Here is a 57,671-nt window from a genome sequence, read left to right on the forward strand (position 1 = left end):
ATAATTCCTTTCTTTTATAGATAAATAATCAAGTACTGCAGGTTTGCAGTTACTCACTAAATTTTCCGAAAGAAATTATTTTTCACATAGTCTTATTCCTTAATTTGAAGTAGGACAAAGATATTTATTTTAGTTTTAAAAATCAAAAAACCATTCTTATAAGTCTAAGAATGGTTTTTTGATTGATTTTAAGCGTTATGCTTTAAATTTTATCTAGAGTTATTTTAGCTTCTTTGGCATCTAAAATTAATTTATCTTCTGTAATTGTACTTTCACAAGGATATGGTGTCCCAACTTCATCTTTAATAACCAGACTTTTGCCTTTTTTAGTTAAAGCATAGGTGCCATCTGTTATTTCTCGAAGTAAATATCCGGTAACATGTCCGTCTTCAGTAAAAGTGAGCGTTCCGTTTGTTAAAATGGCGTTTTTAGTAGAATCAGACATAGGCGTTTTCGGCTCAATTGCAGTAACTTTCCATGAATTCACCAGCTTATTTCTTTTAGTATGACATGAAACCATTAATAGAACAACAACTGCAATTACGAGGGTAAATAATTTAGAGTTTTTCATGATTATGTGATTAAAAAGTTAAACAGGAAAAAGTTACAAAAAAAAATGACATTAAATTATTAGAAGTCAAATATTTATGAAGATTTTTTTGTTAGTAAAATCACAAAAAAACAAAGCTTTAATTGAGTGTTAAGGCTCCTAATATTTCCTCGTACATAAAAGGTCCGCCAGGATAAGTCGCAGTGTAATCCAGATTCATCCAGACCTGACCGCGTTCATCAATATGATAATGCAGCTTTTTGCCATAACTTTCTTTTACAAAAAGAACATTTTTAATTAAATAATTGACTTTTTCCAGGTCGATCATAGAACCGATTAAAATCTCGGGATAAATATGACCTTTGGTATGAATAAGCCTTGGTGTTCCACCGATAGATCGGATTGCTGCAGCCATTAAAATAGAGTGATCATCGCAATCGCCGGAGAAATAATCAAGAGATTCGCTGGCGGTTGCGATGTAATCACCATCTTTTGGGTCGTTAACGTAATTCCACCGGCTGTTTATTTCTTTAAAAACAGCAAAACACTGAATAATGGTTCTGTAATCTGAATAACCTCTAATTCTTTTAAAATGCTTGTTAGCTGCCATAATAGCAAAATTTCGCACTCTGGGATTCTGATATTCTATTGCATTGATAATTTTCGTTTTATTCGGAAAGGGAAGTAGTTTCGCGACAATAATATCTTGTGGATATGGATTGTCAGACATTGTATAGATCATTGAATTATAGTCTTCTGAAATTTCACTGAAACCATAATTTCCAATAACACTTCCATAAAACAAAACCAATAAATAAACAGCAATGCATAAAATGATAATCGTTCTGAGATACATCAGAAGGAAAAAGATAGCTGCGAAAACAAATATAAAAATAAACACACGATCCAGATTGAATGCCCATTCCAGATCTATAAGGTTTTGATGCAGTATGATGAAAATCGGAATTGTAATCAAAAAACTTAAAATCGAAATAATAATCCTGTCCCACGGTGATTTCACCTGTAGTTTGGATTTTAATCTCGGAAAGTCGATTTTAGGGAATTTCATCATACGAATCAAAAAAGCAGTATTACATTGCTTTTACAGTTTCTACAAAAATACTTTTTTTATCAATAATTCCCAGATCAAATAATTGATTTTGAATTTTATTAAAGGATTTTTCAGTTAAATTTTTCTGTGACCATTGTGTCAGTTTCAGCCACTCTTTTATGTCTGATGCTTTTTGATTAAAAAGCTTCGATAACTTCTTGTCTATTTCTGGAATCTCTTTAAAATCGACTGTAGTTTTATTAATGATATCCAGAATTTTTTCAACCACTTTAGGATTCTTTTTCAGGAATTCATCACGAACTGCAATAATAAAAGATGGCCATGGAGTAGGGCAGTCGTCAATACGTCTGAAAATACCCTGATCAACAAGAGGTTTTGTCATAAAACGCTCCCACATAAAATAGTCTGCTTTCTGATTCGTCAAAGCATCAACAGCGCCATCAATAGTGTTTACGATTTCAAATTCCAGATCATCAGGCTGCCATCCTTGTTCACTTGCATTGACATAAGCCATCAACTGAGATCCTGAACCCACTCTGGAAATTGCTGCTTTTTTGTTCTTCAAATCTTTTAAAGTCTGAAAATCAGATTTCGCAGCAACGTGAATTCCCCAAATCAAAGGTGATTGTACATAGATTTGAACAATTTTGCTCGGATTTCCTGCAGCAATATCCTTTAAGATTCCTTCAGTCAAAATAACCGCTAAATCTGTTTCGCCGTCACGCAGCATTTGGCACATTTTCCCCGTGCCTTCGGGAACATTCCTCCATTGTAAGTCGATGTTCTCTGCTTCAAATTCGCCATTTTCTATACATAGATGCCATGGCAAATTGAAGTGTTCCGGAACACCCGCAATTTTGACAGTTTTCATTTGTTTTAAGTTTAAGTTAAGTTGCCTGCTTGGTATGCGTAATCTTAAGTTTTTTTTAGTTTTTCAGTAAATCCGCTCGGTGTTTTTCCGAAAGACATGGTTCTGCATATTCGATAATTTCCTGTGCTTCATATTCATTTAGCACACTTCTTACCAAAGCATAATCTACATCTTTCACGATTTCTACTGCAAAAAAAGTTTCATTCAATTCTTCCGACAAACAATTTATTGCCTTCAATTTTTCGCGGATGATTTCTTTGTCAAAACCTTTTTCTAAAATAGCAATCTGAACAATTGAATTTCCTGAGTTTTGTATTGTTTTTCTATGCATGAAACGCTCTTCTGTTTCATCATATTCAGCATAAAAAATGTCGTCTGTAGCAATTAATGGTCCGAAAAACGGAATATTATCCAGTTTAAAAAGACCTTTTTCAAGATCTATAATTTCTGCCCACATGGTTTCAGAAACTACTTCGTCCAGATAATCGCTGTAATATTTAAATAGTATTTTTTTATGAGTTTCAGACATTATTCAATTTCGTTTATTATGGCTTTTAATGATGATATTACAATTCGATAACCGTCCGGATCATAGATCATTTTTCCATTTTCTTTCCAAAACGGATTAACAGGTTCTATCGTTTTTATATTATGGTGTGTAAGCTTATTTATTAATTCGTTATAATTGAAAATAGTCTTTGGATAAAGCACTATAATATCATCTTCATCAAAAGAATGACTGGCTTTAACATTGGACTGTGTAAATTCAAAGTGCCAGTCCAAACCTGATTTTCCAATGAAAATTCCGTCATAGTTATTATGTTTTTCAAAGCCGCCCAATAATTCAAAGCCAAGAATATCGACGTAAAAATCTTCAATTTTCTTTAAATCATTAGTATGTCGCGCTACTCTCAAAAACATAATTTAGACCTTTAAAAATTATCTCATTTCCTTATAACAAATTATTCAATTATTTGCCAGCCAATTTATTCAAAGTGTAAGCAATTAATTCGTCTACAGCTTTATAAGGATCTTCACTAAAAGTTCCGGATGCACGATTGGCAATAATTGCATTTAGTGACAATGCATTGTGCCCTAAAAGAGCCGAAAGTCCATAAATCGCTGCTGTTTCCATCTCTAAATTAGTGATTTTAGTTTCATTAAAACTAAAATTATCCATTTTATTATTTAATTCTGCGTCCTGAATATTTAAGCGTAAAACTCTTCCCTGCGGACCGTAAAATCCTCCTGCAGTTGCTGTAATTCCTTTGAATATTCTGTCCGACTCAATTAGTTTTTCTAATTTTTCTGAGCATTGTGTTACATAAGGTTTTCCTTTCTTAGAATCCCAATTAGTGTGTTTCACAAAAGCATCTTCAATTTCAGTAATCGAAACGTCGTCAATTAAGTAGGAGCGAAGCATATTGTCTAATCCTAAACCAAATTTTGACATTACAAAACTGTCAACCGGAATATCTTCCTGTAATGAGCCAGAAGTTCCAATTCTAATAATATTTAGTGAGGTCAAAGTTTGTTTTGGCTCACGTGTTTTCAAATCGATATTGACTAAAGCGTCCAGTTCGTTCAATACAATATCAATATTGTCCGGGCCAATTCCTGTAGATATTACAGAAATTCTTTTGCCTTTGTAATTACCTGTTTGAGTTTTAAATTCTCTTTTTTGAGCTGAATATTCGATTGAATCGAAAAATTGTGTAATTTTTTCAACTCTGTTTTGGTCTCCAACAAAAATAATGTCGTGAGCGATATGTTCCGGACGCAGGTTTAAATGGTAAACACTTCCGTCCGGGTTTAGTATTAATTCTGATGATTGAATCATTTTTTTTTAAGTTGCTAAGGTTCTAAGATATTAAGTCTCTAAGGTTTTTTTGGAATTTGGAATTTTTAAAATTGAAATTTTATAATTCTAACCACCAACACGTTTCGTTTTAAATCCTTTTTCTTTTAAGATCGCCATGATTTTATCGCGGTAATCTCCTTGAATAATGATAGAGTCATCTTTAAAAGTTCCTCCAACACTCAATTTGGTTTTGATTTCTTTAGCTAAGATTTTAAAATCTTCGTCAGATCCTTCGTAACCTTCGATGATCGTTGTTGGTTTTCCTTTTCTCTTTTCAAATTTACAGATCATTGGTTCTTTCTGAACATATAATACATGTTCTTGTTCTTCAGTCTGTTCCGGTTCGTTTGTTTCAATATGATCTGGAAACAAGTTCTTTAATTGATCTTTTAAGTCCATATTTCTTTTATTCTAAAAATAAATTCCAAGTATAAAGATATTTAAAAATTAAATTCCAAACCCCAAGAAAAACCTGGAATTTGGAATTTTTAATTTGGAATTTATTTAAGCTTATTTTTTAATTAAACCTAATTCTACTAAACGTTCATGTAAAAATTCGCCGGCAGAAATATCCTCATATTTCTTTGGATTTTCTTCATCAATACAGTTTTCTAAACAATCCAAACGCATATCGCTTACCGGATGCATAAAAAACGGGATTGAATAACGTGAAGTTCCCCATAATTCTCTCGGCGGATTAACCACCTGGTGAATTGTAGATTTCAATTTGTTATTAGTATGTCTGGATAACATATCTCCAACATTAATTACCAATTCGTCATCTTCTGCAATGGCATCAATCCATTCACCATCATGATTCTGAACTTGTAATCCTTTACCCTGAGCTCCCATTAAAAGCGTAATCAAATTGATGTCTCCGTGAGCTGCTGCACGAATTGCATTTTCCGGTTCAGAAGTAATTGGCGGATAATGAATAGGTCTTAAAATAGAGTTTCCTTCTTTTGCATATTCATCAAAATAAAACTCATCCAGACCTAAATGTAAAGCCAAAGCTCTTAATACATAAACTCCGGTTTTCTCTAGTTTTTGATAAGCCTCTTTACCAACAACATTAAAACGTGGTAATTCAGTCACTTCTACATTGTCAGGATATTCCGAAGCCCATCTGGAATCTGCATCAACATATTGACCAAAATGCCAGAATTCTTTCAAATCTCCTTCTTTGCGTCCTTTAGCATGTTCTTTTCCAAAAGAAACATAACCTCTTTGGCCGCCAATACCAGGGATTTCATATTTATGCTTAGTTTCTATTGGCAAGGCGAAGAAGTTTCTAATTTCGCCATAAAGTTCGTCTACCAACTGATCATCAAGAAAATGACCTTTTAAGGCTACGAAGCCAATGTTTTCAAATGCACTGCCGATTTCATTTACAAATTTTTGTTTACGTTTCGGGTCGTCCGAAAGGAAATCACGTAAGTCTACACTAGGAATGTTTTGCATACTTTACATTTTTTATTTAAAAAAGAAAGGTGTCATAAGCACCTTTCGTTAACAAAGGTAGAGAATATTTTAGAAAATAATCTTAAGCTCAGCCATTAAAAGCGGATTTCTGACTAAAAAAATATTTCAGAATCCAATAAAATTGGCGCAAATTGTTATATTTGAAACACTAAAAAAATAAATAACCACATGCTTTTTTACCGACAAAACCTTACTGACAAACAATTACTAGACTTATATAAAAAATTATTAAAACCACGATTAATCGAAGAAAAGATGCTTATCTTGATTCGACAAGGCAAAGTTTCTAAATGGTTTTCAGGAATTGGGCAGGAGGCAATTGCGGTTGGTGTTACTGCTGTTTTAGATTCTTCTGAATATGTGCTTCCAATGCACCGAAATCTTGGGGTGTTTACTACAAGAGAAATTCCGCTCCACAGACTTTTTTCGCAGTGGCAGGGAAAAGCAAATGGTTTTACAAAAGGCCGTGACAGAAGTTTTCATTTTGGAACTCAAGAATACAATATTATCGGAATGATTTCGCATTTAGGTCCGCAGTTAGGAATTGCTGACGGAATTGCATTAGCTGATAAACTTCAAAATAATAAAAAAGTCACTGCTGTTTTTACCGGAGAAGGCGCAACTAGTGAAGGAGACTTTCATGAAGCTTTAAATATTGCCGCAGTATGGAAACTTCCTGTGATGTTTATTGTCGAAAATAATGGTTACGGACTTTCGACGCCAACAAATGAGCAATATGCCTGCGAAAATCTTGCAGATAAAGGTTTTGGTTACGGAATAGAAAGCTGGATTATTGATGGAAATAATATCCTTGAAGTTTACAACAAACTGTCAAAACTAAAAGAAGAAATGCAGGAGAATCCGCATCCGGTTTTATTAGAATTTAAAACTTTTAGAATGCGCGGTCATGAAGAGGCGAGTGGCACAAAATATGTTCCACAAGAGTTAATGGACCAATGGGAATTGAGAGATCCTGTTATTAATTACCGAAATTATCTTACCGAAATTGGCGTTCTCACAGCTGAATTGGATGGGCAATTTCATGCTGAAATTAAACAGGAAATTGATGAAAACTGGGCAATAGCAAATACCGAACCTGAAATAGAACCAACTTACAGTGGAGAATTAGATGATATTTATGAAGAGTTTCAATATGAAGAATATAGCCATAATTCTGAATCGGAAAATATTCGTTTTATAGATGCCATCCGAAATAGTTTGGAGCAGTCTATGTGGCGTCATAAAAATCTTGTCATTATGGGACAGGATATTGCCGAATATGGCGGTGCTTTTAAAATTACAGATAACTTTGTTGATGCTTTTGGAAAAGACAGAATCCGGAATACTCCAATCTGTGAAAGCGCCGTAGTTTCAACAGGAATGGGATTATCTATAAACGGTTATAAAGCAATCGTAGAAATGCAGTTTGCCGATTTTGTTTCTACAGGATTTAATCCGATTGTAAACTTATTAGCAAAATCGCATTACCGCTGGGGCGAAAAAGCCGACGTAGTAGTTCGTATGCCTTGTGGCGGCGGCACACAGGCAGGACCTTTTCATTCGCAAACCAATGAAGCCTGGTTTACTAAGACCCCAGGTTTAAAAGTAGTTTATCCCGCATTTCCGTATGACGCAAAAGGACTTTTAAATACAGCCATAAACGATCCAAATCCGGTATTGTTTTTTGAACATAAGTTATTATACCGAAGTGTCTATCAGGAAGTTCCTAAAGATTATTACACCATTCCTTTTGGTAAAGCTGCTCTGATAAAAGAAGGGAAGTCGGTTACGATTATTGCATTTGGAGCTCCGGTTCATTGGGCTTTAGACACTTTATCTAAACATCCGGACATTGATGCGGATCTAATCGATTTAAGAACTTTGCAGCCTTTGGATACTGAAACTATTTTCGCTTCGGTTAAAAAGACAGGAAAAGCTATAATTTATCAGGAAGACACCCTTTTTGGCGGAATCGCAAGTGATATTTCAGCTTTAATTATGGAAAATTGTTTTGAGTTTCTTGATGCTCCGGTAAAAAGAGTAGCGAGTTTAGATTCGCCAATTCCGTTTACAAAAGCATTGGAAGATCAGTTTTTACCAAGAAATCGTTTTGAAGAAACTTTATTAGAGTTACTAAGATACTGAGATACTGAGATACTGAGATACTGGGATTTGGAATAAAAACTTAGAATCTTAGTATCTCAGAACCTTAGAATCTTTAAATCAAAACTACCAATCGTTTTCCATCAGCAACTTCCGTATCCCACTTTTCTTCAATATTGATAAGATTTACTGTTTCAATATTCACTTTTAGTTTATTCTGCGAGGCTAAAAGAAACATTTCTGGAAGTATTTCTGAAAACAGTAATTTTACTTCATCTCTTGTCCAGCTTCCTAAACCAGATCCTGAAAGCTGTAAATCAACACTTCTAAGAATTTGTGCAGATAATTGAATATTATCGCCAGACATTGAACCAACAGAAACATATCTGGTTTTATTTGTGAATTTTCCATTTCCTTTTAAAACCGAAAAAATAAGTTCAGCAGAATGTCCCCATAAATAATCAATTACAATATCAATTGGAGTTTCCTGATGAATTTCTTTCAATTGAGAAATAAATGAAGCATCGTCTTGTTTCAAAGAAATAGTTACATCAACGCCTAATTCTTTAAGACTTTCAAAAACCTTCTCATTTCTCCCAGTTACGATTATTTTTTTTGCACCATAGTGTTTTGCAATCTGAATCGCCATTTGTCCGGTAAAACCAGTTGCGCCATTTATTAAAACGGTTTCTCCATGTTTTATTCCTGCTCTAAAACGAAGCGCCATTGCTGATCCTGCCACCGCATTGGGCATTGATGCAGCGATTGCGTCATCAATTTCGTTAGGCAAAACAACCATTCTGTTTTTCTCAACCAAAGCTTTTTCTGCCATTGTTCCGGAAATACCACGGGCATAAACTCTTGTTCCGTTTTCTAAAACGCCAATTCCGTCACTGCCAACTATAAATCCGTTTTGATTTTCTTCTTCCGAAGAATAATGATCTCCACTGGCAATTCCTTTGTCCAAATTGGTAATGGCAACGGCTTTTACCGAAACTAAAACTTCATTTTCATTTGATGAAATTGGTTCTGCAAATTCTGCATATTTTGGTAATTCTCCTTTTTTGTAAACTACTGCTGCTTTCATAATTATTAAATTTTATGAAGCAAAATTACAGAGCCGTTTATGGGCAGACGATAACATTTGTTATCAAATTTTTCTCAAACCATATAAGTTATGTAAGCTAATTTAAGTTTGGCTTGTCAACTATTTTATTTACTAATTTACTTTTTAATCTGCTTAAATGCACAGTTGTTATGCCTAAATAAGAAGCGATATAATGTTGCGGAACACGCAATATAATTTGAGGTCTTTCTTTAATTAAATTAGCATAACGCTCTACAGGGGAATCTTTTATAAACGAAACAAAATATTTCATATAATCAAAAGTACGCTCAAAAAGCTTATTTATTAGACTATCCCTCAATTCTGGAATTTCTTTGATTTCTTCTAAAATTTTATCCAGATCATTTTTATGAATCCACCACAAAACTGAAGACTCAATAGTTTCTATATTTGTCGGACTCGGGAGTTTCTTCATAAAACTTTCGATAGAAGCAACGCTCTCATTTTCAAAAAAGAATTGTGTGGTAAGATCTTTTCCGTTATTGTTAAACCAAACTCTAATACAGCCTTTTTCTATAATGTAGAGTTTTTTTGAAACTTCGTTTTCTTCTAAAAGGGTCGTTTTCGCAGGAACTTCAAGACGATTGAAATAACCGATGTATTCGTTCCATTTTTCATCAGTTGAAGGAAATTTGCTTCGGAATTGGTTGAACATTGATCTATTCTAAAGTTTTACATTATTTTAATCATAACTATATCCTGCTTCAATTGCTAAAATATGAAAGATTACTGGGTTTAAAAATTCTAGATTTTCATCATTTATACTTAAAAATATCTTTGGATTTGAAACCCAATTTTTCTGTTTTAACTGAGAAACTCTATTTTCTTTAAAATAGTAGGAATAATTTCCATTAATAGCGATAAAATAATCTTGTTTTGTATATAATCTTTTGTTACTATCAAAAATTATTCTCGTATCTGTTATTTCTACTATATCCTCTTTAACTAGTTCATTTTGAAATAAAATCTTATAATAAGATTTTATAAGAGTCATTTTGTGTTTCACCTCTAAAAGCAAAACATCATCGTGATTGTAAATTTCTGTAATCCTGTTTGCCCAGTTGGATTTTACCTTAGAATAGAATAAAAGTTCATTATTTTTATAAACGTATAAACTTCGTTTTTTATCTTGAAGAATTTCTATTTCCATTAAAATTACTTAGAATCCGATTCCACTTCAAACAGCTGCACCTGATTCTTCAATCGGTCAATAAGTAAATTCATCATTCGTTTATTTAAGTCAGAGGAATTCTGAATATATGTATTGTATTCATCTACTGTAAAAAGCGCCATTACAATTCCTTTTAAAGAATTTCTAAATTTGATATCTTTTTGAATGGAGTTTTCTATTGTTTGCAGTTTCTTTTCAACGGAGTAAGAATAAAAATCGGGTTTGTTTTTATTTACGTAATTAATGAAAACAGCTATAAATAAATCATTCTGCAATTTTAAAATAGGCCTGATCGTCTGATTTTGAAAGATCTCATCTGGAGAAGATTGAGCACTTACGGTTCCTAAAGTTTCGCCTCTGAATTCTTTTAAAAAAGTGTCTCTATCTTCCATGGGGTTTTGTTTTTAGTTTTCTTTAAAGTTAAAGAAATAATCCCACGGTAAAAACCTATTTTTGTTTTTTTATAAAAATAAAATATGCGCTTATTTCTATTTATCTGTCTTTTAATAGTTTCTTGTAATTCAAAAGAAAATAAAGAAAAATACAATCATAAATTCTATCAGGCTGTAAACAATAAAGATACAGCCGTTTTAGATATTAAAATTAACAACAAACGTTTTTACGGACGCTACGAAATATCTCGTTACGGATATGGAAAAGATTCCGGAGATGTTAGAGGCGATTTGCGAGGCGATACACTTCGTGGTGATTATCATTATATTTCTTTCGGCGGTAACTGGAAAAGAGTTCCTATTGCACTTTTAAAAAAAGACAATAAATTATTTTTAGGAAACGGAGTTATCGGAACGTATTTTAATCTTCCTTGCTTTGTTCCAGATGTTCCTATTGAATATAATAATTCGGAATTTGTTTTTAAAGAAGTGACTAAATAATCTCAAATTCAAAAATTTAACCGCAAAGAACGCAAAGATTTACGCAAGGTTCGCAAAGTTTTTCACACAAAGCTTTGCGAACTTTGCGTTTTTATAAAACCTTGTATAGTAAAAACCTTGCGTTCTTTGCGGTTAAATAAAAAACTAATCAAATTTCCCAATCTTAGAAGGAAGCTCAAATATTTCAAGATCAAAATATTTTACAGAAGCCATTACGTGATCGAAGATATCGGCCATGATGTATTCGTAATTTGCCCAGCGTTTATCACTTGAGAAAACATAAATTTCCAACGGAACTCCATGTGCTGTTGATTGTAATTGACGACACATAATATGCATGTCTTTGTTTAAACCAGGATGATTGACCAGATATTGAATGATATATTTTCGAAACAACCCTAAATTGGTCATATTTCGGCCATTTAGCGAAAGCGTTTTATCAACACCTCTTAAATCGTTATATCTGTCGATTTCGGCTTGTCTGCTGTCGATGTAAGACGTTATCAATTGTACTTTACGTAATTGCTGTAAATCTTCATCATTCAAAAAACGAATTGTACTGCTTTTGATCAAAACATGTCTTTTGATGCGTCTTCCTTCAGATTTCTGCATCCCGCGCCAGTTTTGGAAAGAATCGGAACTTAAAGCATAAGTCGGAATTGTGGTAATGGTATTATCAAAATTTCGAACTTTTACCGTTGTCAAATTAATTTCGATAACATCTCCATCGGCACCAAATTTATCCATTGTAATCCAGTCGCCAATTCGAACCATATCGTTTATGGCAACCTGAACACTCGAAACAAATCCCAAAATTGTATCTCTGAAAATCAAGATAATAATTGCAGAAAGCGTTCCAAGAATAGTTAGTAATTCGCCTTTTTTGATTCCAAATAAAGTCGAAATAATCATGGCAACTCCAAAAATCCAGAGTACGATCATAATAACCTGAACGAAACTATCGATTGGTTTGTCGCTGTATTCCGGTTTTTGTTTTAAATAATCTCTTAAGGAATTAAAAACGGTTCGTACAATCCATAATCCAAGCAAAACAATATAAATCCCAACTATTTTTCCAAAGATTAATTCCCAGTATTCGTATTTATCTAAAATTACTGGAACTGCTTTATAGATAAAGAAAAACGGAATTAAATAAGCGGTATATCTGGTAGTTTTGTTCTGAATTAAATAATCGTCAAACTTTGTTTTGGTACGTTGCGCAAAAATTGCAGTAAGCGTAACGAGAATAAATTTGGCTGCGTAATAAATAACGTAAGCCATTGCTATTAAAATAGCAATGTTAATAATAAGACTGGTATAAGACGCAACATTGCGACTCATTCCCCAGTCTCTGAAAACAGGGTATAAAAAATTAAATATTTTATCCAAAAGCTTATGCATTTGCTTTAGTTTCTAAATATTTTTTCTCGATATAAAAAGTTCCAAACGGAATAAGAGAAGCAACCAGAATAATGGCGAAAGTTTTTAAATCCCAGTTCATTGATTTTTTCAATAAAAAAGCAAGAACAATATATCCGATAAATAGAATTCCGTGAGTCATTCCAAGCGGACGTAATAATGTATGATAAAGTTCAGGATTGTTGTTTTTGATTAGCAACATATTAGCAAACAGAACTAAATAAGAGATTCCCTCTAAGATGGCAGTAACTTTGAAAATCTTGAGCATGTATATATTTTTTTAAGTTTTATGCCAGCAAAATTAAGGATTCTGGATTGATTTTGGAATTTAAAAAATCAAAATTAAATCTGTTCAATACGCTACAAATTGGAATTTGGAATTTAAAAAATTGAAAATTATCTTTACTCTATGAGTAAAAGAGATTTAAAAAAATATTTAGGAGAATTAACCAAAGAACAATTGGAAGAACAACTTATTGAACTTTATGAGAAATTTGCTCCCGTAAAAACCTATTATGACTTTGTTTTTAATCCAAAAGAAGACAAATTACTACAGGAAGCAAAGGTTAAAATCTCCCACGAATATTTCCCTATTAAAAAACCGGGAGCAAGATGGCGTCCAAAAGCCAAAATGCGAAGATCTGTTGCTCAGAAATTAATCAAACATTTTATGACGCTTGGTGTAGATTCTTTCGTTTTGGCAGATATTATGCTTTACAATATTGAAATCGCACAAACGTATTCTTCTCAAAACTATATCAAACAAGAATTATTTTACAAAAGCATGTTAAATTCTTTTGAGCAGGCGATCAATTTTATTGTCTCAAATGGAATTTTTAACGATTTTAAATTGCGAATTAATGCCATTTTGGAAGAAATTGTAACTCAAAAATGGAAAAACAAGTACGATTTTGAGGCCATTTTGGAGAAAATCGACTACTAAAAGCCCTTCTCATAAAAAATCTTAGTTTAAAAAAAACATTTATTTTAAGTTAAAAAAAGATGAATAACTGTTTTTTAGATGTATTTTTGCAAAAATCCAAAAATAAACAATGTCTCAAAACACTTTAGAAATAGAAAGACAAGAGAAGAAAGAACTTTATGCATACCAAAAAGGCGATATTGATGCTATTTTTGATCGTTTAGATAATGCTCCTCCGAAACATCATTTACTGTATCAGCTTCCAACAGGAGGAGGAAAAACAGTAATATTTTCTGAAATCGTTCGCCGCTATTTATCCAACAATGATAAAAAAGTGGTTGTTTTAACGCACCGTATCGAATTATGTAAACAAACATCAAAAATGTTGACTGGTTTTGGCGTTACAAACAAAATAATCAATAGTAAAGTAAAAGAACTTCCAGATCAAAATGATTTTTCTTGTTTTGTGGCAATGGTCGAAACGTTAAAAAACCGTATCAACGATGAAAAACTTCATCTGGACAATATTGGTTTGGTTATTATTGATGAGGCGCATTACAATTCGTTTAGAAAATTATTAAACTCATTCAAAAATGCTTTTATTCTTGGGGTAACAGCAACGCCTTTGAGTTCAAATATAAAATTACCAATGCACCAAAGCTACCACGAGCTTATTGTGGGAGATACTATTGGTTCATTGATTGACAAAGGGTTTTTGGCAAAAGCTACAACGTACAGCTACGATGTTGGGTTGACTTCATTAAAAGTGGGTATCAATGGTGATTATACCGTAAAGTCATCAGATGATTTGTATACCAATACTTTAATGCAGGAAAAACTACTTCATGCCTATACAGAACGTTCTTTAGGTAAGAAAACCTTAATTTTTAATAATGGTATTCATACTTCATTATATGTTTATGAGACTTTTAGAGAAGCTGGTTACGATATTCGACACCTTGACAACACAAGTAGTTCCGAAGAAAGAAAAGACATTTTACAATGGTTTAAAAAGACTCCGGACGCCATTTTGACTTCTGTCGGAATTTTGACCACCGGTTTTGATGAACCAACTGTTGAAACGATTATCTTAAACAGAGCAACAAAATCATTGACTTTGTATTTCCAGATGATTGGACGTGGTTCTCGTAAACTTCCTGGAAAAGATGAATTTACAGTTATTGATTTAGGAAACAATGCCGCACGTTTTGGTTTATGGAGCGATCCTGTAAACTGGCAGCATATCTTTAAATCACCGGAATTTTATTTGGAAAACCTTCGTGATGATCATGAAATTGAAATGTTTTTCAAATACAGTATGCCACCGGAATTACGTGCTAAATTCAGTAAAACTGCAGATGTTAGTTTTGATGTTGATGAAGAACACAAATTAATCATCAAACAGAATTTACGTTCTAAAGTTGTTTTGGATAAATCTTTGGATCAACATGCCGGAATGTGCGTAGACAATACAGAAACACTTCAGGAAGCTAAAATGTTAGCAAAAGAACTGGATGACGATATTGAAGACCGTATCAAACGTTATTCTAAATGTTTGAGCCAATGCAGTAAAAACTACCGCGAATGGCTGGTCGACGATTACAAACAAAGATTAACATTATTAATTGGTAAAAAATATCGTGAGAAAATCATGAATGAGCCGGATTAATAATCTCAATTAATACAAATATTTATATGATCTTTGTCAAAGTTTTAAACTTTGACAAAGATTTTTATTTTCAAGTCATTCCAAAAAAATATTCAAATATTGAGTAATCTGTATCAAATCTAAAATCAGAACTCAAAAATCTAAAATAATTATGTCTAAACCATTCTCTACATTAGGAATTTCAGCTCCCGTTTTAAAAGCTTTAAGCGAGTTAAATATAGTTGAACCAACAGAAATTCAGCAGAAAACTATTCCGTTATTCCTGAATGAAAATCATGATATCGTTGGTTTGGCCAAAACGGGGACAGGAAAAACAGCTGCTTTTGGACTTCCATTATTGCAATTGGCCAATCCAGAATCAACTGATGTTCAGGCTGTTATTTTAGTTCCAACAAGAGAATTAGGACAACAGATTGTTCGAAATTTAGAAGGTTTTGCAAAATATATCCCTAATATATCTATTGCCTCCATTTGTGGAGGAACACCAATAAAACCTCAAATTGAAAGATTAAAAGAAGGAGCTCAGATTGTTGTGGCAACTCCGGGACGTTTAATCGATTTGATTCAGCGAAAAGCAATTGATTTAAAAACTACTGAATATTTAGTTTTAGATGAAGCAGACGAAATGATTGCTATTTTAAAAGATGGTTTAGACGAAATTGTTGCCGAACTTCCTAAAAAACGTCGCACGCTGTTATTTTCGGCAACACTTCCAGGCGCCATTAAACAATTGATTCAAAATTATCTGCACAAAAATGTAGTACAGATAAGTGCCAATATGGAAACCGTTGGAAATGAAGGAATAGATCACGAGTATATTGTAGTTGACCCTATTGAGAAACTGGAAGTTTTGATGCATTTCTTAAATTCAAGAGAAGGAGAAAGAGGAATTATTTTCTGTAAAACAAAAGCTGCTGTCAATAAATTGGCTAAAAATTTGGCGATTAACAAATTTTCTTCAGGAGCACTTCATGGAAGCTTAACGCAGGGAATTCGTGACAGAATAATGGAACAGTTTCGTGAAGGTCATATCAATATTTTGGTTGCAACCGATTTAGCTGCCAGAGGAATAGATGTGAAAGAGATTTCATACGTAATCAATTACCACTTACCCGATACATACGAAAACTATGTGCACAGAAGCGGAAGAACTGCAAGGGCAGGGGCAAAAGGACTTTCTCTGACTGTTTTACAGCAGGAAGAAGTTTTTGAAATTGCCGATTTCGAAAGAGAATTAGGAATCAAATTTTCTGAGTTTAAAAAACCAACTGCAGCGAGTCTTGAAGAAAATAATATGCTTTTATGGGCCAAACAAATCTTCAAAACAAAACCCAATCATGATCTTTCGACCGATTTAAAAACGAAAGTGAAAACCGTTTTTCATCATTTAACGAAAGAAGAACTAATCGAAAAATTAATGGCAAGTTATGTCCTACAGAACAAAATCGATATAGTTGATAAAACAGTTAAAAAATTCAAAAAGTAAATAATATGACTTTTGTCATTGTTTATTAAAGTTGTACTTTTATAAGGAATTATTCTATAATCCTATTAATTACAACCTATATGAAAATAGTCATTATTGGAGGCGGATTTGCAGGAATCAATCTGGCAAAAGAGCTTGTAAATCAGCCTCAAATACAAGTAACCCTTGTAGACAAAAATAATTATAACTTTTTCCCACCACTTATATATCAAGTTGCTACGGCATTTTTAGAGCCTTCGAGCATCAGTTATCCTTTTAGAAAATTTTTCGCAGGAAAAAAGAATCTAAGTTTTCGTTTAGGCGAATTATTATCTGTTTCTCCCGCTGAAAAGAAAATAACCTTAAGCAACGGAGAATTAGAATACGATTATCTTGTTTTTGCCACTGGAGCAGAAACGAGTTATTTTGGTATGGAAAACGTAATGAAAAACGCCATTCCGATGAAAACCTTAAATGATGCCATCGTAATGCGTAATACACTGCTTAAAAACCTTGAAAAAGCCGCTATTTGTAAAGATATGCGTAAAAGACGTAAATTACTTACAATTGTTGTAGCAGGAGGGGGACCGACAGGAGTGGAGGTTTCCGGTATGTTTGCCGAAATGCGTAAAAACATCCTTTTAAAAGAATATCCTGAATTAGACACTTCTGCAAGTAATGTTTATTTGGTTGATGGTGGCGATGCTTTATTAGCACCTATGAGCAAAGAATCTCAAAAAGATACTTTAGAAGCGTTGACTAAATTAGGAGTTGTCGTAAAATTAAATACCAAGGTAGTTGATTATGTTGATGATACTGTAATGTTTGAAAACGGAGAAACCATAAAAACCAAAAACTTAATTTGGGCTGCGGGAGTTTCGGCTAAAATTTTCGAAGGAATTCCAAAAGAAAGTTATGGTCGCGGAAGACGTATGGCAACAGATGAATTCAACAAAGTAAATGGTGTAGATCACATTTATGCAATTGGAGATACTGCCATTACAGCAGGAGATAAAAATTTCCCTGACGGACATCCGCAGGTTGCGCAAGTTGCAATCCAGCAAGGATTAAATCTGGCTAAGAACTTTAAAGCAATGGTTACGAATAAACCACTTAAACCATTTGCTTACAATGACAAAGGATCAATGGCAATTATCGGAAAAGCAAAAGCTGTTGTGGATTTGCCAAGTCCAAAATGGCACTTTAAAGGTTTCTTTGCCTGGATTATTTGGTTGTTTATTCACTTAATTTCTTTGATTACTTATAGAAACAGATTAAATACTTTCTGGAATTGGATGGTGGCTTATTTCGCAAAAGATCAATCTCTTAGAATGATCATCAGACCAGATAAGAAAACACAAAACTAGAATTTTTGAAATTCCAATACTAAAATTCCAAATCCCAAAACTTGAAAAAGTTTATTTTAGTTATAATAAATGAAAAGCCGAAATCTAGTGAACTGCCCCCAAAAAGTTAGACACTATTTGGGGGCATTTTTATGGAAAGAAAAATCAAGTACAATTATGAGTTTAAACTTCGGTGTGTAAATGAAGTTATAAATAAACATCGTTCAGTTAATTCAGTTGCGAATGAAAATAATTTTGACGAGTCAAATCTGAGAAAATGGGTTAAGTTTTACCAGAAGTATGGCAAAGAAGGTCTTTTACCCAGGAAGAATCAGATATACAGTGTCAAGTTTAAGCAAAATGTATTGCTGAAAATTACTAATAAGTCTTTATCTTTGAGAGACGCCTGTCTTGAATTTAATATTTCTAGTGAATCTGTTGTTATTCAATGGCAGAAAAGATATAAAGATCAAGGTATCTTAGGCTTAAAAGATCAACCTAAAGGAAGACCTAAATCTATGAACTTCAAAAGAGCTAAAAAGAAATCAAACAAACCCTTGACAAGAGAAGAAGAACTCTTACTTGAGATAGAATCATTGCGATGTGAAAATGCTCTTTTAAAAAAGTTCAATGCCTTAGTTCAAGCCGAAGAAGCCAAGCAAAACAAAAAGCACAAGCCATAATAGAATTAAGGCATGATTATGATCTGGGCATCATGCTAGATCATATGAATATGGCAAGAAGCAGTTATTATTACTACGAGAAAAAATATCAAGCCAAAGATAAATACAAGGATATTAAAGAGCTGATTGAGCAAATTTACCATCAACATAAAGGTCGATTTGGTTATAGACGTATTACTTTAGAAATAAAAAACAAAGGTATTTTGATTAATCATAAAACGGTGCTCAGGCTAATGAAGATTTTAGGTCTAAAAAGTTTAATTAGGATAAAAAAATACAAATCATATAAAGGAGAACATGGAAAAATAGCTCCCAATATATTGAAACGTAATTTTAAAGCGGTAATGCCTAATCAAAAATGGGCTACAGATGTTACAGAATTTAATGTCTCAGGGAAAAAGCTGTACCTCTCTCCGATAATTGATTTATTTAATGGAGAAATTATAAGTTATGACTTGTCTGAAAGACCCACTTTTAATCAAATCTTATCAATGCTTGAAAGATCTTTTAAAAAAATACCCAATCAAACTAATTTAATATTGCACTCAGATCAAGGATGGCAGTATCAAATGAAACAATATCAGTATCTATTAAAACAAAAAGGAATTAAACAAAGTATGTCCAGAAAAGGGAATTGTCTGGATAACGCTATAATTGAAAATTTCTTTGGAATATTAAAATCTGAACTTTTTCATCTTAAAAAATATAGTTCGATTAACCAATTAAAACAAGAAATAATCGACTATATAGAATATTATAATAATGAAAGAATAAAACTTAATTTAAAAGGAATGAGCCCGATACAATATCGAGCTCACTATTATCAAATTTAATTATAAATTCGTCTAAACTTTTGGGTGCAGTCTATAGGATTTCGGCTTTTTTATAACGCATTCCTTTGGAATTCGGAATTTTAGTATTGGAATTTCTATTTTTTTAATGACCAATCATCACATCATCACTATCAGAGATTGTCACTTTATTTTTGATGAATCGTTTTCCGATATTTAGAATAATAAAGGCCGTAATCGTCGTTGTAGTCATTACAGCAACCATTGGTGCAACAGAGTCTTTTACAAAAACTCCAATTGCAAATGACGCCAAGGCACCTAAACCTAACTGAATAGCTCCCATTAATGCTGAAGCACTTCCGGTATTTTTAGCAAAAGGCGCTAATGTTAATCCAGCGGTGTTTGGATTAGAAATTCCTAAACAAGCTAAAAATAAAAACAACATTCCGATAGTTTCATATAATCCTAATAGATCATTTAGCGCTAAAATCAGAAAAATGATACTAATAACCGATTGCGAAATCAAAGCTCCAAAAATCATTTGTTCGCTTGAAAATCTCTTCAATAAAACAGAATTCAACTGACTTGAACCAATAAAGCTTACTGACATTAAAGCAAAAATCCATCCATAAGTTTTAGCATCAACCTTATAAATATCCATAAAAATTAGTGGAGAAGCAGCCACATAAGAAAACAATCCGGAAAAAGCGATTGCTCCGGTAAAAGCATAAGTATAAAATTGCGGTTCTTTTAAAACAGATATAAAGTTCGTAATAATTGGTTTTGGTTTTAATGAAATAGAAACATCAGGTTTATAGGTATCAGGAAGTCCAATTTGTGATGCGGCCAAAATAACAATTCCCATACACATTAGTATAAAGAATACGGCATGCCAACCCAAATCTTCCGTAACATAACCGCCAATTGTTGGTGCCAGCATCGGCGAAAGTCCAACCACAAGCATTAAAAGAGAAAATACTTTTGGTATATCTTTTACAGGAAATAGATCACGAACCATAGCTACAGAAGCCACAGTTGCAGCACAACTTCCAATTGCCTGAACAAAACGAAGCAGGATAAAAGCATCAATATCAGAAACATAAATACATCCTAAAGATGCTAAAATGTAAACCAGCAAGCCAATAAATAAAGGTTTTTTACGTCCAAAACGATCTAAAAGAGGGCCATAAAGTAATTGTCCGGCAGAAATTCCGATGAAATAACTGGACAAACTCATAGAAACTTTTGCTACAGTTGTGTTTAAATCTTTTGCAATTCCCGAGAAACCAGGTAAATACATATCTATTGAAAAGGGACCAAGTGCGGTCAAAGAGCCTAAAATCAGGATCAGTTTAATATATTTTTTTGTTGTCATTTTCTTAAAAAACGGCTTTTAATTTTTTGCAAAGGTAAAGATTTCGTATCTTGTAGTATAACTTGAATGAGTTTATAACAATAAATTAAAGTCTTTACCAGTATTATTTGGTTTAACTATTTATTAATCTTTAAATTAAAATTTATGAGAAAGTACCTTTTACTAGTAACAGTTTTGTGCACAACCATTTCATTTGCCCAAACTATAACATCTAAACAAGAAGATGCAAGCCCGGCGCAATATGAACTTCTTAAAAAAGTAAATCAGTATTATCCTGATATTACTTTGAGTAAATCTGTTACTAATTTTTATGCCGACGGAAACATTATCGATTCACAACAAGAATTTGATTTAAGAGGAACTAAATTTTCCAGTTATAAATTAGGTATTGAACCAGATAACAAAAAAGTTAAATTTGATTATGTTTCAACTGAAGCTGGTCACGTATATGGTGACGTTACGATATTTAACGGAAATGCGCTCAGAACAACTTTTAACGAAAAAACAAACCAGATTGATGTTTCACTAAATGGAAAATCAGTTTATTTGAAAAAATTATAATTTTTTGTTCAGCTTACAAAAGGCATCACAATATTGTGATGCTTTTTTGGTTTATATTTGGTTCTAAATTTTTAATAAAACCGTTTACAATGAAAAAAATTCTTTTTATCGCATTTTTGATCTCTCTAAAATCATTTTCACAGAGTAATAGCTTTTCAGGAACCTGGAGTAACGAGAAATGCAAAGATTGTAAAAAAGAATATATTTTCACAATAAACATTGCACAATCTAATTATGCAATTGTTGGAACTGCAGAAATTACAAGTGAACACAAAGAATTAAACTCGGGAATTTTAGAAGTATCAGGATATGTATATCCACATAATGATAAAGCACAAATTAAACTGAAAGACAAGAACGGAGTTTCTTCAAGTGCTGTATTACTAACAAACGAAAAAGTTTTACAATTTACAAAACGTGGCGGAGCTGATATAGTTCCTAAAGAAGTCATTTTGAATAAATTATACTAATAAAGCTTTCTTGTTTAATTAGTTTTTAAATCATTTGTTCTTTTAATTCCAATCTTCACATAATTTATAAGCAAGACACTGTATTGTAACATATTTTTATTATTTTTGCTAAAATAAATGTAATAAAAAAGTCTCATATATGTTACAGGAAATTATCGCATATAAAAAAGTTGCTACTCAATTGGACGAATTAATAGATAAATCGCCTTACAAAAAAAAGTATATAATAGAGCAACTAGGTTTGTCAAGTCCTACATATTACAGAAAACTTCAAACTCAATCTTTTACAATAGGAGAAATGCTTGTGATTGCAAAAATCCTCGATCCAGTAGAATATAACAAATGGGAATTATTGGAAGAAATCGAACAAGCTAAAGAAGAAATTAGAACCGGAAAAACTATCCCACACAGTGAAATGGTTAAAAGAATAAAAGCAAAAAAGAAAGATAATTTAGAATAAATCTTTGACTTCCTTTTGTCTGTTATCATGAAAAAGCAAAAGCAATATTTTGCCACCAACAACAGTGTAAAATAAGGTTATTTGCTTTACAACTAAAATACTACTAAAATCAAAATCCCTATTATAGAGTCCTAAATGAGGATTTTTTGATATAATATCAATTGTTTTCAATACTTCTTCGTCAAACTTTTCAGCAATTGTCAAAGACCAATTTTCTACTAAATATTCATAATTTTTACTATAAGTCTTTTCAGCTTTCTCCGTCCAAATTACTTCCATAAAACTTTTTTAATGTAAATATAAATCAATTCTAAAAAGAAGAAGGAAAAATTAATACAAAATGTAATTTTTTACTTACTTTAATTTGTCATTCATTTTTTATAATTCTAGGCGAAGAATTTGGTAAGCATGTATAATTTTTTCGTATTTATCGGTAAATTTTTCAAAACATTTTACTTTACGTTATATGAAAAATTTGGTAAAAACGACTTATATTTTAATTTATCTTTTTCAGCGTATTTTTTTTACGCTGTCAGTCTTTTTTGTTTCAATTGTATTGTAGTTTTTACAAATCGAATCTGTATGTTGAGATAACAGTGAGAGAAAATAATAAAGAATATATTACACAATATAGAAAGCCTGATTTTACGAAGCCTTACGGTACAAGCACCACTATCCTTTTTTGACCTATAATTTATATTATGTAAAATAGGAAATTTAAATTTAGATCTTGTCTCATTGCTTTGCTAATTTTAACTAGAGATTACTCTCGTCTTATTAAAACGTTCTAAACAAAAGCTTCGTGAGAATTTAATATTCCGGGATAATTATCAGAAAAAAAAATCTACACGATTCTCAGCGATCCATTTTTATACAACCGAAAGTATAAAAATTACGAGAATCTCATAATTCAAAAAAATTAATCAATTTGTTTTATACTATTTTTAGTATTCATTTCTTAAAGATGATTTCTTAATAGTCTCAGATTTGAAAAAACAATATTTTTATGAATTTATGAGAATCTAATATTTCAAAAAAAATAAATAAATTTGATTTTATGCGATTCTCAGGATTACATGTCGTCAAATCTATTACTAATGATTTAATGTTTTTTAATCTGAAAAAAACCTTTTAACGCCTTATTATCAGTAATTCTTAACATTTCTTTAAAATATACCAGATTCTCATCAAGTTGCTTTCATTGTAAGAGTTTATTTTATTATTTTTACATTGAATACATTAAAAAATTTATCAAAAACGTATGAATACAGTTGCTGAGCATATTGCTGATTTTTTGAAGGAATACAAACCTTTTGATAATTTAACTTTTCAGGAATTATCGGATATTGCTACCAATATTCGTGTCATTAACTTAGAAAAACATGCAGTCTTATTTCAAAATAACGACGCGCTTCATGATAGTTTCTATGTAGTAGCTTCTGGTATAATCAATCTTACAACTATTGCTGATGCTGAAGAAACTATCATAAATAAATGTCACGAAGGAGATATTTTTGGTTTGCGTCCGTTTTTTGCTAAGAATAATTACATGATGACCGCTAAAGCGCGTGAGGAAAGCATTATTTATGCAATCCCAATTGCTGTATTTAGACCATTTGTGGCAAATAATTCGGATGTTTTAAATTTCTTACTAGAGAGTTTTGCGGTTAATTCTCGTCACACAAAAGACAGCGTAAGTTCAAATGGCAAGCTTATTTCTGATGTTGATTATATTGATCAACAGTCAGAAATGCAATATATTCAGTCACTTAATTATAATAATTCCCCATTGACAACTCAGGCTAGTCACATTGTAAAAGATGTTGCTATTTTGATGACCGAATCTATGGTGGATAATATTATAATCTGCGAAAAAAATCACCCGATTGGTATTGTTACCAATGCAGATTTGTCTTCCAAAATTGCAACGGGCCGCTATCCTATTACTGAGACTATTGACAAAATCATGTCGTCTCCGGTTGTAACTGTTTTGGAAAACGTTTCTTTAGCGGAAGCTCAATTATTAATGCTAAAACATAATGTAACTCATCTATGTGTTACTAAGGACGGTACAAGTAAATCGGTTGTAAAAGGAATTATTTCAGAACACGATCTTATTGTTGCTCAAGCTAGTAACCCAGGAGTTTTAATTAAAGAAATCAAGCGCTCTCAGCTTCCGAAAGATTTAAAACAGATTCGTGATCGCTTATCAGATTTGATTCAGAATTCAATCCAAAAAAATATTCCGATTTCACATGTCAGTAATATTGCAAGTGAAATTAATCTGGCTATTATCAAACGTGCCGTAGAGCTTTCAATTTTAGATTTAGGCTCCCCTCCTGCACGATTTGCATGGTTAAGTATTGGTAGTCAGGGACGTAAGGAACAGCTTTTGCTAACAGACCAAGATAGCATTTTGATATTTGAAGATGTAACTCCTGAAAAATACAGAGAAGTAAAAGATTATTTCTTAAGATTAGCCAAAAGAACTACTTCTATCCTAGAAAAAGTAGGTTATGAATATTGCCCAAATGGACACATGGGAAGCAATATGCTTTGGTGTAAATCATTGAGCGACTGGACAAAACAATATAACAGCTGGATGAATACTCCAGGTGAAAACAGTAATGATTTGAGCAGTATTTTCTTTGATTATGAAATTGTTTTTGGAGAACCAAAGATTGAAGAAGCAATTGAAAATGTTATTTTTAAGAATGCTGTAAACAATACATTGTTCTTTGATTTCTTAGGAAATGATGCTTTAAAAAGAAATTCACCTTTAAGCTTCTTCAAAAAATTCATTGTTGAGGAAGAAGGACCGCATAAAGGAAAATTTGATATTAAAACTCGTGCTCTAATGCCTTTGATAGATGGCGCACGTTTATTAATTTTGAATGCAAATATAAAAGGAATACAAAATACCTATTTAAGATTCAAGCAGTTAGCAATAACAGATTCTAAAAATGCTGAAATTTACTTAAGCTGTGCAGAAGCTTTTTTAATACTTTCTAAATTTAGAACTGTTGAAGGTTTAAAAAATGACGACTCTGGTCAATATATTAATTTAAGAGAAATGTCTAAAACAGATAAGGAGAAACTAAAAAATGCTTTAGCCCCAATGAAAGACCTCGAGGAACTAATTAAGAGTAAATTTCAATTGACACAATTCTCATAAAAATATGCTAGACTGGCTTAAAAATATTAATAAAGACTATCCGGAATTCTGGAAAGATTATTTAACAAAATTCGAAACTAAACCTAATAAGTTTGTTGTTTTATCAACAGAAACTTCCGGGTTGAATCCGGATAAAGATGTTATATTATCTCTTGGCGCATTTTCTGTTATTGACGATAGTATAGTTATTAAAGAAAGTTTTGAAACTGTTTTGCTTCAGTACAAATATCTTCAGGATAACGGACTATCTAATGAGTTTATCATTGAAAGTAAAATGATGAAAATGCCCGAACCTGACGCCTTAGAAGCTTTAGTAAATTTTATTGGAAATTCAATTCTAGTTGGACATCATATAAATTTTGATGTCGAAATGCTTAATGCAGCTCTCGAACGTTTAGATTGTGGTCGTTTGAAAAATGAAGCTTTGGATGTTGATGTAATGTATAGAAAACTGACTGACATAAACGATAAACAGTTTTCTTTAGACGATTTGTGTGAAATTTATAAAATTCCAAAAAGCGACAGAAATTCTTCTTCTGAAGATGCGTACAGAATTGGTCTTTTGTTTCTAAAATTAAAATCAAGATTAGGGATTAAATAATATCAAATCTTACACACTACCATTTCAAAATATTTATATTCACTATTAAATCAGAAATAATTAAAACAAAAAAAAGCTCAGTTTAACTGAGCTTTTTTTATACGAATCAATAATTAATTTGGTAATCCTATTTTTTTACTTTTTTAGTCTTATAGTATTTTCTATATTTTGGATAAGTAATTGCACCAATTAAAGAGATTGTTATCAAACAATAATAAATCCAGCTTAAAGAATGTGCTTCTCCACTGGCATACGAGTGTAAACCTACTAAGTGGAAGTTTACTCCGTAATAAGTAAACAAAATTGAAACAAAGGCATACATACTCATTAAGTTAAAGAACCATTTGCCTCTTAATGCCGGAACAAAACGAGCGTGAATTACAAAAGCGTAAATCATAATCGAGATTAAAGCCCAGGTTTCTTTTGGATCCCATCCCCAATAACGTCCCCAGCTTTCGTTTGCCCATTGTCCACCAAGGAAGTTTCCAATCGTTAGCATGATCAAACCAATAGTTAAAGACATTTCGTTAATATAAGTAATCTCTTTAATGTTCAATTCCATTTTAGCTTTGTTTTTCTCTGTTGTGAAGAAAATCAATAGCAACGATACAAAACCTAAAATCATACCTAATGCAGTTGGACCGTAACTACCTACAATAACAGCAACGTGAATCATTAACCAATAAGAATTAAGAACCGGCTGTAAATTTGCAATTTCCGGATCAATCCAGTTTAGGTAGGCTGCCATTAAAATCATAGCCGTAACAAAAGCAGATGAAGCAACTGTTAATTTTGATTTTCTGTCAAAAGCCAATCCGAAAAACATCGTTGACCACGATACATATACAATAGATTCGTAAGCATTACTCCAAGGCGCATGCCCGGAAATATACCAACGTGCTATTAATCCTAATGTATGAAGTACAAATAATAACCCAATTATAATATGGAATGCGTTTATTGCAATACGAAGTCCTCTTTTCTCAAAGAAAATGTTAACAATAATAAAGATGAACATAAAACTTGCTGCTGTAATATACCAATATGATAATTTTTGAAAAACATCATATTTGTTATAAAGAATTTCTGCATCAATTTTTTGCTCGCTCGGCATTACTTTGGCTCCAAATTTCTTTTGAAAACCATGAATGCTTTCTACTAAATTATCTGCTGTATCGAAATTTTTCTCGATAGAACCATTATTCAGAGCACTAAAATATAAAGGTAAAATTTGTTTCACATAAGTAGAATCCATTCCTTTAAATCCGGCTGCTTCACGCTCCATATAGGAAACCCATTTATGATTTGGATCATTTGGAACCGGGAAAATCTTTAGAATGCTTCCGCTTAAAGCAGATTCCATCAAATTTACTTTTTTATCTGTTTCAATGTAATCTTTCTCAAACTGATTTGGATTTGCAGCTTTATAAGCAGCATCTAAATAAGGTGATAATTTATAATTTCCCTGCTCGTCAAAGAATTTTACGAATGGAGCATATTTGTCTTTTGGATCAATACCGATAATCTTGCGGATACTGTCATTTCCGGATTTAATGTAAATTAAAGGAATCTGAATCCAAACCTGAGCATATTGCGTCATCGACAAAAATACCTGATCAGAATTCATGTCGTTATATTTATCACTGTGGCTTACTTTACGAAGTAATTCAGATGAAAACGTATTGATTGGTTTCATTCTTCCTCCGGCATCCTGAATAATCAAACGTCCGAATTTTGCAGCATGTGCTTCCGGAGCTTTATAGATATTCAATAAAGAATCCAACTGCTTTTTACTTGGCGGCGCAGTAACGTGATTAGCGTGATCATTTGGATCTGCAGTATGTGTATGATTATGATCGTGTGAATGAACGTGCGGTGATTGTTGCGCAAAACTGCTCAAACTCAACATTAAAACTAAAATCGTAATTAGTTTTTCTTTTTTCTTTTTAACTGCTTCCAGTTTACGTTTCAAGTCGCCAAAACGAGAATGTTTTGTAAACATAATTGCCATTAGACCTATATATAGCATAAAATATCCAAAATATGTAATGTTGGTTCCCCAGAAATCATGATTTACAGATAAAACAGTTCCTTTTTCATCCGGATCAAATGATGACTGGAAGAAACGATATCCTTTATAGTCCAAAACGTGATTCATAAAAATATCGGCATCAAAAGTTTCCGTAGAATCCTGAACAGTTACTTTGCTTTTAAATGCAGAATAACTTTTTTCAGTTCCAGGATATTTATCGGCTATAAAATCATTTAATCTAACTTTGAATGGTAAAACATAGGCTTTACTTCCAAAAAATACAGAATATTCAATATTGCCAATTTTTACTGTTTTAGGCTCTCCAACTTGTCCTTTAGAACCAAAAACCATTATTTCTTTTTCTTGTCCCTCAGCTTTAACTTTAAGAACCAAAGCATCTGTATGTGATTTTGCTTTGTAGTCATTATTAGATTCATATTCTACTTTTCCTTTCATTGCAGGATCCGGGAATACAATTCTGATATCACCAATACTATATAATGAACGCATCATTAAAGGCTGAACATCGTCTTTAGTTACTTTACCTTTTAATTGATCGGCCATTCTCATGAACTCTCCTTCAAAAGGTGTCTGAATAGTATATTTTTCTCCTTTTGTATTAATATTAATCGCTCCGTCAGTTTGTTTATTTAAAGCAAAAAGTACATTGTGAATATTCTGAACTTCACCTTCTTTTAGGTAATGTTCTTCACGTCCGCCAGAACCGGCTTCAACTAATTTCAGGTACAAAGTTCCGTTTGGATCTTCTTTAACGACTTCCTTTGCTCCCATTATATATCTATCGTAAGAAACTTCAAAAGGAGTTTCGTCAAATTTTCCGGAAACAGTAAAATCATTATTGGTTGCAGGAGATAATAAGAGACTTTTTTCAAAAACTCTTCGTTTCATTTCTCCTTTATATTCACCATCAACAAAAATGGTTAAAAAAGTTTTATCTGAATAAACCTGATTTTCAGCCGCACCTTCGCGAATTGGCATCATTCCTTCATAACTAATGTATCTTGTGATAAAAGCTCCTATAATGATAAAAATAAAGGCTAAGTGAAGTAATAAAGTTGCCCATTTTTCTTTTTTAAGTAATTGGTAACGTTTGATATTTCCGAAGAAGTTAATCACGAAAACCACCATTATCGCTTCAAACCACCAAGTATTGTAAATTAAAATTCTGGCTGTATCGGTATTGTATTTACTTTCGATAAAAGTTCCAATACCCATTGCAAGTGCGAATGCTAAAAAAAGAACGGCCATTAAACGTGTAGAAAACAAAAAAGAGAATATTTTTTTATCCATTTCTTAGGGATTACATTGTATATAAAGTGGCACAAAAGTACTTAAAAATGTTTATTTGAGGCATGTGATATTTGTTAATAAAAACCAAATATATAAAAGGAAAATTCATCAAATTCTCAAAATTGTGAGTTTATTTTTACATAATAATACATTATCTAATTTAAAAATTTAAAGTCATTTATTTGAACAGGTAAATAAAGTAAACTTTAATAGACTTTGGATGTGCCAATTAAAAAACTAAGACTTCACAATCTCTCTCAAAACTTTTCTTTACAAATTATCTTTATAAAAAATAATACTAATTTTGCTTTTATGATTCAGATAACAATAATTGGTTCCGGCAATGTTGCCCAGCATTTAATAAAAGCTTTTGATGAAAGTAAAACTGTAGAAATAAAACAGGTTTTTTCACGAAAGAAAGAAACATTGCTGCATTTAGTCGATTACGAGAAAATTGTTACGGACTTCATTGAAATTCTACCGGCTGACTTGCATATAATTGCTGTTTCAGATAATGCAATTGCTGAAGTTTCAGAACAGCTTCCTTTTAATAATCAGTTTGTAGTTCACACTTCGGGTACGTCTTCAATTGAGCTTTTAGATCCTAAAAATCGTCGTGGTGTTTTTTATCCGCTTCAGACATTTTCAAAGAATAAAGCAATTGATTATTCGATCATTCCATTTTGTCTTGAAGCCGAGAATACAGCCGATTTTAAATTATTGGAATCTATTGCCAAAAGTATTTCTACAGCTGTATATTCTATTAGCTCAGAACAGCGCAAAGCACTTCATGTTGCAGCTGTTTTTGTAAGCAATTTTACGAATCATTTATATTATTTGGGACAAGAAATTTGTGAAGAAAATCAGCTTCCTTTTGCTATATTAAGGCCGCTGATTCAGGAAACAGCAGACAAAATAAATACACTGGACCCAATTGATGCCCAGACTGGCCCTGCTGTACGTCATGATTCGAATACAACAGAAGCTCACATGGCTTTTTTACAAGACGAAAACAAAAAAAATATCTATAAAATCCTAACACAATCTATACAGCATAATGGCAAAAAGTTATAAAGAAATAATGAATGACATCACAACGTTTGTTTTTGATGTAGACGGCGTACTAACAGACAGTTCTGTTTTTGTAACCAATGAAGGTGAAATGTTAAGAACAATGAACATTCGTGATGGATTTGCTTTAAAAGCAGCAATCGAAAGCGGTTACAACGTATGCATTATTTCTGGAGGAAGCAATGAAGGAGTTCGTATTCGTCTTCAAAATTTAGGTATTAAAGATATTTATCTGGGCACTCCTGACAAAGTAAAAACGTTAAAAGAATATACTGAAATTCATAATATTAAGGACGAAAATGTGTTATACATGGGAGATGATATCCCTGATTTTCATGTAATGAAATTAGTAGGACTTCCAACCTGTCCTCAGGATGCCAGTCCTGAAATTAAAAATATCTGCCGCTACATTTCGCATGTAAAAGGTGGAAGAGGCGCCGCAAGAGACGTTATCGAACAAGTAATGAAAGTGCAAGGGAAATGGATGGAATACTTTAACGGAAAACACGACTAAAGTTTTCAGTCGCAGTGACAGTTTTCAGTTAATAAAAAACTCCGTATTTTAGTCCCGATAGCTATCGGGATAGCCACTCAGAACCTTAAAAAATGAAATTCCTAAAACTTATTCGATATAAAAATTTGTTGATGCTGGCTTTTATGCAGCTTCTTTTTCGTTATGCTTTTCTAAAACAGCAGAATATTCCGCTTGCTTTATCAGACTGGCAGTATGGATTATTAGTTTTAAGTACTGTTTTATTAGCCGCAGCTGGTTATGTTATTAATAATATTTATGATGTTGCAACAGATAGTATTAATAAACCTCAGGATGTTGTTGTGGGTAAAGAAATAAGTGAAACTGCAGCCTATAACATTTATATTGGTTTAAATATTTCCGGGGTTGCAATTGGTTTTATTCTATCTAATATTATTCTAAGACCAACTTTCGCATCGCTTTTTATCTTAATCGCTACTCTGTTGTATTTTTATGCTACATCCTTAAAACAAATTATGATTTTAGGGAATTTTGTTGTGGCATTACTTCTTGCGGTGAGTGTATTAATAATTGGTGTTTTTGATATCTTCCCGGCAACCACGGCTGAAAATCAAGCGCAAATGGCTAGTCTTTTTTCTATTTTAATTGACTATGCTCTGTTTGCTTTTATGATTAATTTTATTCGTGAAATTATTAAAGACATTGAAGATGTAAATGGAGATTACAATCAGGGAATGAATACTTTACCAATTGCTATTGGCATAAACAGAGCTGCTAAAATCGCATTGGCTTTTGCTATAATTCCGTTTATTTTATCTGCCCTTTATGTAAATGCCTATTTCATGGAAAACAAGCTTTACATTGCTGTTTTTTATGCTTTTGCAACAGTATTGGCGCCGTTATTATATTTTATAGTAAAAATATTCGATGCCAAATCTCAAAAAGATTTTCATCATTTGAGTACTATTCTAAAATTAATTTTATTCTTCGGAATTTTATCAATCCTGGTTATCGCCTTAAACATCAAATACAATGCTTAAAGAAAAATTAAAGAAATATAAAATCATTCTGGCTTCCGGTTCACCACGCAGACAGCAGTTTTTTAAAGACTTAGATCTTGATTTTGAAATTCGTCTAAAAGATGTTGAAGAGATTTATCCGCCGGAATTAAAAGCTGTTGAGATTACAGATTATCTTGCTGAACTTAAGGCCGCAGCATTTGAAGGAGAATTAAAAGAGAATGAAATCTTAGTGACCAGCGATACCATTGTGTGGCATCAGAATAAAGCTTTAGGCAAACCTAAAAATGCAGAAGAAGCTTTTTCTATGATTAAATCAATGTCTAACACAACTCACGAAGTAATTACTTCTGTTTGTTTTAAAACGAACCACTCTTCTACTCTATTGCATGATATTACGAAAGTAACGTTTAATGATTTGTCTGACGAAGCTATTTTGTATTATATAGAAAACTACAAACCATATGATAAAGCAGGTGCATATGGTATTCAGGAATGGTTTGGTTTTATGGCAGTTGCAAAAGTTGAAGGCTCATATACCAATGTTATGGGACTTCCAACAGCAAAAGTCTATGAATTTTTGACTACATTAGTGTAAAAATTTTATTTATGTTTTCCTTTAAAGAGTATAGCCGCGAAATAATAGCAACCATAATTCTCATTCTGGTATTGATTGTACTTAGAATGGTGATTGCAAAACTGGTTAGAAGTTTTGCAGCTTCAAGTCAGTTATTTGAACATCGTACCAATTTAGTGATTAAGTACATTAATATTTTAATGAATATTTTGGTCACTACAAGTTTAATCGTAATCTGGGGTGTGCAAACTGAAGATATTTTTCTTACTGTTTCTTCTATTGCAACTGTAATTGGTGTTGCTATGTTTGCACAATGGTCCATTTTAAGCAATATTACTTCGGGAATGGTTTTGTTTTTTTCGTTTCCCTTTAGAATTGGAGATACTATAAAAATACACGACAAAGATTTTCCTATCGAAGCAGAAATTGAAGATATCAATACATTTCACGTAAGTTTAAAAACAAAAGAAGGAGAGAAAATTATCTTTCCAAACAATTTATTATTACAAAAAGGAATTTCGATAATTCCTGCAAAATATGAGGAAAGAGAGTTTTTTGACTAAAATCTGAATGGGAATTTTATAACGCCGGAAAAAAAAGCTGGAACGTAAACGAGCAAATTAAGTGTAATATTTGTTTTATAAATTCAGCTTAATTCTAAAACATAATGACTCGGCCAATAACTTTACCTTTTTATGCAAAACTTGCTTTTATACTTGTTACTTTAATTTGTTTTGCCTTTATATTTTGTACCGGAAAAAATATTATTACACCTGTTTTACTTGCTTTTCTTTTTGCGGTTTTATTACTTCCAATTTTTTCTTTTTTCAATGAAAAGCTAAAATTGCCAAGACATCTGGCGGCAATAGTCTGTCTTATTATTTTTCTCTCTTTCATAGTCGGAATTTTAATCTTTATTTCCTATCAGGTCACTTACATGGCAAATGACTTTGAAACCATAAAGAAAAATGCGAATGCTTTTATTATTGAAATTCATAAATTTATAAGAGAAAATTTCCAGGTAAGTATTGGTGATCAGAAGAAGTATCTCGATTCTGTCACGCAGGATTCCGTTAAAACCGGACAAGCAAAACTGGGGTCTTTTATAATCTCTGTAAGTGATGTTCTTTTTGATAGTATGATTATTGTAGTCTACACATTTTTATTTTTAATTTATAAAGAACATTTTAAACTGTTTTTAGCTAAATTAATTAAAAGAGAGAATCATTCTGTTCTTATGGATATACTTTCACAAATTAAAGTTTCGATCAATAATTATATTGTAAGTTTAATTATTGAAATGATTGTTGTTTCGGTACTGACAAGTTTAGGCTTGTGGATTATTGGTATTAAGTATTTTATCTTACTTGGATTAATTACAGGTATTTTAAATCTTATCCCCTACATCGGAATTACAATAGCTGGTATTATAACAATTTTAGCCTCTTTAACCGGATCCGGTGAGACTTCTGTTATTCTGGGAATCCTAATTGTAAATATTATTGTTCAGTTTATCGATAATAATCTTTTAGTACCATTGATTATTAATTCAAAGGTAGAAATCAATGCTTTTGTGTCCATTATGGGAATTATTGTAGGCGGTGCGGCAGCAGGAATTTCAGGAATGTTTTTGGCTATTCCGCTTTTGGCAATTTTAAAAATTATTTTCGACCGTATAGAGTCACTTGCTCCCTGGGGCTATCTCATGGGAAATCATGTGCCACGAAAATTTACATGGCGTAAAAGAAAAGTTGCAACAGAAAATTAAATAGTACGTTATACTATAAAAACCTCCTATTTATTTATTCCTTACATTCATAAATAATAAAACTATTAGAAGAAAACTACCGAATGTCTTTAAATAAAAAAATACTGTTTTTTATTTTGCTTTGCTTTTGCTTACAAAGCGGGTATGGTCAGGTAGATAAAAATAAAAAAGAACCTAAAACCCAAAAAGATACTACCGAAATCTATACCAAGATTCGTAACTATTCTAAAAAAAATAAGTTTACTCAGACGATGCATAAACTATTTTTCAGGTCGAAAAAACCAAAGAAAAAACAAGAGTTACTGGTACCGATAGATTCCACTCATTACGATGGCAAAATTATCCGTAACATCAATATTATCACTCTGGATCCCTTTGGATACTCTGTTGCTGATACTACACAAGTACCTAAAAACTGGGGAGAAAGAATGGGAAACAGGCTGCATTTAAAAACAAAAAAAATAGCCATTAAAAACTTATTATTGTTTAAGAAAAATACGCCTTATAATACTTATAAAGTACTCGAAACAGAACGTTTAATTCGTGCACAACGTTACGTAACTGCAGTCCGAATATCCAATCAGTCTGTTGGGCAGGCTTCAGATTCTGTAGATGTAACCATACGAGTTTTAGATTCCTGGAGTACTATACCCCGATTTTCAATTTCAAGCAGTCAAATGTCAATTGGTTTTAAAGAAAAAGATTTCTTTGGTTCCGGACAACAATTAGAGTACCGTTATACGAACCGCTTTGATGACGGTCGAAATGGTAATGAAGCAACTTATACTGTCCCTAATATTAAGAACACTTATATAGGTACTGTTCTTCATTACAAAATGGACTTAGACAATAATTATATTAAAAGTATTGATGTTGAACGCGACTTTTACTCTCCTCTCACCAAATGGGCAGGCGGTGTTTATATAGATGAATATTACAGAAGAGATACTTTGCAGGCTCCTGATCTTTCATATGCGTATCAGCCAGTAAAATATACTTCTCAGGATGTTTGGGCTGGTCATGCTTACAAAGTGTTTGAAGATGAAAATAAAGCCATCACTAATCTTATTACAACCCTTAGATTTTTAAATAAAAACTACAGCGAAACACCAAGTGAAGTTTATGATCCTGATCATTTTTATTCTGATGAAAAACTAATTCTTAGTGGTATTGGACTTAATACGCGAAAATTTATAAAGGACAGTTATATTTTTAGAAATGGACAAACCGAAGACGTTCCGATTGGCAGGATTTACGGAGTAACCTTTGGTTATCAATATAAAAATACATTTTGGAGACCTTATGTTGGTGCTCAGTTTTCTTTTGGAAATTATTATCGTTTAGGATTTTTAAGTATGAATTTTGAAGCAGGAACATACTTCCATCAGTCTAAAACCTATCAGACTGCCTTTTTATTTGAATCTAATTATTTTACCAAGTTATACAGCATCGGAAGATGGAAACTGCGACAATTCGTAAATCCAAAACTTGTAATTGGAATCAATCGAGACAATATTATTGGTGATGAGTTGAACATTAACGAAATAAATGGTCTTGCCGGTTTTAATTCAGCATTATACGGAACAAGCAAAGCATTATTGTCACTGCAGACACAAACATATTCGCCACATGCTTTATGGGGTTTTCGTTTAAATCCTTTTTTTAATTATTCTATAGCTGTTTTAGGAAATTCAGATGTTGCTATGACAAAAAGTAAGCCTTACTCTAAGATTACCTTAGGACTATTAGTAAGTAATGACTATTTGGTTTTCAGTTCGTTTCAGCTTTCTCTTTCTTATTATCCGAGTATTCCACTACAAGGAGACAATGTGTTCAAAACAAATACTTTTGAAACTACAGATTATGGTCTTCAAAGTTTTGAATTGGCAAAACCTAGAGTTGTCGATTACAGATAATTTTTTTTCTTTTTTTTGAAAAAATCTTTTTCAGACAAAAAGCACTAAAAACCAATATTTTAGACGTTAAACAAAACTAAAAATAAGTCGACGAAATGCATTTTTTACTCGACAAAATACATCTTTATTTTTTTTGGCACAGTATATGAATATCCCTAAACAAGATTAACATTAAAAAAAATAAAAAAAGATGAAAACGATAAAATTAGCAATCGCCGGATTATTTCTAATGGTTGCAAATGCCACGCAAGCACAAGTATCGATAAACGTTAATATAGGAACTCCTCCAGCCTGGGGACCTGCAGGATATACTGAAATGGAATATTATTATCTTCCGGATATACAAGCCTATTACGATGTACGTGCCTCCCAATTTATTTATTTTGGAAGAGGAAAATGGGTAAGAACAACGTACTTGCCAAGACAATACAGAAACTACGATTTGTATGGAGGTTATAAAGTAGTTTTGACAGATTACCACGGTAGAACCCCTTATGTTTACTTTGATCGTCATAAAGTAAAATATTACAAAGGATACCACGGAGCGCCTCAAAGACCATACAAACCAAGACCTGTATATGGCTACAATGATCATAGAGATTATAAACGTTATGATAAACACGACAAGCACGATAAACACCGCGATAGACACGACAATCATCACCACCACGATGACCATGATCATGGACGTGGAAGAAGATAATTCTAAATCACTAGTTTTCAATACAAGAGAGTATCACAAAAAAGATACTCTCTTTTTTTTGCTTTTTTCGTTTTGATTTTTTTTCAAAAGATTGTAACTTTAGTACAAATCACTATTAAACAGGTATTTAAATTGTCTTATTTTAAAAATTAACCTTTGTTTAATGTGATTATGATATATATTTGCACCGAATTTTTAAAACTCAAATCCAAATCTTTATGAAGAAGAATGTTTATTTGCTTTCATTTTTAGCAATGTCCCTTTTAATAGGCTGCGACAGTAACGATGATAATAAAAACAACAATCAATCGTTAGACAACATTACAATTACTTCAGATCAAAACACTTTAAGTCAAAGGCTTGATTACACCAATTCCGGAGTAATTTCGATCGAAAACGGTTCTTTAACAGGGAAATCTGCTGAGAGCACTGTTACTAATTTTCCACTTGTTCAAATTGCAGAGGTAAAACCTCCGGTTGATGCTAACGGAAGAACTTTACAAGCCAGTCATGTTACTGTAAACGGTAATTACGCTTATGTTTCGTATATCACTCGTGGTGATGTTTATTCAGGAGCAATTGACGTAATTGATGTTACTGATCCTTACAAGCCAAAATTAGTTACATCGGCTTTGATTCCAAACACGGATATTACCTCTCTTACTTATACAAATGGAAATTTAATTATTGGAGCAGCAAAAGATATTGACAAAGATCCTTTGCTTAAAAATAATCCTGCCGTAGTTTACAACATGCCTTTAAGCTCTGGCCTTCTTACAGATAAAACTACTGCAAATTACTTAGAAAGCAGAGTTACAACTGATGTGGCTGCTAATACTAATGATTATTATGCAGTTACAGGTGATAATGGAAGTTTATTTAAAATGAACGCTTCAACAAAAGCAATCACAAGCAAAGTTGCTGTAGCAGATTTACGCTCTATCGCTTTAACTTCTGATAAAGTGGTTACTTTAAGTGGTGCTAAAGGAGTTAATATCTACAACCAATCAACACTTGCTTTGCAAAAAAGCTTTACAACTTCTACAGATGTAAGCGGTGCGAAAAGAACAATAGATGTTGACGGAACAAAACTTTTAGTTTCTGAAGGTCCTAATGGTCTTGGTGTTTATGATATTAACAGTGGTTCAAAATTACAAACTATTGCAATTCCAACTGCTGCTGAAGATAACGTTACCAATGCAGTTTCTGTAAATGATGGTTATGCATTTCTTGCTAACGGAGCTTTAGGATTAAACGTTTACCAATCCGGAACTCAGCTTAATTTGTTAGGTTCTTTAGGAATTGCAGGGTCATCAAACTATGTAAAATCAAGTGGTAATTATATCTATGTTGCTAGTGGTACAGGTGGTTTAAAAATTATTAAAATGGAGAAACCAAGTACTACATTTGCAAGTTGTTCTTCATACCCGGTTTACAATCAAGGAAAAGATTTAATTTTAAATTCTAATGATATTAAATCATATCAGGGTGCAACTGCTATTAATTCTGCCATTGTTAATTCAGGAGCTGTATTAACACACTGTGGTTCTATCGCAATTTTGAATAATCTAACTTTAAATAGTGGCGGTACCTTTAACATGAGAGGAAGTTTATCTCAGGGTAAATATCAGCAATCAAACCCAACTCAATTAATTATCAACAGTAATGCAACATTACAAGTAGAAGGTTCTGTTGTAATTTGGGGAGATCTGTTATTAAACAGCGGTGCTAAAATTAATTTCATTGGTACTGGTTCATCTATTACAATCTACGGAAAAGTTACTAAAAATAGTGGTGTAACCATTACAGGAAATTATACTGATACAGAAAACAAATTGAAATAACATTTCGTTTATTTCGAAATCAAAATACAAAAGAGCCGTTAGAACACATCTAACGGCTCTTTTTGTTTTATTCATCCTCAATTAAGGTACAATTATTGTGCGTTAACATTTCATTTAAATAATCTTCCATAAAATAATTAGTATTTTTGGGACAATTCTAAAAACACCTAACACTTATCATGCGAAAAATACAGGTACAAATCATTCTTTTATTTTTTCTAGGTTTTCAGATTTCGTTTGCACAGCAACCACAAAAACCAAATTCAGTTGAAATTTATAATCAAATCAAAAAATTAAACTTTTTAGGTTCAGTATTATATCTTGCTGCTCACCCTGATGATGAAAATACCAGAATGATTTCGTATTTAGCCAATGATATGAATGCAAGAACAGGTTATCTTTCTTTAACTCGCGGTGATGGCGGACAGAATTTAATTGGCCCTCAATTACGCGAATTATTAGGAGTTATTAGAACTCAGGAATTAATTGAAGCCAGAAAAATAGACGGTGGAGAGCAATTTTTCTCTCGTGCCAATGATTTTGGTTTTTCCAAAAATCCAGATGAGACTTTAGATATTTGGGACAAAGATAAAGTCCTGGCCGATGTGGTTTGGACAATCAGAAAATTTCAGCCGGACATTATCATCAACAGATTTGATCATCGTTCACCGGGTACAACACATGGACACCACACCTCTTCTGCAATGTTGAGTGTTGAAAGTTTTAAATTGACAAATGATCCAAAAGTTTATCCGGAACAATTGAAATTTGTAACGCCCTGGCAGGTGAAAAGACAGTTTTTTAATCCGTCCTGGTGGTTTTATGGAAGTCAGGAAAAATTTGACGCAGCCAACAAATCAAAATTCACAAAGTTAGAAACGGGTGTTTATTATACCGGAATTGGAAAATCCAATCAGGAAATTGCTGCTTTAAGCAGAAGCCGTCATCAATCTCAGGGTTTTGGTAGTACCGGAGTTCGTGGTGATGAAACGGAATATCTGGAATTAATTAATGGCGAAGCTCCAAAAGAACGCGATAATTTATTTGACGGAATTGATACAAGCTGGAATCGTGTTAAAAACGGAAAACCAATTGGGAATTTAATTTCATCCATTATTTCAAATTATAATTTCAGTAATCCTTCTGCAAGTATTCCGGATTTGGTGAAAGCCTATTCTATGATAGAAGCTTTGGAGGACATACACTGGAAAACAATCAAAGCAGAGGCTATTAAAAATATTATTGCATCTTGTTCCGGTCTTTATCTTGAAGCGGTTTCAAATGAACAGGAAGCAACGCCGGGAAGCACTATCAGATTAACTCTGGAAGCTATAAATAGATGCACTGTTGATATGCAGTTAGTCAGTATTACAACATTACCCGATAATAAAACAACTGTTCAAAACAGTATTTTGAAAAATAATAACGACCAAAAGATTAATCTTCAGTTACAGCTTCCAAACAATGTAGAATATACGCAGCCGTATTGGTTAAAAGAAAAAGCAACTGTCGGAATGTACACTGTTTCGAATCAGGAAATTATAGGAATTCCTGATATTATCAGAGATACAAAAGTTGTTTTTAATGTAAAGATTGGTGGTGTTGAAATTCCATTTGAAAGAACAGTTGTATATAAATACAATGATGGTGTAAAAGGAGAAATGTATAATTTCCTTGATATTGTGCCGGAAGTTACAACTTCAATCCTGGAAAGAGTTTTGGTTTTTAGAGATACAAAAAGCAAAATGATTCCGGTAAAAGTTCGCGCAGGAAAAGACGGCGTAAAAGGAAATTTACAATTAGAACTGCCAAAAAGCTGGAATGTATCTCCAAAAGAAATTCCATTTACTTTAGACAAAAAAGGAAATGAACAGATTTTTTATTTTGAAGTAACACCACCAGTAAATCCTGAAGAAGTTACTGCAAAAAGTATTGCAACGGTTGATGGTAAACGCTTTGATAAAGATCAGACAATTATTGATTTCCCTCATATTACAAAACAAATGGTTTTAAAACCGGCAGAATCAAAATGCATCAGAATTGATTTAAAGACTTCAGGAGATGCCATTGCTTACATTATGGGTGCGGGTGACGAAGTTCCTGAGAGTTTAAAACAAATGGGGTACAAAGTTTCTATTTTAAAACCTGAAGAAATTACACCTGAAAAATTAGATTCGTTCAGTACTGTAATCACTGGAGTTCGTGCCTACAATACTGTAAACGCATTAGCAAATAAACAAAGTATTCTTTTCAATTTTGTAAAAGGTGGCAAAAACATGATTGTTCAATATAATACAAACGGAAAACTGGTTACAGATAAAATCGCACCTTATCCGTTAAAATTATCGAATGATCGTGTGACGGAAGAAAATGCTAAAATTACTTTCTTAGCGCCAAATCATCCTGTTTTAAATACGCCTAATGAAATCAGTGCAAAAGATTTTGAAGGCTGGACACAAGAACAAGGTTTGTATTATCCAAATGAATATGATCCTGCCTTCACTCCTATTATATCATCACATGACAAAGGAGAATCGGCTAAAGATGGCGCTTTATTAGTAGCTCCATACGGAAAAGGATACTATATTTACACAGGTTTAAGTTTCTTTAGAGAATTACCGGAAGGAGTTTCCGGAGCTTATAGATTATTATCTAATATTATTTCGCTAAAACAGCCTCTTGAAGCCCCAAAACAAGACATAAAGCAATAAAATTATGGAAGCTAAAAAACAAAAAAAATGGAAAAAAAGCTATACCTATGTTTTGGTCGCTAATGCAATCTACATTGCTATTTTCTTTTTAATCATGCAATTATATTCTTAACCTATGCAGCTATTTGACTGGATCGTACTTATTGTAACCTTATTATTTATTGTTGGATACGGCTCATGGAAAACCAGAGGGAGTAAAAACGTTGAGGATTTTATCTTAGGAAACAACGAAACACCTTGGTACACTGTCGGTCTTTCTGTTATGGCGACACAAGCCAGTGCGATTACATTTTTGTCTACACCAGGACAAGCGTATCATGACGGAATGGGTTTTGTGCAATTCTATTTCGGATTGCCAATTGCTATGGTTGTGATTTGTTTGACTTTTATTCCGCTTTATCACAAAAGTAAAGTTTTTACGGCCTATGAATTTTTAGAAAAGAGATTTGACGTTAAAACACGTTCTCTTGCAGCTATTTTATTTTTGGTGCAAAGAGGTTTAGGAACTGGATTAACTATTTATGCACCAGCTATTATTTTATCTGCACTTCTTGGATGGAATTTAACTGTAATGAATATCATCATTGGAGTAATGGTAATTATTTATACTTTTTCAGGAGGAACTAAAGCAGTAAACGTAACACAGAAACAGCAGATGTTTGTAATCATGTCAGGAATGTTTATCACTTTTTTCCTGATTCTGCATTACCTGCCAAACGATATGACTTTTAACAGCGCACTTCATATTGCCGGAGCAAATGATAAAATGAATATTGTTGATTTTTCTTTTGATCCTGAAGAAAAATATACGATTTGGAGTGGTATTACAGGAGGTTTTTTTCTTGCTCTTGCCTATTTTGGAACAGATCAATCGCAGGTTGGACGTTACTTGTCCGGAAAATCAGTTCGTGAAAGTCAGATGGGATTGATTATGAACGGTCTTTTAAAAGTTCCAATGCAATTCTTTATTCTTTTGACGGGAGTTATGGTATTTGTGTTTTTTCAGTTCAATCCTGTTCCCTTAAATTTTAATCCGAATAACAAAACAACTATTGAAAAATCAGCATTTAAAGAAGAATATGCTGTACTGGAAAAAAAACTGGAAAAACTTTCTGAAGATAAAAAAGTAATTAATCTTTTGTACATCGACCAGTTGAATCAGGATTATGATAATCCGATTTTACGAAAAGAACTGGTTGCTTTATCCAACAAAGAAAAAGATTTAAGAGACAAAGCAAAAGAAATTATTTCAAGAGCCGATAGTAATGCAGAAACTAATGACAAAGATTATGTATTCTTTCACTTTATCCTAAATTATCTTCCAAAAGGACTTATCGGATTGTTATTAGCCGTTATTCTTTCTGCTGCCATGTCGTCAACGGCGTCAGGACTAACTGCATTAGCTTCTACAACAGCAATTGATATTTACAAACGAAATGTAAAAGGCGAAAAATCCGAAAAGCATTATCTAAACGCAACAAAATTCTTTACTCTTTTCTGGGGAGTTGTGGCTATACTTTTTGCTTGTGTGGGAACTTTGTTTGAAAACTTAATTCAGCTTGTAAATATTATTGGCTCAATATTCTACGGAACTGTTTTGGGAATATTTTTGGTTGCTTTTTATACAAAAAGAGTTCAGGCCAAACCAATGTTTATTAGTGCTATCATTAGTCAATTGACCATTTTTGTAATTTACTATTTTATGGTTTATCATCAGGAAAAATTGGGTTATTTATGGCTGAATTTTATTGGTGCAATCTTGACTATTGTTTTGGCGGTATTGTTACAGTTTTTGTTTTTTAGAGGGAAAAATGACGAAAATGATCTTGTTTTAGAATAAAACATGACTTACAAATTATCATTCATATTATTTCTTTGCTTTTGCTTTTATGTAAACAGTCAAAATAATGATAATAGTAATGTAATTGAAGATCGTTCTATTTCAGCACAGCTTTTTGTAAAATATTTTCGGAATTTAAATCAGGGTGCCGAAATATTTGAAAAATACCCCGCTCTAAAAAGTGGAAAAGTAAAGTTTTGTTCACTTCTTGAATGCATGTACTTAAACGCTTATAAAGAAGAGGATATAAAATTTGCTGCAAAACAAAGATTAATTGGTATTGCGACTCAACTTTATAACGAAGGAACACCTGTTTATTTAATTATGGGGCTGGATAGTTATTTAACAGCTAAAGAAAGAAATCTAAATTTAGAAGATGATAATCATATTGTTTATATTAATTATGGCGAATGTACAAATCCGTCATACTTAAGAGAAGCAGCAGAAATTGTAAACAGACAAACTCATTCTTTGATCAACAAAACTGTTTCAAAATAATCCTTATGCCCCAGCCCTGATGGAAGCGGCATCCTTTTTCTGGCTCCTTTAGCCAGGAAAAGATATAGCGGACAGCAGGAATTAGCTCCTTAAAAATCATGATACTAAATCCAAAAATAATTCTCCTTCAATTGTAATTAAAAAATGCTATTTTAGTCGTACGAAAAATAATCTTAAAAAAGATTAGCCAAAAACAACCTTCAACCAAACCAAAAGTTGTAAATGAAAATTTCAGACGATTTAGAAAAATTATTGCCATTTGGTTATCTTTTCCTAATTTTAATGGGAATACTAAAAGACAGTATTTATTATTATCAATTCGGAATCAATATTTTAAGATATTCCACCATAATGGATGTTTTAATAAGTCCAATAGCTGAATTCACTTCAAATCCAATTATTTTAGGTGCTATAATTACGCTTTTTGTCCTCCATTTTTATCTTCCTAGATATTTGGCTAAAAATAAAGACAAACAATTTGTCAAAAGATCATTTGAACTAAAATCGACTGACGAATTATCTGAAGCAGAAACTAAAAGTTACTACAACGGAATCGCTATCAAATCTCTTGTAATTTTTTTATTATCGTTTTTCTTGGGCTACGGATTAGCTGGTGGCTATTTTGGAACAAAAAAATTAAAAGAAAACAGATTAGAATATAGTTATAAACTTGATTTTAATGAAGGAGAATCAAAAAATGTATTTTTGATTGGGAATAACAGTTTGTACTATTTTTATTTTGTAAAGGGGGACAAAAAAGTAAAAATTACACCTTTGGCCTCTATAAAAAATATTGAGCTTATTGAAAATAAGATGATTGATTAGAATTTTCTACTTTTTTAATTTCCCAAAAAACATTGTTATGAAAGATTTAAAAAAATACAGCAACAAAACTAAAGCTGCTTTTATTCTATTGATAGTGATGCTTTTAATTTTATTGGGAAATTTCAACACGCTTCAAAATTCTAAGAATGTAAACGATAATATTAACGCTATTTATAAAGATCGTTTGGTTGTAGCGCATTATATTTTTCAATATTCCAAACAACTTCATTTTATTAAAGCTGAAGCTGAAAAACTGAATTTGAGCGATAACACCAAAAGAACAGAAATCACCCATACTTTAGATATCGTTCATAACATCGATGATTTGTATGCTAAAACAGTTCTGACAAATAAAGAAAAACAATACTTTGATGCTTTTTTGATTTCCTGTAAAGAAATTAATAATCAGCTTGAGAATAAAAATTGGTCGCAAATTGTTGTTTCTAGTGAAGAAGCTCTAAAAACACTAGAATCTTTATCACATATTCAAATTGAAGAAGGTAAAGCAAAACTTGCTGCTGCCAATGCAATGTACAGTAAAAATAATAGTATCGGTCAATTACAAATTGCTTTGCTTATTATTTTGGGCGGAATAACAGTTTATCTTTTAATTAAAAAAATAAAGAAAACAGTAAAAATTCCTGAGCCGCCTAGTTTGAATTAAAAATTCCAATTTTTTAAATTCCTATAGGAACTTGAAAATTTAACCGCAAAGTACGCAAGTTTCTTTTAATATGCTTGCTTATTAAAAAACGCAAAGTTCGCAAAGCTTTGTCAAAAAAAACTTTGCGAAACTTGCGTAATTCTTTGCGTGCTTTGCGGTTAAAAAAAAATCCCAAAACGAGAAAGCCTTGGAATTTGTAATTTAAAAAATTGAAAAATATAATTCGAAGAATTATTTTATCTGCTCCACTCAGCGATACTGTCTTTGTTCAATTTTACGTAATCTGTATTATTTGCGGCTTCAGCAGCTGCTAACGAAGCTTTTGCAGTTTCAATAGCACCTTTTTTATCACCTTGTTTTGCCTGAATCAAAGATTTTAATCTTGAAACATAATATGGTTTATCAGAACTCATATCCAAAGCTTTGTCTACATAAGTTCTGGCAGTTTCAATATTTCCGTTAGCCTGGAACAAATATTGTGAAGCAGCATAATAATCGTTCCATGTTGGTCCGGCTAAAGCTTTATCGATACTTGCTGTTGCAATTTTAGCTGTAGGAACTTCGAATTTTAGCGCCACGTGAGAGTTTTCCCAAGCCATTTCCAAATATCCAAAGTTAGGATCTAAACTGTTAATTCCAATTGTAAAAGTCTCTACTGGAGTTGGTAAAGCATCTTCTTTTACAGTAGTTTTTAAAGCTACATAAGCATCACTCCAGTTTTCAGGTAATCCCCAGTTATCTGTAGAAAGATAGAAAATAACATCCCAGCTTTCGATTCTAGGCACTGTATAAATAGCGTATTTTCCTTTTTTTAATGTTTTTCCATCAATAACGACATCGTCACCAAAGTTGATTATTGTATTTTCATTAGCTCCAGTTCTCCATAATTTCCCAAATGGAACTAAATTTCCGAAAACAGCTCTTCCTCTGGCACCTGGTCTTGAATAGGTAACTTCAACATCAGTTAAACCAACAGTTTGTTTAATATATCCTTTTGGGCTCGCTTGTGGAGTTTTTACTTGTGCTTCTGATGCTAATGGTGCTAAGATCAGTGCGAAAGCAATAAGTAGTTTTTTCATTATTTTACGTTTTTTATTTTATTCAAATTTACAAATTCAATTACCGAACAAATGTTAAATTTAATATAATTCAGGCTTCGATCTGTGATATTTTCTGAGCATTTAATTCATTAAAATGATCTATAACTAAGTCAGCTTCACTATAATCTTGTAGATTCGAATGCTGACTTCTGTAACCTACACAGTAAATTCCTGCTGCTTTTGCTGCTTTTATTCCGTTTGTGCTATCTTCAATAATAATGCAGTTTTCTTTTGGTGCGATAGATAAAGAAGCCGCATGATTAAATATTGCAGGATTTGGTTTTGACTGAGGAAAATCTTCTCCACTCACAATATGCGTAAAGTATTGGTGAAGGTTGAATCTTGTAAAAACGCGATCAATAGTTACTTTAGATGCTGATGAAGCTAAGATTAATTGTATTCCGTTATGAAATAAATCTTTAATTAAATCCTCTACTCCATCCAAAAGATATAAATCTTCTTTGGTATCAAAAGCGTCATTAAAAATATTTCGTTTTCTTTGAATCAAATCTTCTACTTCCTGCTCTACGGACGGAAAATATCCTTTTAATGCCTGAAATGTATTTCTGGTAGAAAATCCGGTAAATGAAGTGTACATTTCTTCGGGAACTTCTATATTCAATTCTGAAAATTGTAAATAATAAGCATAACGATGAACGGGTTCTGTGTCTACAATAACACCGTCCATATCAAAAATTACTGTTTTAATCATTTTTTTTTTAAGTTTCTAAGATTCTGAGATACTAAGATACTAAGATTCTAAGGTTTCTCTCTTCTGTATTTAACTTTGTCAAAGTTTGCTTTTAGTTGTATTTGTCTAAGATTCAAAACATAAGATTCAGTCTAGCAACTTAAAAAAACTTAGCAACTAAGAATCTTAGCATCTTAGAATCTTATTTAGTAAGCAAATGTCTAATCACTGTTTCTGCTGCATGTAGGCCAAATAATCCTGGCATATAGCTGTTTGTTCCGTAGAAAGACTTTTTAAAGTTTTTTCCGTCGGTTAATTTTAAGCTTTTTTCGTCCTGAATTTCAGAAGAAAAAACCACTTTCAGTTTGTTGATTTTTGCCTCTTTTAAGCGTTTGCGAATTGTTTTCGAAAAGTAACAGTTGATCGTTTTAGAAATGTCTGTCACCTTTACTTTCGAAGCCAACATTTTTCCTCCGGCCCCCATACTGCTGATGATTTTCACTCTTTTGCGTTTAGCAGCAATAATCAGATTTAATTTTGGAGTGATACTGTCAATACAGTCCAAAACATAATCAAATTCTGGAGAAACAATTTCAAAAGCACGTTCCGGAGAAAGAAATTCCTGTACTCTTGTTAAATTTAATTCCGGATTAATATCCATTAAACGATCCCCAACGATCTTAATTTTTGGCTGTCCAACTGTTGAATGTAAAGCAGGCAACTGTCTGTTGATATTGGTAATATCCACAACATCACCATCAACAATTGTCATATTTCCAACTCCTGCTCTAGCTAAAAATTCTGCTGCAAAAGATCCAACTCCGCCCAGTCCTACAACTAAAATATTAGATTTTTGTAAATTTTCCAATCCTTCTTTTGTAAACAAAAGCTCAGCTCTTTCTGTCCATTCTGCCATATATTCTTTTTTTTTCAGGTTTCAAGTTTCATGTTTTCTAACTTTTGAAAACACTTTTATAATTACTTGAAATAAGTTTATTTAATTCTTTTATATTTAATTGTTTGTATACTGAAGCAAGTTTGTAAACTTGCTGAATAGTTTCTTCCATTGTATCTGTTTCAAGAAAAAAACGATCGTTTGGGACACTTTGAAAAACTGTTTTCAAATCAGGATTTTTTATAAGATATTTTCCAAACGAAAGATAAAATCCTGCTGTAATTAATTGTGATGCTATTTGTGCATTTTTCGAAAATCCATGAATGATCATTGGCACAGTCACTTTCAGTCTTTTTTTAGTTTCAATTACTTCCTGATAAGCCGCTACACAATGTATAACCACTGGTTTTTTAAATTTTTCAGCTAAAGCCAATTGTTTCTCAAAAACTGAAATTTGTAAATCCAGCGGCATTTCAATTCTTTTGTCCAAACCGCACTCTCCTATCGCCAGACAATTTTCTGTTTGCAGTTTTTGCTCTATAATTTTCAAATCTTCCTCAATTCGGTTTTCATCAATATACCAGGGATGAATTCCAATAGAATAAAAAGGAATCGTGGAATCAAAATCCGTTGGATATTGATTAACCAGTTCTAAAATATTTTCCTGATTGGTAAACTGATGTGTATGAAGATTAAAGTATTCCATTAATCAAAGGTCTTTACACCTGCTTTAATTTCAATTTTTAAATCATTTTCCAAAGGCACAAGCGGACATGAATACTTATAATTGTAAGCGCAATACGGGTTGTAAGCCCGGTTAAAATCTACAGCTATTGTGTTTCCTTTAGGGATTTCTAAATCAATATAACGACCACCAATGTAACTTTGCTTTCCGGTTGTTAAATCTGAAAATGGTAAAAAAAGATGATTCTTATATTTTTCCTGTACTATAAGTTCTAAACTTTGATAAACGGCAAGCTGAAAAGGTTTTCCGTTTATTTTAAAATTTAAAGTTCCGTATTTGATGTATTTTGGAGTTCGGGTTCCTGAAGTTTTCATTTCAAAAACTTTTCCGCCTTTCGCTTTTACCAAAGTGGCATTCACAAAATAAGTTTCGGAAATAGGAAAAAAGTCTAAACTTTTGAAAGTTTTTAAATCTTCAGCCATCAATGGACTAGTCTTAGGATCAGCATATTCTGCATTCAGTTTCTTCTGAAATTTCAGAGTTTCACTTTTACTGAACTTTTGTTGACTATAGCCAATATTAAAAACCAACAATAAAAGCAGGGCGTTTACAGTTTTCATCTTAGAAATTTTCTGCAAAAATAGTTCAAAAGTAACAAAACAACAACCACTTAACGAGACAAAGTTTGCTAACTTTGTGACGATAATTTATCACATAAAATGCTTAAAAACGCTTTTACCAATTACATCAACAATTTTAGAGGATTTACAAGAGAAGTTTGGATTCTGGCTACCATTACCTTTATCAATCGTGCCGGAACAATGGTGCTGCCTTTTTTGTCTAAATATTTAAAGGAAGATCTTCATTTTACTTATAATCAGGTTGGATGGATTATGGTGGCGTTTGGTTTCGGTTCTATGCTTGGTTCATGGCTTGGGGGTAGACTTTCAGACAAAATTGGTTTTTATAAAATCATGATTTTCAGCTTGTTTACAAGTGGCGTTTCGTTGTTTTTTGTTCAGTACATTACAACATTCTGGGCATTATGTGCTGCAATGTTTGTCTTGATGACGATTGCAGATATGTTTAGACCTGCAATGTTTGTTTCATTAGGAGCGTATGCAAAGCCTGAAAACAGAACCCGTGCACTTACACTTGTTCGTCTAGCCGTGAATCTGGGTTTTGCCGCAGGTCCTGCACTTGGAGGATTAATTATTATGGGGATGGGTTATTCCGGTCTTTTCTGGGTTGATGGAGCTTCATGTATTATTTCGATCTCTATTTTTGCTTTATTGGTAAAAGAAAAGAAAAAAGCAGATCATGTCGATAAAACAGAAAGTGCTGTCGAAGTAAAATCGGTTTTTCATGATAAAATTTTCTGGGTTTTCCTGTTTGTAAGTTTTATTACAGCAATGATTTTCTTTCAATTGTTTACTACTTTACCTTTATATCATAACGAAAAATTTGGCTTAAGCGAATTCCAAACCGGATTATTGATGACACTTAACGGATTATTGATTTTTAGTTTAGAAATGCCGACAGTTGGATTTTTAGAAAGAAAAGCTTTTCCAAAAATCAGAATCATTATTATAGGTTCTTTCATTATGGCGTTGAGTTTCTTTTTATTACTGATTAATTTCTGGGCCGGAATATTGGTTGTTAGTATGGTTTGTATTTCTATCGGAGAAGTATTAACCTTTCCTTTCTCCAATGCTTTTGCGCTTAGCCGTGCACCACGCGGACAAGAAGGCCGTTACATGGCGCTCTATACAATGAGTTTCAGTCTGGCTCATATTATTAGTTCTAAACTTGGTTTTGAAATTATTACCCGTTTCGGTTACCAAATCAATTGGCTTTTTATGGCTTGTATCGGTGTTATTGCAACCGGATGTTGTATTTGGATTAAAAATACTTTGGTTACCCAAAAAACTTCATAGTAACTTTTAACTTTTTAAAATACTATAATTCAATTTATTACATTTAAATTTGAATCGCATTTATGCGTCTTAATTCGAAGATTAACTTAATCTTTAGTTAAATAACTATTTTTATAGTTGCATAACTAAAAAAATAGTTGTAGGTTTGAATTAAAATTAGAGAAGATGCAGAAGTTAACCAACAAAGAAGAAGAAATCATGATGATTTTATGGAAGCTTAAAAAAGCTTTTGTAAAAGAAATTCAAGCGGAGATAACGGAAGACCAGCCACATTACAACACATTGTCTACTATTGTCCGTAATTTGGAAGAAAAAGGATATGTATCGCACAATGCCTTTGGAAATACACATCAATACTTTCCTGTTGTAAAAATAGAAGACTACAGAAAAGGATTTATGAAAACAGCAATCGACAATTACTTTAATAGCTCTTATAAAAGTATGGTTTCATTTTTTGCTAAAGAAGAAAAAATTTCCGCTGACGAGTTGCGTGAAATTCTATCAATGATCGAAAATAAGGACAAAGAAAAATAATTTTCTATGGAAGCAATTTTCATTTATATCGCCAAATCAGCTGTTTTAATGCTTTTATTTTATTGCGTTTACTTTTTTTTATTGCGCAGGGAAACATTTTTTAACAGCAACAGATGGTTCTTGCTGTCTGGTTTGATTATCTCATCAATTTTGCCATTATTAAGTTATACAAAGATTGTGTGGATTGATGCAACTCAAAACTTAAATACGAACATTGAATCGGCTTTATTATCTATTCCGGAAAAACAAAATTCAGACATCAATTGGAATTATGTGATTCTGGCATTTTACGGAATTGGCCTTCTAATTTTTCTTTTAAAATTAGCAATTGATTTTTATAGCTTAAATGCTATCATAAAAGGAAAAAAAGTAAAACAGCAAGCAGATTTTAAATTCATAGATACTCAGGAAAACATTGCGCCTTTCTCTTATTTTGAGTATATCGTTTACAACTCATCATTGTACACAGCTACTGAATTAGAGAATATTATCGAACACGAAAAAGTTCACAGCGATCAAAACCATACTGTAGATGTATTAGTTTCAAGGTTTTTCAGCATCATCTTCTGGTTTAACCCAATAGTTTGGCTTTATAAAAAAGCAATAACTCAAAATCTGGAATTTATAGCAGATAGTGAAGCTTCTAAAAAATTATCAGACAAAAAAGCGTATCAATACACGCTTTTAAAAATAACGGCACACGAAAATTGTGTTGCAATCACCAATCATTTTTATCAATCATTAATCAAAAAACGAATCGTCATGTTAAACAAAAATCAATCAAAAAAGAGGAATTCCTGGAAGTATTATGTAGTAATTCCAGCACTTGCAGCTTTTGTTTTATTATTTCAAATTGAAGTAATAGCTAAAGAAAAACAACAAACGGTAAAGGTTTCAGGGGAAGGTAAATCTGTCGAAGTTTACAAAATCAGTAAAAACTCAACAGATGCAGAGTTAAAAGAAATTAAAGACAAATTAAAATCAATTCATAACATTGATTTTGAAGTTTCTGACATTAAGAGAGATGCTAAAAACAACTTAACTTCGATCAAAGTTGATATTAAAAACGGAAGTCAGCAAACACAATCTATTCAAACTTCGACAGGTGATGTAATTCAGGATTTTGGCGTAATTGTAATCACTGACAAAGAAGGAAAGAAGAAAGTGGGTATTCAAACTTCTGAAGAAGGAAAAGCTAAAGGTTCTAAAGTTGCTGTGAGCAAAAGAATCACCACTTTGAATCTGGAAAAAGATGATTCTGATGCATCTGAAAATTCAAATATCATTATTACTAACAACCAAAACTCTAAAACCAATACCAATGTTAACATTAATTCTTTTACTAGTACAAAAACTGACTCTGATACTAATACAAATATTAGTACTGTTGTAACTACAGACAAAAACAATACTGTTACAACTAAAATAATTACTAAAAAAGATGGTTCTACAATTGCCATTTCCAATTCAACAAAAGGGAAAGTCAAATTAGGAAATCAATTAATTATTGTTGACGGAGAAGAAATGCCTGAGAATTTCGATGTTGAAACTCTGAATGCTAAAGATATTGAAACAATGAGAATCTTCAAAGGAACTGAAGCAATCACAAGATATGGTGATAAAGGGAATAATGGAGTTATTGAAATTCAGACTCGCAAATAAACGATTTAAAAAACTTTCAAAATGCAAAAACTAACCAATAAAGAAGAAGAAATCATGCACATTTTATGGAAGCTTAAAAAAGCTTTTGTAAAAGAAATTCAGGCAGAGATTTTAGAAGATCAGCCGCATTACAATACTTTGTCTACCATAGTTCGTAATCTGGAAGAGAAAGGTTATGTTGCGCACAATGCTTTTGGTAATACACATCAATATTATCCGGCAGTAAGCATAGAAGATTACCGAAAAGGTTTTATGAGTACTGCTATTGACAACTATTTTAACAGCTCTTACAAAAGCATGGTTTCTTTTTTTGCTAAAGAAGAAAAAATTTCAGCAGACGAACTAAGAGAAATTTTGGCTATGATCGAAAATCCAAAAGAAAACAAATAACCTCAATAGTATGGAAGCACTTTTCATTTTTATTCTAAAGTCAAGCGGATTGTTGACAATGTTTTATTTTGCTTACATTTCATTACTGCGAAAAGAAACTTTTTTTAACAGCAGCCGATGGTTTTTAATTGCAGGATTAATAACGGCTGTAGTATTGCCATTTGTTGTGTATACTAAAATTATATGGATTCAGCCGCCTCCTGTTCAGAATCCGGATCCTGTTATTACAGAACAAACGATTAATAGTATTCCTGCTGAAACAAGTAATATTATTTCGTATGAACCTCAATATACTCCAATTGTTACGGAAGAAAAGAGTATCGAAATAGACTGGAATCTAGTTTTAATTGCCGTTTATGGCATTGGTTTTACTGCTTTCATGTTCAAATTTGCACTTGATTTCTACAGTTTGAATTCTGTTCTAAAAGGAAAAAAAGTTGAGCAACAGGAAGATTTTAAGTTTATAGATGTAAATGAAAATATAGCTCCGTTTTCTTATTTCGATTACATAGTGTACAACTCATCACTTTACACTTCAGCCGAATTAGAAAGTATTTTAGAACACGAAAAAGTACACAGCGACCAGAAACATACTATAGATGTTTTAATCTCAAGGATTTTCTGTATTCTATTTTGGTTTAACCCAATAGTATGGCTATACAAAAAGGCAATTTTACAGAATCTTGAATTTATAGCAGACAGTGAAGCTTCTAAGAAAATTGCTGACAAGAAAGCTTATCAATACACGCTTTTAAAAATCACAACACACGAGACTTGTGTTGCAATCACCAATCATTTTTATCAATCATTAATCAAAAAACGAATTGTTATGTTAAACAAAAATCAATCAAACAAAAGGAATTACTGGAAATACTGTGCAGTAGTTCCTGCTCTCGGAGCATTTATTCTTTTATTTCAAATCAAAACCATTGCGCAGGAAAAGAAAGATAATCTAGCTCTTGTTCAAAAAGATACCGTTAAAGACGTAAAAGAAGTTATTAAAATTACTAAAAACACTACAGATCAGGAATTAAAAGACATTACAACAAAACTAAAAACAGATCATAATCTGGAAGTTGAAGTGTCAGATGTAAAAAGAAATTCTGATAAAGAACTAACAGCAATTCAAATTCAGTCAAAATCGGAATCCGGCAAAAAACAAACCATCAAAATTGATGGAAACAAAGCCATAAAAGATTGCGATTTTGTTGTAGAAAGTGATGCAAATGGTTCAAAAACTGTAAATATTATTAGTAATAGTATACCAAGACCTCCGGTAATGGTAAAAAATGAAAGAGTTATAATTCGCAACTATGGAGATTCGGATGTTACGCCTCCAACTCCACCAACACCTCCTGTTTTTCCATCTGGGCCACTACCTGCAGCACCAGCAGTAGACATGTCAAAAATGCCTAAACCTCCTGTTGCGCCAAAAAATCCTTCAGATAAGGTAGCTATGAAAAAGTTCGAAAAAGAAATGGAGGAATTTGAAAAGAAAATGGAAAAATTTCAGCCAAACATAGATGCAATGTCTGCTTATAGTGATGCTGTCAGCGAAATAATGTCCAAGCGTGAAGCAATTTTTGAAAAAGAAATGGAAAAGTACGAACTTGCAATGGAACAGTTCAACGAAAAAATGGGGAAATTCAATTACAATTTCAAGTTCAATTTCGGAGATAATGCAGGCGATTATGAAAAAGACATGAAGCAATATGAGCAAGATATGAAACAATATGAACTTGACATGAAACAACATGCTAAAGATATGAAGCAACACGCCAAAGATATGAAACAGCATGAAAAAGACATGAAAGCTATGGAAAAAGAAAACAAAAAAGCTTAAGATACTTTATTCAAAATTGAAAAACCAGTGCCCAAAAAACACTGGTTTTTCTATATAAAACATTTGTCAAATCTTTAAAATAACAGAAAATGAAACTTAAACTAAAGTTTCCGCTTCTTTTTCCGCTTCTTTGGTTTTCTGTTTTTGCACAGCAAAAAAATACTGAAAAAGACATTTTTGTAGCCATGGACAAAACGGCTTCAATTTTAATGAATAAATCAAAAGCAAATTCAATTTCGATTGGAGTTGTCAAAAATGGTAAAACCTACACACGTCATTATGGTGAAATTGATAAAGGAAAAGAAAATCCTGCGACCAACACCACTGTTTTTGAAGTAGCCTCTATCACTAAATTATTTACTGGACTACTGGCAGCCCAAGCTGTATTGGAAGGAAAATTGAATCCGGATGATGATATTCGAAAATATTTAACGGGTTCGTATCCTAATTTGCAATACAACGGAACTCCTATTACTATTAAAGATCTGGTTTCTTTCAGAACAGGTTTTGCTACCGATCTTCCTAATACTGAAGAATTAAGAAAAAAACGTAATGACAGCAGTTATCTGGCTTTTAAAAAGGTAGATGAAACTTATACACGTGAAAATTTCTTTGGGGATCTTAAAACAATAAAATTGGACACTTTACCGGGGACCAAATTTAAATATAGTAACGGAAGTCTTAATCTGACTGCACATATTTTAGAAAATGTATATCACAAAAGTTATGAAACACTTTTAAATGAAAACATATTTTCTAAGTTAGATATGAAATCAACAGGAATTAATCTTGATTCAGGTATTGTAATCGCTAACGGATATAACTTAAAAGGAGTCTTAATGCCAAAGATTTCAGATAACCTTTGGGGAGCAGCAGGAAGACTAAAAACTACTTTAAGTGATCTTACTAAATTTATTGCATATGAACTAAATACAAAGAATAAAATTGTGCAGGAGTCACAAAGGAATCTTTTAAACAGTTCTACTACCTGGAACGGATATTTTTGGGATTATATTCAGGTAGATGAAAATGGAAAAAACTACTGGAAACATGGCGGAGCATTTGGCACTCAAAACATGCTGGTAATTTACCCTGAAAAACAATTAGGTTTTTCAATTATTGTAAACATTAGCGACGAAAATACTGCCAATGCTTTAGGTGAAGCTGTTATAAAACTTTCAAGTGATTTGTTAAATGACAATAAGAAACAATCTGGTATTTATGGATATAAAATAGTAAATGAAAACATTATTTTTAGATATGAGCATGACAAAACATTAGATCCGGAATTAGTAAAAAGTGTTTCAATAGCAGGATCATTTGATAACTGGAATCCAAATGATGTAAATTTTCAGATGGTAAGAAAGAATGAAAATACTTTCGAACTAACAATTCCTAAATCTCAACTGGAAAAGAATAAAACACATTTATTTAAATTCGTCATAAATAAAACAGGTTGGATGGAAGCACCTAAAAATGCTATCAACAGAGAAACAGATGGCGATCAGAACCTCATTCTTAAAATCTAAATTTTATCTTATTTTGACCTCAAAAGACTTTGTTTCAAACACAAAGTCTTTTTTTATATCTTTGCGCAAACAGATCTACTATGTATAAATTCCTGGCCAAACTCAATAAAATATTGCTGCCCAGTTTTACTAAACAAGGATTAGATATTTCTAAAGCCAAAAAATGGCAGATGGCAATAATTGGATACCGCGCTTATGTAACTAAACGTGCATTAGGCAATTAATACAGATTATCTTTAGTTTATTAAGCAGAAAAAATCTTTTCTGCCAGTGATTTATGAAAAACAGAGAAATAAACCTCCCTCCCGTTCCTGCAGTATTATTAGCAATTATTAGTGTTCAGTGTGGTGCTGCAATTGCAAAAACATTATTTCCGGCAATTGGTGCTGCAGGTACTGCTTCTATGCGTATTGGCATTTCAGCTTTACTTTTATTATTGGCTTACAGACCAAATTTAAAGGCCATTACGCCTGCACAATGGAAAATTGTAATTCCTTATGGCTTGTCTTTAGGTGCCATGAATTTGATATTTTATTTGGCAATAGAAAGAATTCCAATTGGACTGGCTGTTACACTTGAATTTGTAGGGCCTTTGTTATTGGCGATTGCAGGTTCAAAACGTCTCATAGATTATTGCTGGGTTCTGCTTGCTGCAATCGGGATATTATTGATTGCTCCGTGGACAAATGATCGTTTAAATCCTTTTGGAATTTTGTTTGCTCTTTTAGCTGGTGGGTTTTGGGCGGCCTATATAGTCTTAGGAGGTAAAATATCCAAAATTATGAATGGCGGACAAGCAGTTTCAACCGGAATGTTGTTTGCAGCTATATTAATTCTTCCTTTTGGTTTTCTGGAAAATGGATTAACAAATCTGACTCCAAAGTTCTTTGGTATGGGGGTGGCTTTGGCACTTTTATCCAGTGCAATTCCGTTTACTTTAGAAATGAAAGCTTTAGGGCAACTTCCTCCACGAACATTTAGCATTTTAATGAGTCTGGAACCTGCTGCAGCTTCTGTTTGCGCTTTTATCTTTCTACAGGAAAAATTAAATTTTTATGAAATTTTGG

At 32.3% G+C, this 57,671-nt stretch carries 58 protein-coding genes (2 of these 58 running past the window's edge); 35 read left to right on the forward strand and 23 right to left on the reverse strand.

The window, feature by feature from the left end:
* The 9 genes from HYN56_RS18190 to HYN56_RS18230 form a co-directional block, all read right to left on the reverse strand.
* A protein-coding gene (locus HYN56_RS18190; RefSeq protein WP_109193470.1) for an ABC-F family ATP-binding cassette domain-containing protein crosses the window boundary here: on the reverse strand, window positions 1-2 show a 2-nt sliver of it. The gene continues 1,585 nt to the left of window position 1, outside the view; a 2-nt sliver of its 1,587-nt coding sequence is all that appears in the window; its start codon straddles the left edge of the window (only 2 of its three bases are visible, at window positions 1-2); the stop codon falls past the left edge of the window.
* A 200-nt stretch (window positions 3-202) separates the two neighbouring features.
* Window positions 203-571 (reverse strand): hypothetical protein, encoded by a 369-nt coding sequence (locus tag HYN56_RS18195; protein WP_109193471.1) that lies wholly within the window; start codon window positions 569-571, stop codon window positions 203-205.
* A 118-nt stretch (window positions 572-689) separates the two neighbouring features.
* Window positions 690-1,622: a transglutaminase gene (locus HYN56_RS18200; protein ID WP_109193472.1), complete on the reverse strand. Its 933-nt coding sequence runs from the start codon at window positions 1,620-1,622 to the stop codon at window positions 690-692.
* A gap of 19 nt (window positions 1,623-1,641) precedes the next feature.
* Entirely contained in the window at window positions 1,642-2,493 is an 852-nt protein-coding gene (locus HYN56_RS18205) for a substrate-binding domain-containing protein (RefSeq protein WP_109193473.1), read from the reverse strand.
* Window positions 2,494-2,548: 55 nt separating this feature from the next.
* Window positions 2,549-3,022: a DUF4265 domain-containing protein gene (locus HYN56_RS18210; protein WP_109193474.1), complete on the reverse strand. Its 474-nt coding sequence runs from the start codon at window positions 3,020-3,022 to the stop codon at window positions 2,549-2,551.
* Complete coding sequence (locus tag HYN56_RS18215; RefSeq protein WP_109193475.1) at window positions 3,022-3,414, reverse strand: VOC family protein; 393 nt, start codon at window positions 3,412-3,414, stop codon at window positions 3,022-3,024. Before HYN56_RS18215 ends, HYN56_RS18210 begins: the two co-directional genes overlap by 1 nt.
* A gap of 49 nt (window positions 3,415-3,463) precedes the next feature.
* Window positions 3,464-4,333, reverse strand: coding sequence for a nucleoside phosphorylase (locus HYN56_RS18220; protein ID WP_109193476.1), 870 nt, complete (start codon window positions 4,331-4,333; stop codon window positions 3,464-3,466).
* 87 nt (window positions 4,334-4,420) lie between these two features.
* Window positions 4,421-4,753 (reverse strand): translation initiation factor, encoded by a 333-nt coding sequence (locus tag HYN56_RS18225; protein WP_109193477.1) that lies wholly within the window; start codon window positions 4,751-4,753, stop codon window positions 4,421-4,423.
* Window positions 4,754-4,864: 111 nt separating this feature from the next.
* Window positions 4,865-5,815 (reverse strand): isopenicillin N synthase family dioxygenase, encoded by a 951-nt coding sequence (locus HYN56_RS18230; RefSeq protein ID WP_109193478.1) that lies wholly within the window; start codon window positions 5,813-5,815, stop codon window positions 4,865-4,867.
* Between the two features lie 189 nt (window positions 5,816-6,004).
* On the opposite strand from HYN56_RS18230, the gene HYN56_RS18235 reads away from it, so the two are divergent.
* Window positions 6,005-7,981, forward strand: a complete 1,977-nt coding sequence (locus tag HYN56_RS18235) for an alpha-ketoacid dehydrogenase subunit alpha/beta (protein WP_109193479.1) — start codon at window positions 6,005-6,007, stop codon at window positions 7,979-7,981.
* 73 nt (window positions 7,982-8,054) lie between these two features.
* Here the strand turns inward: HYN56_RS18235 and HYN56_RS18240 are convergent, their stop codons facing one another.
* The 4 genes from HYN56_RS18240 to HYN56_RS18255 form a co-directional block, all read right to left on the reverse strand.
* On the reverse strand, window positions 8,055-9,026 hold the full coding sequence (locus HYN56_RS18240; protein ID WP_109193480.1) for a quinone oxidoreductase family protein: 972 nt from the start codon (window positions 9,024-9,026) through the stop codon (window positions 8,055-8,057).
* Window positions 9,027-9,123: 97 nt separating this feature from the next.
* Window positions 9,124-9,720 carry a Crp/Fnr family transcriptional regulator gene (locus HYN56_RS18245; RefSeq protein ID WP_109193481.1) on the reverse strand — a complete coding sequence of 199 codons (597 nt, stop codon included), beginning with the start codon at window positions 9,718-9,720 and terminating at the stop codon, window positions 9,124-9,126.
* 27 nt (window positions 9,721-9,747) lie between these two features.
* Window positions 9,748-10,215 carry a hypothetical protein gene (locus HYN56_RS18250; RefSeq protein WP_109193482.1) on the reverse strand — a complete coding sequence of 156 codons (468 nt, stop codon included), beginning with the start codon at window positions 10,213-10,215 and terminating at the stop codon, window positions 9,748-9,750.
* 5 nt (window positions 10,216-10,220) lie between these two features.
* Window positions 10,221-10,628 carry a glyoxalase gene (locus tag HYN56_RS18255; RefSeq protein WP_109193483.1) on the reverse strand — a complete coding sequence of 136 codons (408 nt, stop codon included), beginning with the start codon at window positions 10,626-10,628 and terminating at the stop codon, window positions 10,221-10,223.
* Between the two features lie 84 nt (window positions 10,629-10,712).
* Here HYN56_RS18255 and HYN56_RS18260 point away from each other — a divergent pair, with 84 nt between their 5' ends.
* Window positions 10,713-11,129 (forward strand): hypothetical protein, encoded by a 417-nt coding sequence (locus HYN56_RS18260; RefSeq protein ID WP_109193484.1) that lies wholly within the window; start codon window positions 10,713-10,715, stop codon window positions 11,127-11,129.
* A gap of 144 nt (window positions 11,130-11,273) precedes the next feature.
* Here HYN56_RS18260 and HYN56_RS18265 read toward each other — a convergent pair whose 3' ends face one another.
* Both HYN56_RS18265 and HYN56_RS18270 read right to left on the reverse strand, forming a co-directional pair.
* Window positions 11,274-12,530 (reverse strand): mechanosensitive ion channel family protein, encoded by a 1,257-nt coding sequence (locus HYN56_RS18265; protein ID WP_109193485.1) that lies wholly within the window; start codon window positions 12,528-12,530, stop codon window positions 11,274-11,276.
* Complete coding sequence (locus HYN56_RS18270) at window positions 12,523-12,816, reverse strand: DUF3817 domain-containing protein (RefSeq protein WP_109193486.1); 294 nt, start codon at window positions 12,814-12,816, stop codon at window positions 12,523-12,525. Before HYN56_RS18270 ends, HYN56_RS18265 begins: the two co-directional genes overlap by 8 nt.
* Before the next feature lie 141 nt (window positions 12,817-12,957).
* Here HYN56_RS18270 and HYN56_RS18275 point away from each other — a divergent pair, with 141 nt between their 5' ends.
* From HYN56_RS18275 to HYN56_RS18300, 6 genes are all read left to right on the forward strand, one after another.
* A complete protein-coding gene (locus HYN56_RS18275) occupies window positions 12,958-13,491 on the forward strand; it encodes a DUF6155 family protein (protein ID WP_109193487.1) in 534 nt (177 codons plus the stop codon).
* Window positions 13,492-13,600: 109 nt separating this feature from the next.
* Window positions 13,601-15,139, forward strand: coding sequence for a DEAD/DEAH box helicase (locus tag HYN56_RS18280; protein WP_109193488.1), 1,539 nt, complete (start codon window positions 13,601-13,603; stop codon window positions 15,137-15,139).
* 151 nt (window positions 15,140-15,290) lie between these two features.
* Window positions 15,291-16,625 carry a DEAD/DEAH box helicase gene (locus tag HYN56_RS18285; protein WP_109193489.1) on the forward strand — a complete coding sequence of 445 codons (1,335 nt, stop codon included), beginning with the start codon at window positions 15,291-15,293 and terminating at the stop codon, window positions 16,623-16,625.
* Window positions 16,626-16,705: 80 nt separating this feature from the next.
* Window positions 16,706-17,971, forward strand: a complete 1,266-nt coding sequence (locus HYN56_RS18290) for an NAD(P)/FAD-dependent oxidoreductase (protein WP_109193490.1) — start codon at window positions 16,706-16,708, stop codon at window positions 17,969-17,971.
* Window positions 17,972-18,102: 131 nt separating this feature from the next.
* Window positions 18,103-18,633 carry a helix-turn-helix domain-containing protein gene (locus tag HYN56_RS18295; RefSeq protein WP_109193491.1) on the forward strand — a complete coding sequence of 177 codons (531 nt, stop codon included), beginning with the start codon at window positions 18,103-18,105 and terminating at the stop codon, window positions 18,631-18,633.
* Entirely contained in the window at window positions 18,630-19,466 is an 837-nt protein-coding gene (locus tag HYN56_RS18300) for an IS3 family transposase (protein ID WP_240622704.1), read from the forward strand. Before HYN56_RS18295 ends, HYN56_RS18300 begins: the two co-directional genes overlap by 4 nt.
* Window positions 19,467-19,569: 103 nt before the next feature.
* On the opposite strand, the gene HYN56_RS18305 is transcribed toward HYN56_RS18300, so the two are convergent.
* Window positions 19,570-20,799 carry a multidrug effflux MFS transporter gene (locus HYN56_RS18305; protein ID WP_109193493.1) on the reverse strand — a complete coding sequence of 410 codons (1,230 nt, stop codon included), beginning with the start codon at window positions 20,797-20,799 and terminating at the stop codon, window positions 19,570-19,572.
* Window positions 20,800-20,943: 144 nt separating this feature from the next.
* Here HYN56_RS18305 and HYN56_RS18310 point away from each other — a divergent pair, with 144 nt between their 5' ends.
* The 3 genes from HYN56_RS18310 to HYN56_RS18320 all read left to right on the forward strand — a co-directional run bounded on the left by HYN56_RS18310 (window position 20,944) and on the right by HYN56_RS18320 (window position 22,290).
* Window positions 20,944-21,360: a hypothetical protein gene (locus tag HYN56_RS18310; RefSeq protein WP_109193494.1), complete on the forward strand. Its 417-nt coding sequence runs from the start codon at window positions 20,944-20,946 to the stop codon at window positions 21,358-21,360.
* 89 nt (window positions 21,361-21,449) lie between these two features.
* A complete protein-coding gene (locus HYN56_RS18315; RefSeq protein ID WP_109194865.1) occupies window positions 21,450-21,830 on the forward strand; it encodes a hypothetical protein in 381 nt (126 codons plus the stop codon).
* Between the two features lie 139 nt (window positions 21,831-21,969).
* A complete protein-coding gene (locus HYN56_RS18320) occupies window positions 21,970-22,290 on the forward strand; it encodes a hypothetical protein (protein WP_109193495.1) in 321 nt (106 codons plus the stop codon).
* On the opposite strand, the gene HYN56_RS18325 is transcribed toward HYN56_RS18320, so the two are convergent.
* A complete protein-coding gene (locus HYN56_RS18325; protein ID WP_109193496.1) occupies window positions 22,282-22,569 on the reverse strand; it encodes a type II toxin-antitoxin system RelE/ParE family toxin in 288 nt (95 codons plus the stop codon). The genes HYN56_RS18320 and HYN56_RS18325 overlap by 9 nt on opposite strands.
* A 982-nt stretch (window positions 22,570-23,551) precedes the next feature.
* Here HYN56_RS18325 and HYN56_RS18330 point away from each other — a divergent pair.
* Window positions 23,552-25,465: a DUF294 nucleotidyltransferase-like domain-containing protein gene (locus HYN56_RS18330; protein ID WP_109193497.1), complete on the forward strand. Its 1,914-nt coding sequence runs from the start codon at window positions 23,552-23,554 to the stop codon at window positions 25,463-25,465.
* Between the two features lie 4 nt (window positions 25,466-25,469).
* A complete protein-coding gene (locus HYN56_RS18335) occupies window positions 25,470-26,066 on the forward strand; it encodes a 3'-5' exonuclease (protein WP_109193498.1) in 597 nt (198 codons plus the stop codon).
* A 127-nt stretch (window positions 26,067-26,193) separates the two neighbouring features.
* On the opposite strand, the gene ccsA is transcribed toward HYN56_RS18335, so the two are convergent.
* Window positions 26,194-29,409: a cytochrome c biogenesis protein gene (gene ccsA / locus HYN56_RS18340; RefSeq protein WP_109193499.1), complete on the reverse strand. Its 3,216-nt coding sequence runs from the start codon at window positions 29,407-29,409 to the stop codon at window positions 26,194-26,196.
* Between the two features lie 312 nt (window positions 29,410-29,721).
* Between ccsA and HYN56_RS18345 the strand changes: the two genes are divergently transcribed.
* The 14 genes from HYN56_RS18345 (at window position 29,722) to HYN56_RS18410 (ending at window position 45,338) form a co-directional block, all read left to right on the forward strand.
* Window positions 29,722-30,483, forward strand: a complete 762-nt coding sequence (locus HYN56_RS18345; protein ID WP_109194866.1) for a Rossmann-like and DUF2520 domain-containing protein — start codon at window positions 29,722-29,724, stop codon at window positions 30,481-30,483.
* A complete protein-coding gene (locus tag HYN56_RS18350) occupies window positions 30,467-30,994 on the forward strand; it encodes a KdsC family phosphatase (protein ID WP_109193500.1) in 528 nt (175 codons plus the stop codon). The genes HYN56_RS18345 and HYN56_RS18350 overlap by 17 nt, the downstream gene beginning before the upstream one ends.
* A 92-nt stretch (window positions 30,995-31,086) precedes the next feature.
* Window positions 31,087-32,013 carry a geranylgeranylglycerol-phosphate geranylgeranyltransferase gene (locus HYN56_RS18355; protein WP_109193501.1) on the forward strand — a complete coding sequence of 309 codons (927 nt, stop codon included), beginning with the start codon at window positions 31,087-31,089 and terminating at the stop codon, window positions 32,011-32,013.
* Complete coding sequence (locus HYN56_RS18360) at window positions 32,006-32,590, forward strand: Maf-like protein (protein ID WP_109193502.1); 585 nt, start codon at window positions 32,006-32,008, stop codon at window positions 32,588-32,590. The genes HYN56_RS18355 and HYN56_RS18360 overlap by 8 nt, the downstream gene beginning before the upstream one ends.
* 11 nt (window positions 32,591-32,601) lie before the next feature.
* On the forward strand, window positions 32,602-33,132 hold the full coding sequence (locus tag HYN56_RS18365) for a mechanosensitive ion channel domain-containing protein (RefSeq protein WP_109193503.1): 531 nt from the start codon (window positions 32,602-32,604) through the stop codon (window positions 33,130-33,132).
* Window positions 33,133-33,236: 104 nt separating this feature from the next.
* Window positions 33,237-34,337 carry an AI-2E family transporter gene (locus tag HYN56_RS18370; protein ID WP_109193504.1) on the forward strand — a complete coding sequence of 367 codons (1,101 nt, stop codon included), beginning with the start codon at window positions 33,237-33,239 and terminating at the stop codon, window positions 34,335-34,337.
* Between the two features lie 83 nt (window positions 34,338-34,420).
* Window positions 34,421-36,253, forward strand: a complete 1,833-nt coding sequence (locus HYN56_RS18375) for a hypothetical protein (protein WP_109193505.1) — start codon at window positions 34,421-34,423, stop codon at window positions 36,251-36,253.
* Between the two features lie 190 nt (window positions 36,254-36,443).
* Complete coding sequence (locus HYN56_RS18380) at window positions 36,444-36,956, forward strand: hypothetical protein (protein ID WP_109193506.1); 513 nt, start codon at window positions 36,444-36,446, stop codon at window positions 36,954-36,956.
* Between the two features lie 218 nt (window positions 36,957-37,174).
* Complete coding sequence (locus HYN56_RS18385) at window positions 37,175-38,800, forward strand: LVIVD repeat-containing protein (protein WP_109193507.1); 1,626 nt, start codon at window positions 37,175-37,177, stop codon at window positions 38,798-38,800.
* A 179-nt stretch (window positions 38,801-38,979) separates the two neighbouring features.
* Window positions 38,980-41,511 carry a PIG-L family deacetylase gene (locus tag HYN56_RS18390; RefSeq protein WP_109193508.1) on the forward strand — a complete coding sequence of 844 codons (2,532 nt, stop codon included), beginning with the start codon at window positions 38,980-38,982 and terminating at the stop codon, window positions 41,509-41,511.
* Window positions 41,512-41,626: 115 nt separating this feature from the next.
* On the forward strand, window positions 41,627-43,351 hold the full coding sequence (locus HYN56_RS18395; RefSeq protein ID WP_109193509.1) for a sodium:solute symporter: 1,725 nt from the start codon (window positions 41,627-41,629) through the stop codon (window positions 43,349-43,351).
* Window positions 43,352-43,354: 3 nt separating this feature from the next.
* Entirely contained in the window at window positions 43,355-43,849 is a 495-nt protein-coding gene (locus tag HYN56_RS18400) for a hypothetical protein (RefSeq protein WP_109193510.1), read from the forward strand.
* 222 nt (window positions 43,850-44,071) lie between these two features.
* Entirely contained in the window at window positions 44,072-44,674 is a 603-nt protein-coding gene (locus HYN56_RS18405) for a hypothetical protein (protein ID WP_109193511.1), read from the forward strand.
* Window positions 44,675-44,711: 37 nt separating this feature from the next.
* Window positions 44,712-45,338 (forward strand): MCP four helix bundle domain-containing protein, encoded by a 627-nt coding sequence (locus tag HYN56_RS18410; RefSeq protein WP_109193512.1) that lies wholly within the window; start codon window positions 44,712-44,714, stop codon window positions 45,336-45,338.
* Window positions 45,339-45,574: 236 nt separating this feature from the next.
* Here the strand turns inward: HYN56_RS18410 and HYN56_RS18415 are convergent, their stop codons facing one another.
* The 5 genes from HYN56_RS18415 to HYN56_RS18435 all read right to left on the reverse strand — a co-directional run bounded on the left by HYN56_RS18415 (window position 45,575) and on the right by HYN56_RS18435 (window position 49,329).
* Window positions 45,575-46,417, reverse strand: a complete 843-nt coding sequence (locus HYN56_RS18415; protein ID WP_109193513.1) for a DUF2911 domain-containing protein — start codon at window positions 46,415-46,417, stop codon at window positions 45,575-45,577.
* A 70-nt stretch (window positions 46,418-46,487) separates the two neighbouring features.
* A complete protein-coding gene (locus tag HYN56_RS18420) occupies window positions 46,488-47,150 on the reverse strand; it encodes an HAD family hydrolase (RefSeq protein ID WP_109193514.1) in 663 nt (220 codons plus the stop codon).
* A 181-nt stretch (window positions 47,151-47,331) separates the two neighbouring features.
* Window positions 47,332-48,045, reverse strand: a complete 714-nt coding sequence (locus tag HYN56_RS18425; protein WP_109193515.1) for a tRNA threonylcarbamoyladenosine dehydratase — start codon at window positions 48,043-48,045, stop codon at window positions 47,332-47,334.
* 37 nt (window positions 48,046-48,082) lie between these two features.
* Window positions 48,083-48,730: a TatD family hydrolase gene (locus HYN56_RS18430; RefSeq protein WP_109193516.1), complete on the reverse strand. Its 648-nt coding sequence runs from the start codon at window positions 48,728-48,730 to the stop codon at window positions 48,083-48,085.
* Entirely contained in the window at window positions 48,730-49,329 is a 600-nt protein-coding gene (locus HYN56_RS18435; protein WP_109193517.1) for a DUF1684 domain-containing protein, read from the reverse strand. The genes HYN56_RS18430 and HYN56_RS18435 overlap by 1 nt, the downstream gene beginning before the upstream one ends.
* Window positions 49,330-49,428: 99 nt before the next feature.
* On the opposite strand from HYN56_RS18435, the gene HYN56_RS18440 reads away from it, so the two are divergent.
* From HYN56_RS18440 to HYN56_RS18475, 8 genes are all read left to right on the forward strand, one after another.
* On the forward strand, window positions 49,429-50,646 hold the full coding sequence (locus HYN56_RS18440) for an MDR family MFS transporter (protein ID WP_109193518.1): 1,218 nt from the start codon (window positions 49,429-49,431) through the stop codon (window positions 50,644-50,646).
* Between the two features lie 165 nt (window positions 50,647-50,811).
* Window positions 50,812-51,180, forward strand: a complete 369-nt coding sequence (locus HYN56_RS18445) for a BlaI/MecI/CopY family transcriptional regulator (protein WP_091498878.1) — start codon at window positions 50,812-50,814, stop codon at window positions 51,178-51,180.
* A gap of 6 nt (window positions 51,181-51,186) precedes the next feature.
* Entirely contained in the window at window positions 51,187-52,842 is a 1,656-nt protein-coding gene (locus tag HYN56_RS18450) for a M56 family metallopeptidase (protein WP_109193519.1), read from the forward strand.
* Between the two features lie 21 nt (window positions 52,843-52,863).
* Window positions 52,864-53,232 (forward strand): BlaI/MecI/CopY family transcriptional regulator, encoded by a 369-nt coding sequence (locus HYN56_RS18455; protein WP_109193520.1) that lies wholly within the window; start codon window positions 52,864-52,866, stop codon window positions 53,230-53,232.
* 10 nt (window positions 53,233-53,242) lie between these two features.
* Window positions 53,243-55,075, forward strand: a complete 1,833-nt coding sequence (locus tag HYN56_RS18460) for a M56 family metallopeptidase (protein WP_109193521.1) — start codon at window positions 53,243-53,245, stop codon at window positions 55,073-55,075.
* Window positions 55,076-55,164: 89 nt separating this feature from the next.
* The gene (locus tag HYN56_RS18465; RefSeq protein WP_109193522.1) at window positions 55,165-56,604 is read left to right on the forward strand and encodes a serine hydrolase; all 1,440 of its coding nucleotides are present in this window, start codon (window positions 55,165-55,167) and stop codon (window positions 56,602-56,604) included.
* An 80-nt stretch (window positions 56,605-56,684) separates the two neighbouring features.
* Complete coding sequence (locus HYN56_RS18470) at window positions 56,685-56,828, forward strand: hypothetical protein (protein WP_057123143.1); 144 nt, start codon at window positions 56,685-56,687, stop codon at window positions 56,826-56,828.
* A 53-nt stretch (window positions 56,829-56,881) separates the two neighbouring features.
* Window positions 56,882-57,671, forward strand: the 5' portion of a protein-coding gene (locus tag HYN56_RS18475) for an EamA family transporter (RefSeq protein ID WP_109193523.1). 56 nt of this gene lie beyond the right edge of the window; 790 of the gene's 846 nt are visible here — the first part of the coding sequence; it begins with the start codon at window positions 56,882-56,884; its stop codon lies off the right edge, out of view.

Source organism: Flavobacterium crocinum, assembly GCF_003122385.1.
Lineage (GTDB): Bacteria > Bacteroidota > Bacteroidia > Flavobacteriales > Flavobacteriaceae > Flavobacterium > Flavobacterium crocinum.

What these genes read in the sequence shown, in the direction of transcription:
- HYN56_RS18195 (WP_109193471.1), bottom strand. Translation starts at nt 571, where the DNA reads ATGAAAAACTCTAAATTATTTACCCTCGTAATTGCAGTTGTTGTTCTA.
- HYN56_RS18200 (WP_109193472.1), bottom strand. Translation starts at nt 1,622, where the DNA reads ATGATGAAATTCCCTAAAATCGACTTTCCGAGATTAAAATCCAAACTA.
- HYN56_RS18205 (WP_109193473.1), bottom strand. Translation starts at nt 2,493, where the DNA reads ATGAAAACTGTCAAAATTGCGGGTGTTCCGGAACACTTCAATTTGCCA.
- HYN56_RS18210 (WP_109193474.1), bottom strand. Translation starts at nt 3,022, where the DNA reads ATGTCTGAAACTCATAAAAAAATACTATTTAAATATTACAGCGATTAT.
- HYN56_RS18215 (WP_109193475.1), bottom strand. Translation starts at nt 3,414, where the DNA reads ATGTTTTTGAGAGTAGCGCGACATACTAATGATTTAAAGAAAATTGAA.
- HYN56_RS18220 (WP_109193476.1), bottom strand. Translation starts at nt 4,333, where the DNA reads ATGATTCAATCATCAGAATTAATACTAAACCCGGACGGAAGTGTTTAC.
- HYN56_RS18225 (WP_109193477.1), bottom strand. Translation starts at nt 4,753, where the DNA reads ATGGACTTAAAAGATCAATTAAAGAACTTGTTTCCAGATCATATTGAA.
- HYN56_RS18230 (WP_109193478.1), bottom strand. Translation starts at nt 5,815, where the DNA reads ATGCAAAACATTCCTAGTGTAGACTTACGTGATTTCCTTTCGGACGAC.
- HYN56_RS18235 (WP_109193479.1), top strand. Translation starts at nt 6,005, where the DNA reads ATGCTTTTTTACCGACAAAACCTTACTGACAAACAATTACTAGACTTA.
- HYN56_RS18240 (WP_109193480.1), bottom strand. Translation starts at nt 9,026, where the DNA reads ATGAAAGCAGCAGTAGTTTACAAAAAAGGAGAATTACCAAAATATGCA.
- HYN56_RS18245 (WP_109193481.1), bottom strand. Translation starts at nt 9,720, where the DNA reads ATGTTCAACCAATTCCGAAGCAAATTTCCTTCAACTGATGAAAAATGG.
- HYN56_RS18250 (WP_109193482.1), bottom strand. Translation starts at nt 10,215, where the DNA reads ATGGAAATAGAAATTCTTCAAGATAAAAAACGAAGTTTATACGTTTAT.
- HYN56_RS18255 (WP_109193483.1), bottom strand. Translation starts at nt 10,628, where the DNA reads ATGGAAGATAGAGACACTTTTTTAAAAGAATTCAGAGGCGAAACTTTA.
- HYN56_RS18260 (WP_109193484.1), top strand. Translation starts at nt 10,713, where the DNA reads ATGCGCTTATTTCTATTTATCTGTCTTTTAATAGTTTCTTGTAATTCA.
- HYN56_RS18265 (WP_109193485.1), bottom strand. Translation starts at nt 12,530, where the DNA reads ATGCATAAGCTTTTGGATAAAATATTTAATTTTTTATACCCTGTTTTC.
- HYN56_RS18270 (WP_109193486.1), bottom strand. Translation starts at nt 12,816, where the DNA reads ATGCTCAAGATTTTCAAAGTTACTGCCATCTTAGAGGGAATCTCTTAT.
- HYN56_RS18275 (WP_109193487.1), top strand. Translation starts at nt 12,958, where the DNA reads ATGAGTAAAAGAGATTTAAAAAAATATTTAGGAGAATTAACCAAAGAA.
- HYN56_RS18280 (WP_109193488.1), top strand. Translation starts at nt 13,601, where the DNA reads ATGTCTCAAAACACTTTAGAAATAGAAAGACAAGAGAAGAAAGAACTT.
- HYN56_RS18285 (WP_109193489.1), top strand. Translation starts at nt 15,291, where the DNA reads ATGTCTAAACCATTCTCTACATTAGGAATTTCAGCTCCCGTTTTAAAA.
- HYN56_RS18290 (WP_109193490.1), top strand. Translation starts at nt 16,706, where the DNA reads ATGAAAATAGTCATTATTGGAGGCGGATTTGCAGGAATCAATCTGGCA.
- HYN56_RS18295 (WP_109193491.1), top strand. Translation starts at nt 18,103, where the DNA reads ATGGAAAGAAAAATCAAGTACAATTATGAGTTTAAACTTCGGTGTGTA.
- HYN56_RS18305 (WP_109193493.1), bottom strand. Translation starts at nt 20,799, where the DNA reads ATGACAACAAAAAAATATATTAAACTGATCCTGATTTTAGGCTCTTTG.
- HYN56_RS18310 (WP_109193494.1), top strand. Translation starts at nt 20,944, where the DNA reads ATGAGAAAGTACCTTTTACTAGTAACAGTTTTGTGCACAACCATTTCA.
- HYN56_RS18315 (WP_109194865.1), top strand. Translation starts at nt 21,450, where the DNA reads ATGAAAAAAATTCTTTTTATCGCATTTTTGATCTCTCTAAAATCATTT.
- HYN56_RS18320 (WP_109193495.1), top strand. Translation starts at nt 21,970, where the DNA reads ATGTTACAGGAAATTATCGCATATAAAAAAGTTGCTACTCAATTGGAC.
- HYN56_RS18325 (WP_109193496.1), bottom strand. Translation starts at nt 22,569, where the DNA reads ATGGAAGTAATTTGGACGGAGAAAGCTGAAAAGACTTATAGTAAAAAT.
- HYN56_RS18330 (WP_109193497.1), top strand. Translation starts at nt 23,552, where the DNA reads ATGAATACAGTTGCTGAGCATATTGCTGATTTTTTGAAGGAATACAAA.
- HYN56_RS18335 (WP_109193498.1), top strand. Translation starts at nt 25,470, where the DNA reads ATGCTAGACTGGCTTAAAAATATTAATAAAGACTATCCGGAATTCTGG.
- ccsA (WP_109193499.1), bottom strand. Translation starts at nt 29,409, where the DNA reads ATGGATAAAAAAATATTCTCTTTTTTGTTTTCTACACGTTTAATGGCC.
- HYN56_RS18345 (WP_109194866.1), top strand. Translation starts at nt 29,722, where the DNA reads ATGATTCAGATAACAATAATTGGTTCCGGCAATGTTGCCCAGCATTTA.
- HYN56_RS18350 (WP_109193500.1), top strand. Translation starts at nt 30,467, where the DNA reads ATGGCAAAAAGTTATAAAGAAATAATGAATGACATCACAACGTTTGTT.
- HYN56_RS18355 (WP_109193501.1), top strand. Translation starts at nt 31,087, where the DNA reads ATGAAATTCCTAAAACTTATTCGATATAAAAATTTGTTGATGCTGGCT.
- HYN56_RS18360 (WP_109193502.1), top strand. Translation starts at nt 32,006, where the DNA reads ATGCTTAAAGAAAAATTAAAGAAATATAAAATCATTCTGGCTTCCGGT.
- HYN56_RS18365 (WP_109193503.1), top strand. Translation starts at nt 32,602, where the DNA reads ATGTTTTCCTTTAAAGAGTATAGCCGCGAAATAATAGCAACCATAATT.
- HYN56_RS18370 (WP_109193504.1), top strand. Translation starts at nt 33,237, where the DNA reads ATGACTCGGCCAATAACTTTACCTTTTTATGCAAAACTTGCTTTTATA.
- HYN56_RS18375 (WP_109193505.1), top strand. Translation starts at nt 34,421, where the DNA reads ATGTCTTTAAATAAAAAAATACTGTTTTTTATTTTGCTTTGCTTTTGC.
- HYN56_RS18380 (WP_109193506.1), top strand. Translation starts at nt 36,444, where the DNA reads ATGAAAACGATAAAATTAGCAATCGCCGGATTATTTCTAATGGTTGCA.
- HYN56_RS18385 (WP_109193507.1), top strand. Translation starts at nt 37,175, where the DNA reads ATGAAGAAGAATGTTTATTTGCTTTCATTTTTAGCAATGTCCCTTTTA.
- HYN56_RS18390 (WP_109193508.1), top strand. Translation starts at nt 38,980, where the DNA reads ATGCGAAAAATACAGGTACAAATCATTCTTTTATTTTTTCTAGGTTTT.
- HYN56_RS18395 (WP_109193509.1), top strand. Translation starts at nt 41,627, where the DNA reads ATGCAGCTATTTGACTGGATCGTACTTATTGTAACCTTATTATTTATT.
- HYN56_RS18400 (WP_109193510.1), top strand. Translation starts at nt 43,355, where the DNA reads ATGACTTACAAATTATCATTCATATTATTTCTTTGCTTTTGCTTTTAT.
- HYN56_RS18405 (WP_109193511.1), top strand. Translation starts at nt 44,072, where the DNA reads ATGAAAATTTCAGACGATTTAGAAAAATTATTGCCATTTGGTTATCTT.
- HYN56_RS18410 (WP_109193512.1), top strand. Translation starts at nt 44,712, where the DNA reads ATGAAAGATTTAAAAAAATACAGCAACAAAACTAAAGCTGCTTTTATT.
- HYN56_RS18415 (WP_109193513.1), bottom strand. Translation starts at nt 46,417, where the DNA reads ATGAAAAAACTACTTATTGCTTTCGCACTGATCTTAGCACCATTAGCA.
- HYN56_RS18420 (WP_109193514.1), bottom strand. Translation starts at nt 47,150, where the DNA reads ATGATTAAAACAGTAATTTTTGATATGGACGGTGTTATTGTAGACACA.
- HYN56_RS18425 (WP_109193515.1), bottom strand. Translation starts at nt 48,045, where the DNA reads ATGGCAGAATGGACAGAAAGAGCTGAGCTTTTGTTTACAAAAGAAGGA.
- HYN56_RS18430 (WP_109193516.1), bottom strand. Translation starts at nt 48,730, where the DNA reads ATGGAATACTTTAATCTTCATACACATCAGTTTACCAATCAGGAAAAT.
- HYN56_RS18435 (WP_109193517.1), bottom strand. Translation starts at nt 49,329, where the DNA reads ATGAAAACTGTAAACGCCCTGCTTTTATTGTTGGTTTTTAATATTGGC.
- HYN56_RS18440 (WP_109193518.1), top strand. Translation starts at nt 49,429, where the DNA reads ATGCTTAAAAACGCTTTTACCAATTACATCAACAATTTTAGAGGATTT.
- HYN56_RS18445 (WP_091498878.1), top strand. Translation starts at nt 50,812, where the DNA reads ATGCAGAAGTTAACCAACAAAGAAGAAGAAATCATGATGATTTTATGG.
- HYN56_RS18450 (WP_109193519.1), top strand. Translation starts at nt 51,187, where the DNA reads ATGGAAGCAATTTTCATTTATATCGCCAAATCAGCTGTTTTAATGCTT.
- HYN56_RS18455 (WP_109193520.1), top strand. Translation starts at nt 52,864, where the DNA reads ATGCAAAAACTAACCAATAAAGAAGAAGAAATCATGCACATTTTATGG.
- HYN56_RS18460 (WP_109193521.1), top strand. Translation starts at nt 53,243, where the DNA reads ATGGAAGCACTTTTCATTTTTATTCTAAAGTCAAGCGGATTGTTGACA.
- HYN56_RS18465 (WP_109193522.1), top strand. Translation starts at nt 55,165, where the DNA reads ATGAAACTTAAACTAAAGTTTCCGCTTCTTTTTCCGCTTCTTTGGTTT.
- HYN56_RS18470 (WP_057123143.1), top strand. Translation starts at nt 56,685, where the DNA reads ATGTATAAATTCCTGGCCAAACTCAATAAAATATTGCTGCCCAGTTTT.